Below are 57,671 nucleotides of genomic sequence, written 5' to 3'. Positions count from 1 at the left end.
TCCTGCACTACACCGAAAATGAGTGCGAGATGCGCGATGGCGATTTAGTGCTGATTGACGCCGGCTGTGAATTCCAGGGCTATGCGGGCGATATCACCCGAACTTTCCCGGTCAACGGCAAGTTTAGCGCCCCGCAGCGCGCCATTTACGACATCGTGCTGGCTTCGTTGTACAAAGCGCTGGAACTGTTCCGCCCCGGCATCAGCATCCATGATGTGAACGAAGAAGTGGTACGTATCATGGTCACCGGCCTGGTGGAGCTGGGGGTAATGACAGGAGAAGTGGATGCGCTGCTGGCAGAGCAGGCCCACCGTCAATTCTTTATGCACGGACTAAGCCATTGGCTGGGTCTGGATGTGCATGATGTCGGCCACTATGGCACGCCCAGCCGCGACCGTATTCTCGAACCAGGCATGGTCCTGACCATCGAACCCGGCCTGTATATCGCACCGGATGCCAAGGTTCCTGCGCAATATCGCGGCATTGGTATTCGTATCGAAGATGACATCGTCATCACCGCAGACGGCAACGAGAATCTGACCGACAGCGTGGTGAAGGATGCTGACGCGATTGAAGCCTTGATGGCGGCGGCACGACAGGCATGAGCATTCTGATTGCAGGCGGCGGTATGACCGGTGCCACTCTCGCGCTGGCGCTCTCTCATCTGACTCAGGGCAAACTGCCGGTGACGCTGATTGAACGCAGCGAACCGGACAGCCGTGCACATCCGGGGTATGACGGCCGTGCCATCGCGCTGGCGGCGGGCACCTGTCAGCAACTGGCGGAAATTGATCTGTGGCGTTCGTTACAGGATTGCGCGACCCCGATCACCCATGTGCATGTTTCTGATCGCGGCCATACCGGGTTTGTTTCGATGCAGGCAGCGGATTACCAGTTACCGGCGTTGGGGCAGGTGGTGGAGCTGTTTGATGTTGGACAACGGCTGTTTCAACGTCTGAAACAGGCACCGGGTGTGACCCTGCGCTGCCCGGCGCAAGTCACGGCGGTGTCACGCAATGCTGATACGGTGCAGGTGACGCTGAATAGCGGTGAGCAGTTGGACGCGGCCTTGCTGGTGGCGGCCGACGGCTCACGTTCTCCGTTGGCGGCCTCCTGTGGTATCAACTGGCAGCGTGAGGATTACCAGCAACTGGCGGTGATTGCCAATGTCACCACTCAGTTGCCACATCAGGGACGCGCCTTCGAGCGGTTTACCGAACACGGTCCACTGGCGCTGTTACCGATGTCGGGCAACCGCATGTCACTGGTATGGTGTCATCCACTGGAGGCCAGAGAAACCCTGATGCAGTGGGACGAGGCGACTTTCCTGCGTGAGTTGCAACAGGCATTTGGCTGGCGTCTCGGGCGCTTCACGCATACCGGTCAACGCGAAATCTACCCGCTGGCGCTGCAAACGGCGGAGCGTCAGGTGGCGCACCGTCTGGCGCTGGTTGGCAATGCGGCGCAAACGCTGCATCCGATTGCCGGACAGGGCTTCAACCTTGGTCTGCGTGATGTGATGTCGTTGGCGGAAAATCTCGCCAGCGCCTGGCGTCAGCGTCAGGACCCTGGCAGTTACGCGGTGTTGCATCATTTCGCCGCGCGACGCCAGCCAGACCGTGCCGCCACCATTGGCGTTACCGATGGTCTGGTGCGGTTGTTCGCCAACCGTTATGCTCCGCTGGTGGCAGGACGAAATCTTGGGCTGGTGGCGATGGACCACCTGCCGTGGCTGCGAAACCCCCTGGCTGCGCGCACGCTCGGCTGGGTAAAACGTTAAGCATGAATTAAGGGGCAGCAATGCAAACTTTTGATGTGGCTATCGCTGGCGGTGGCATGGTCGGACTGGCCGTCGCCTGTGGGCTGCAAGGCAGCGGATTACGCGTTGCAGTGCTGGAAAAGGCCGCAGAACCGCAGTTTGATCCCGCGGCTGCGCCATCGATCCGCGTATCGGCAATCAACGCAGCCAGCGAACGCCTGCTGCAAAAACTGGATGTCTGGTCGACGATCCTCGCCCTGCGCGCCAGTGCCTATCACGGTATGGAAGTGTGGGATCAGGACAGTTTTGGCAGCATCAGTTTCGATGATGAACAGCAGGGGCTCGCGCATCTGGGTCATATCATTGAAAACCCAGTGATTCACAGTGCGCTGTGGCAGCGAGCCAGCCAGTGCAGTGATATCACTTTGCTGGCCCCGGCGCAGTTGCAACAGGTGGCGTTTGGCGACAACGAAGCCTTTATCACGCTCCAGGACGGCAGCATGATGAGCGCGCGTTTGTTAATTGCTGCCGATGGCGCTAACTCCTGGCTGCGCGACAAGGCCGATATTCCGATCACTTTCTGGGATTACGATCATCACGCGCTGGTCGCGAATATTCGTACCGACCTGCCGCATGACGCCGTAGCACGCCAGGTGTTTCACGGTGATGGCATTCTGGCGTTTTTGCCCATGCAGGACCCGCATCTTTGTTCCATCGTCTGGTCACTGTCACCGCAGGAAGCCAGCCGGTTACAGGCGATGCCCGAAGCGCTATTTAATCAACAACTCTCCGTCGCATTCGATATGCGCCTCGGCTTATGTCAGGTTGAGAGCGAACGGAAAACCTTCCCGCTGATGGCGCGCTATGCGCGTAACTTTGCCGCGCACCGCCTGGCGCTGGTCGGCGATGCTGCGCACACTATCCATCCGCTGGCCGGGCAGGGCGTGAATCTGGGCTTTATGGATGCCGCAGAGTTGATCGGTGAAATTCGCCGCTTGCACAGTCAGGGCAAGGATATTGGCCAGCATCTGTATCTGCGTCGCTATGAGCGCAGCCGTAAGCACAGCGCTGCGCTGATGCTGGCGGGGATGCAGGGCTTCCGGGAGCTGTTTGCGGGCAGTAATCCGGCGAAAAAATTGTTGCGTGATGTTGGGCTGAAGTTGGCCGACACCCTGCCAGGCATCAAACCGATGATGTTGAAACAAGCCATGGGACTTAACGATATCCCCGGCTGGCTGCGTTAATCCCCCCATCCTGTAGCGGCGCGATAAATCGCGCCGCTGCGTTCAATACCTTCTTTTGCACCATTCTGATGCATCATCGCACCCTTTTTGCGCCTCGTTTGATTTATTCTAATTTCACGCCGGAATTCGCATTACATTTTCTCATGCAAAAGGTTTTCTTTTGCGGTGCCATTGGCCCATGATGAGTGCTGGATTACATTATTTTTCTGTATAAAAGTTAAGTTGTTGTATTTTATGCGTGGCTAATCACACAAAACCAGTGAATTATCCTGCATCCTGTGCGGCGCTTTGCTGACGACCGCGATGGGTTCGCCCTCGTTTTGCTTATGGTTAATTCGGGCGTTCGGTGGTAACGTCAGCGTAAAGAGAACGTTTGCGTCGGCTCAATTGGCGACGCAGGCGCGTCACGCTCACTTGTTTCTACAGGATGGTTATGACTCAGCAAACGCCTCTATTCGAACAGCATCAGGCCTGCGGCGCACGTATGGTGGACTTTCACGGCTGGATGATGCCACTCCACTACGGCTCGCAAATGGATGAGCATCATGTGGTACGCACGGATGCCGGTATGTTTGATGTTTCCCACATGACCATCGTTGACCTGCAAGGCGCTCGCACTCGCGAATTTCTGCGCTATCTGTTGGCAAACGACGTTGCCAAACTGACCCAGCCCGGCAAGGCGCTGTATACCGGCATGCTTAATGCATCAGGTGGCGTCATTGATGATTTGATTGTTTACTTTATGACCGAGGACTTCTTCCGTCTGGTGGTGAACTCGGCCACCCGTGAAAAAGACCTGGCATGGATTGGTGAACACGCGCAGCAGTATGGCATTACCCTGACTGAACGTGACGATTTAGCGCTGATTGCGGTGCAGGGACCCCAGGCCCAGCAGAAAGCGCAGTCGCTGTTCAGCGCAGCCCAACGCGATGCGGTGGCGGGCATGAAGCCGTTCTTTGGGGTGCAGGCGGATGATTTGTTTATCGCCACCACCGGTTATACCGGCGAAGCGGGCTACGAAATTGCGATGCCTGCGGCGGCTGCCGCGGATTTCTGGCAGCGTCTGTTGGCGGCGGGGGTGAAACCGGCCGGTCTGGGGGCACGCGATACGCTGCGTCTGGAAGCGGGGATGAACCTCTACGGTCAGGAGATGGACGAAGGCGTTTCACCGCTGGCGGCTAACATGGGCTGGACCATTGTCTGGGAACCGACCGACCGTGATTTTATTGGCCGCGCGGCGCTGGAAGCACAGCGTGCTGCCGGAACGGAAAAACTGGTTGGTCTGATCATGACCGAAAAAGGGGTGCTGCGTAACGGCTTGCCGGTACGTTTCACCGACGAACAGGGGCAGCCGCAGCAAGGTATTATTACCAGTGGCTCCTTCTCTCCGACGCTGGGTTACAGCATTGCGCTGGCGCGTGTGCCAGCGGGCATTGGCGAGCAGGCGATTGTGGAAATCCGCAACCGTGAAATGCCGGTGAAGGTCACCAAACCAATTTTTGTTCGCGCCGGTAAGCCGGTCGCACAGTAACTTTTTCAGGAGATTTGGCGATGAGCAATGTACCAAACGAATTGAAGTACAAAGATAGCCACGAGTGGGTACGTAAAGAAGCCGATGGCACTTACACCGTGGGCATCACCGAACATGCGCAGGAGCTGTTAGGTGACATGGTATTTGTTGACCTGCCAGAAGTGGGCGCGGTGTTTTCATCTGGTGATGACTGCGCCGTGGCAGAATCCGTGAAGGCGGCTTCTGACATCTACGCACCTCTCAGCGGTGAAATTGTTGCCGTCAACGAAGAACTGGAAAGTTCACCGGAACTGATCAACAGCGACCCGTACACCGACGGTTGGTTGTTCAAAATCAAAGCCAGCGATGAGTCAGAGCTTGACGCATTGCTGGATGCCGATGGTTATAAAAAGACCATCGAAGAGTAAGCGCCAGTAACAGAAGGTGTCGCGTGGCGGCACCTTTCTTTTTTGTCTGTATTAATACCCAGCCCGATTCAGGATTTACTGCTAATGACTCAGACTCTCAGCCAGCTTGAACATAACGGTGCTTTTATTGAGCGCCATATCGGACCTACGCCGGAGCAACAGGCCACCATGCTGGAAGCGATCGGTGCCAGCTCGCTGGAATCGTTGATCGGTTCCATCGTGCCTGCCGATATCCAATTGCCGGGACCGCCCGCAGTGGGTGATGCGGCCACCGAGCAGCAGGCGCTGGCAGAGCTGAAGGCGATTGCCAGTCAGAACCAGCGTTACAAATCCTGGATTGGTATGGGCTATACCGCGGTGATCACCCCTCCGGTGATTCTGCGCAACATGCTGGAAAACCCGGGCTGGTACACCGCTTATACCCCGTACCAGCCAGAAGTCTCGCAGGGTCGTCTCGAAGCCCTGTTGAACTTCCAGACTCTGACGCTGGATCTGACCGGTCTCGATATCGCATCCGCCTCGTTGCTGGATGAAGCCACCGCAGCTGCCGAAGCGATGGCGATGGCAAAACGCGTCAGTAAGCTGAAAAATGCCAACAAATTCTTTATTGCCGACGATATCCATCCGCAGACGCTGGATGTGGTGCGTACCCGTGCGGAAACCTTTGGTTTTGAACTGATTATCGATAACCCAGCCAAAGCGCTCGATCATGATGATCTGTTTGGCGTGCTGTTGCAGCAGGCGGGCACCACGGGTGAAGTGCATGACTACCGTTCGCTGATTGCCGAGCTGAAAAGCCGCAAAGTGGTGGTGAGTGTCGCCTCTGATTTTATGGCGCTGGTACAACTGGAAGCACCGGGCAAGCAGGGCGCAGACATCGTGTTTGGTTCAGCCCAGCGTTTCGGCGTGCCGATGGGCTACGGCGGACCGCACGCGGCATTTTTTGCCAGCCGTGACGAGCACAAACGCTCCATGCCGGGACGTATTATTGGTGTTTCGCGTGATGCTGCCGGTAACACCGCGCTGCGTATGGCGATGCAAACCCGTGAACAGCATATCCGCCGTGAGAAAGCCAACTCCAACATCTGTACGTCACAGGTGCTGCTGGCGAACATCGCGGGCTTCTATGCGGTCTATCACGGACCGGCTGGCCTGAAGCGTATTGCGTCACGTATCCACCGTCTGACCAGTATCCTGGCGACCGGACTGCAAAATGGCGGTCTGAAACTGCGTCACAATAGCTGGTTCGATACCCTGACTGTCGAGGTGGCAGACAAAGCGGCGGTGCTGAACCGTGCACTGAGCTTCGGGGTGAACCTGCGCAGCGACATCCATAACGCGGTGGGCATCACGCTGGATGAAACCACTCGCCGTGAAGACATTCAGGCGCTGTTCGCCATTCTGCTTGGCGATGCGCATGGTCTCGACATTGATGCGCTGGACAGCGTCGTAGCGGCAGAAAACAGTGGCATTCCGGCGGGGCAGCAACGTCAGAGCGCCATCCTCGAACACCCGGTATTCAACCGTCATCACAGCGAAACTGAGATGATGCGTTATATGCACAGCCTGGAGAAAAAGGATCTGGCGCTGAACCAGGCGATGATCCCGCTGGGTTCCTGCACCATGAAACTGAATGCGGCAGCGGAAATGATTCCGATCACCTGGCCGGAATTCGCTGAACTGCACCCGTTCTGCCCGGCAGAACAGGCTTCGGGTTATCTGCAAATGATTGGCCAGTTGTCACAGTGGCTGGTACAGCTGACCGGCTACGACGCGCTGTGCATGCAGCCGAACTCGGGTGCACAGGGTGAATATGCGGGCCTGCTGGCGATTCGCCGCTACCACGAAAGCCGTAACCAGGGCGATCGCCATATCTGTCTGATCCCCAGCTCTGCACACGGCACCAACCCGGCATCGGCACAGATGGCAGGGATGTCGGTGGTGGTGGTGGCCTGTGACAAACAGGGCAACATCGACCTCGGCGATCTGCGCGAAAAAGCGGCGCAGTCGGGCGATAAACTCTCCTGCATCATGGTGACTTATCCGTCAACGCATGGTGTGTATGAAGAGACCATCCGTGAAGTGTGCCAGATCGTGCATCAGCACGGCGGCCAGGTTTATCTTGATGGTGCCAATATGAACGCTCAGGTGGGGATCACCACGCCAGGCTATATCGGCGCGGATGTTTCGCATCTTAACCTGCATAAAACCTTCTGCATTCCGCACGGCGGCGGTGGCCCAGGTATGGGACCTATCGGCGTGAAAGCGCATCTGGCACCGTTTGTTCCGGGCCATAGCGTAGTACAGATTGACGGTGTGCTGACGCAGCAAGGTGCGGTTTCTGCCGCGCCATTCGGCAGCGCCTCGATTCTGCCGATCAGCTGGATGTACATCCGCATGATGGGTGCCGAAGGGCTGAAGCAGGCGAGTTCGGTGGCGATTCTTAATGCCAACTATATCGCCAGTCGTTTGCAGTCAGCCTATCCGATTCTCTATACCGGCCGCGATGGTCGCGTGGCGCACGAATGTATTCTGGATATTCGTCCGCTGAAAGAACAAACCGGTATCAGCGAAATGGATATCGCTAAACGTTTGATCGACTACGGTTTCCATGCACCAACCATGTCGTTCCCGGTGGCGGGTACGTTGATGGTGGAACCAACGGAATCCGAGAGCAAAATCGAACTGGATCGCTTTATCGATGCGATGCTGGCGATCCGTATGGAAATCGATCGGGTGGCTGATGGTGAATGGCCGGCAGAAGACAACCCGCTGGTCAATGCCCCGCATACCCAGATGGAGATCGTCGGTGAGTGGGCGCATCCATACAGCCGCGAGCTGGCGGTGTTCCCGGCAGGCAGCGCTAACAAATACTGGCCGACGGTAAAACGTCTGGATGATGTGTTTGGCGATCGCAACCTGTTCTGCAGCTGCGTACCCATGAGTGAGTATGCATAAGCTACACTGAAGCACATGTTATCGAAGGCCGGGAAACCGGCCTTTTTCTTTGGAGGTAAAATGCAGCTGGCATTAGTCACAGGCGCGAGTCGCGGTATTGGGCGTGCGACGGCGTTATTACTGGCGCAGGCAGGCTATTGCGTGGCGGTGAATTACCGCCAGCGTGAAGCGGACGCGCAACAGGTGGTGGCAGCCATCGCAGCACAGGGTGGCAAGGCGTTCACGGTGCAGGCGGATATCGCTGATGAAGCCCAGGTGCTACGGATGTTTCAGCAACTTGACCGCTACGAGGCGCCGCTGAAAGTATTGGTCAACAATGCGGGCATTCTGTATCAGCAGTGCCGGACCGAAGCGCTGACAGCAGAGCGTATCCAGCGCGTGTTTGCTACCAACGTCACCGGCACTTTCCTGTGCTGCCGTGAAGCGGTGAAGCGCATGGGAACGCATCACGGCGGCAGTGGTGGTGCCATCGTCAACGTGTCATCTGCGGCGGCCAGAACCGGCGCGCCCGGGGAATATGTGGATTACGCCGCGTCTAAAGGGGCGATGGATACCCTTACCCGGGGCTTATCGCTGGAAGTTGCCGCGCAGGGGATTCGCGTTAACGGTGTCCGTCCGGGATTTATTTATACCGACATGCATGCTGACGGCGGTGAACCCGGCAGGGTGGATCGTCTTGCCAGCGTCATCCCGATGGGGCGTGGCGGGCAACCGCAGGAGATCGCCGAAGCGATCCTCTGGCTGACCAGCGATGCCGCCTCCTATATCACCGGCACCACGATTGATGCGGCGGGCGGGCGCTAACCGATCATTTCTCCGAACCGCAGTGGTGCGAGGTAGCGCGCCGCTGCATGTCATCTTCCTGCAACTTTCCCGTTGTCTGATCATGCTGGTTGTAACACTGATTCACAGTTTAATTTAAGCGTACATGTGTACACTGAAATTAATTCTGGTTACTCTGGTGCACAGAAAAAGCACAGTCAGTTTCTTCGTTTTGCGGGACGCACACTCATGGTACAGAACCGTCTTATCGTCCAGGGTTATTCGCTGGCAGAGGAGATAGCCAACAGCATCAGCCACGGAGTGGGCTGCCTGTTTGGTATTATTGGATTGGTGTTGTTGCTGACGCAAGCTGTTGAAATGCAGGCGGATGTCACGGCAATTACCAGCTACAGTTTGTATGGCGGCAGTATGATTCTGCTGTTCCTGGCATCGACCCTTTATCACGCCATACCACACCAAAAAGCCAAATACTGGTTGAAGAAATTTGACCACTGCGCCATCTACTTACTGATTGCGGGCACTTACACGCCATTCCTGCTGGTGGGACTGAAATCGTCGCTGGCAAAAGGGCTGATGATTGTCATCTGGAGCCTGGCGCTGGCAGGTATCATCTTTAAGCTGACCATCGCCCACCGTTTCAAGGTACTCTCGCTGGTGACCTACCTCAGCATGGGTTGGCTGTCGCTGGTGGTGATTTATCAGCTGGCAACGAAATTGTCTGCGGGTGGTGTCTGGTTGCTGGCGGCGGGGGGGATTGTTTACTCGTTAGGCGTGATCTTCTATGTCGCGCGGCGCATTCCCTACAATCATGCGATCTGGCACGCGTTTGTGCTGGGTGGCAGCGTTTGCCACTTCTGCGCTATTTATTTCTATGTAATGTAGCGGCGCGATTAATCGCGCCACGACGGAACCGATATTAATCTTCGAGAGAATAGGGCAGTGGCTGAATGGTCAGCTTGCCCCCCTCATCACTCTCAACCCGCAGCACGCTATCCGGTTCCAGATCGTTATTCATCACCACCTGAATCCACACCTCGCCGTCATCCAGTTGCACGGCGGTCAGCACCGTCCCCGTGCGACGCCACCTGTCGCCCATCTGTAATTCCAGCGAACCATCGGCCTGGGGCAAATGGCTGGCCTGGCCCGCCAGCCAATACAGCGCGCGTTTGTTGGCACCACGGAATTTCGCACGTGCCACCATCTCCTGACCGGTGTAGCAGCCTTTTTTAAAGCTAATGGCATCCAGTGCTTGCAGGTTGGTGGCCTGTGGGATCAACTGGGCGCTGGTGGCGCTGTCGATCACCGGGATACCGGCTTCAATATCCAGTGCCAGCCACTGCATGCTGTCGTTGAACTGGGCATCGCCGGTCAGTTTATCCTTCAGTGCTTCAGCCTGATCCCGCGTGGTGACCAGCAGGAAGCGTTCAGCCGGTTGTGCAAACCACAGCAGGGTGGTGTTGTCCTGTTGTACCACCGGCGTTGTGGCATCCGGCAGCAGCGGGAACAGACCTGCCAGCGCGGTTCGTGCCTGGAAACCGGCCACGCCCAGCAACACGGCATCATCATCAGCGGCAATGGTCACCTTCGCGAACACCGCGTATTTTTTCAGTTCGGTGAGCTGGGTATCGCGCAGATTACGTCGTACCAGGTAGCCATAACCTTCGCCGCGATGGAACAGACGCAGGCTACTCCACATTTTCCCTTTGGCATCGCAGTGCGCCGCCGGACGATGCTGTGCCGCATCCAGCGCGGCCACATCCAGCGTCAGTTGGCCTTGCAAATACGAGGTACTGTCTTTGCCCTGCACCGCAACCAGCGCCCACTCATCGAGTGACATCAGGGTTAAAGGCAGACGAGACGATGCAGTCGGCTGACGAGGGGGAAGGGTAAATATGGGCATGGGTTTTTCCTGATTAATGGGTTCATCCGTAGACAATGTTTCCATGTTAAAAGAGCAGCGCGGCATTGCAACCTGTTTGCGGAACCTGACGCACAAATCGCGTGATAACCCTGCATTGTGTAAAAGGGTTTTGCGCGTTGCTGCACAGCCAGCACAGTGACGCCTGCACCTGCGAAAAAAAGCAGGTACACTGAGCGCCATTGTTTGCCGCTGTGGAATAAGAGACATGGATATTCATGACAAAGCCCGCGTCCAATGGGCGTGCCGTCGTGGCATGCTGGAGCTGGACATCGCCATCATGCCGTTTTTCAAATATGAGTATGATTCGCTGACCGACGCCGATAAGCAGGTATTCGTCGCGCTGCTAAAAAGCGATGATCCGGATTTGTTCAACTGGATGATGAACCACGGTGAACCGGTTGACCCCGAGTTTCAACGCATGGTGAAACTGATTCAGCAGCGTAATCGTGAACGCGGTCCGGTGGCGATGTAAGCTGCATCCCTCGCGCAGCGCCCGGATGTTGCAGGCGCTGCTGCTGTTGTTGTGCTGTGGGTTGGTGGTTGGTCTGCCGTGGCCAGAAGCGTGGCGCTGGGTGAAGGCACCGTTGTTGCTACTGTTGCTGGCGGAGGGCTGGCGTCACCAACGCCAGCTGCAACGGCGCAGTGGCTTGCTTTCGCTGGATCAACAAGGCGTGTGGCAGTGGGATACGATGCGCTGGCACAATCTCCGTGCGCCAGGCTGGTTACCGATTGGCGTGTTGCTGGTGCTGCGTAACGAGCAGGGGCAATGCAGGCGATTATGGCTGATGTATGACAACATGCCTGAAGACAGCTGGCGCAGATTACGCGCCTGCTGTTTAAGCCCGTAGCGGCGCGATTTATCGCGCTCTTTTGACTTTTACGATAGCAAAAATACGCGCGATAAATCGCGCCGCTACATGGCAGGTATCACGCCTTACAGCAGGGCGGCGGTTTCCGTCAGGATCTGTTCGCACCACTGTTCGATACGTTCATCACTCAGTTCGAACTGGTTCACATCATCCAGCGCCAGACCGACAAATTGTTTACCGTCGGCGGTTAACGGTTTCGGGCTGGTGAATTCGTAGCCTTCCAGCGGCCAGTAGCCAACGAACTGCACGCCCATCGGCTGTAGCAGCTCATGCAGCATACCCAGCGCGTCGAGGAACCATTCGCTATAGCCAATCATATCGCCCATGCCATACAGCGCGACAATTTTCCCGCGCAGGTTCAGCGCCGGAATTTGCGGCCAAATCGCTTCCCAATCTTCCTGTAACTCACCAAAGTCCCAGGTCGGGATACCGAGGATCAGTAAATCGTACTGCTCCATCAGTGTCGGATCGTCATCTTTCAGATTGTGCAGGGTGACTAATTCTTCACCAATAAAGTCGCGAATCTTCTCCGCGGTCATTTCGGTATAGCAGGTACTTGAACCGTAAAACAGGCCGATATTCATGCAATTAATGCTCTGTCTGAAACTGACTCTGGCGCAATTGTACCAGAAGCAGGCGCTTTTCAGGCATAATGAGCACGATTTCACACTGGCTGGAGGGAGAAAGTGACAGACAGCGACCTGATCGAACAGTTTCTGGATACGCTCTGGATTGAGCGCAATCTGGCACAAAATACCCTCGCATCGTATCGTCAGGATTTGCAAACCCTTACCGGCTGGCTGCATCACCATGAGCGCACGCTACTGACGCTGGAAGCGCTCGATTTGCAGCAGTTTCTGGCGGAGCGGGTGGAAGGGGGGTACAAAGCCACCAGTTCTGCACGCACCCTGAGCGCCATCCGGCGGTTGTTTCAGTATCTGTATCGCGAAAAGCTGCGCAGCGACGATCCCAGCGCACTGCTTTCCGCCCCGAAACTGCCGCAGCGCTTGCCGAAGGATTTGAGTGAAAGCCAGGTGGAACGCCTGTTGCAGGCCCCCTCAACTGAAATTCCACTCGAACTGCGCGACAAAGCCATGCTGGAATTACTTTACGCTACCGGCCTGCGCGTTTCTGAGCTGGTGGGGTTGACGCTCAGCGATGTCAGTCTGCGTCAGGGGGTGGTGCGGGTGATTGGTAAAGGCAACAAAGAACGCCTTGTGCCAATGGGTGAAGAAGCGATCTACTGGATTGAGCATTATATGACGCATGGTCGTCCGTGGTTACTCAACGGCCAGACGCTGGATGTGCTCTTTCCCAGCAATCGCGCGCAAAAGATGACCCGTCAGACCTTTTGGCACCGCATTAAGCACTACGCTTTGTTGGCGGGAATCGACAGCGAAAAACTGTCGCCGCATGTGTTGCGCCACGCTTTTGCGACACATCTATTGAACCACGGGGCCGATTTGCGCGTCGTACAGATGTTGTTAGGTCACAGTGACCTTTCCACTACCCAAATTTATACGCACGTTGCCACTGAGCGCTTGCGATTGTTACATCAACAGCATCATCCGCGCGCCTGAAACGCGGCAACAAGGAAATGAGATGAAAAAACAGTTAACGATGCTGGCTCTGCTGGTCAGCACCTTCTCCGGGCTGGTTCATGCCGATGACAGCGCCATTCAGCAGGCTTTGAAAAAATTAGGCCTGCAACAGACGGAAATTCAGCCGTCGCCGCTGCCTGGCATCAAAACCGTGCTAACGGAAAGTGGCGTTTTGTACGTCACCGACGATGGTAAACACATGATTCAGGGGCCGTTGTACGATGTCAGTGGCGCGCAGCCAGTGAACGTGACCAACCAGTTGCTGGAGACCAAAGTCAAAGCGCTGGAACCACAGATGATTATCTACAAAGCGCCAAAAGAACAGCACGTGATCACCGTCTTTACCGACATCACCTGCGGCTATTGCCGTAAGCTGCATGAGCAGATGGCTGACTACAACGCGCTGGGCATCACCGTGCGTTACCTGGCGTTCCCGCGTGAAGGTCTGCATGGCCAGGTGGAAAAAGCGATGAAAGCGATTTGGTGCAGTGCCGATCGCAACAAGCAGTTTGATGAGGCGATGAAAGGCAATGCGCCGCAGATGGACGCCCCGGCGACCTGCAAAATCGACCTCGACCAGCAATATAAGCTGGGCATTCTGTTCGGTATTCAGGGCACCCCCGCGATCCTCACCGACAGCGGCATGATGATCCCGGGCTATCAGGGTCCGCAGGAGCTGAAGCAGGCACTCGACGGCCAGAAAAGCGGCGGTTAATCCACAGTGATCCATTCTGTTGAATTGCGTCGGCGTGAACCCCATGCCGACGATACCTTACCTGCCGATTTGCCGCCGCTGCTGCGTCGGCTCTACCTGCAACGCGGTGTACGCGATGCCGCCGAACTCGAACGGGGTGCGAAACATCTGCTGCCGTGGCAAACCCTGGGCGGCATTGATGCCGCCGTGACGTTGCTGCATCAAATGCTGCGCGACGGTCGCCGTATTGTGGTGGTAGGGGATTTTGACGCTGATGGGGCCACCAGTACCGCGTTAACGGTGTTGGCGCTGCGCAGCCTCGGTGGCAACATTGATTACCTGGTGCCAAACCGTTTTGAAGATGGCTACGGCCTCAGCCCGGAAGTGGTGGAGCAGGCGCGCGCGCGCGGTGCCGAGATGATCCTCACGGTGGATAACGGTATCTCTTCTCATGCGGGCGTTGATACGGCACATCAGTATGGCATTCCGGTGCTGGTCACCGACCACCACCTGCCGGGTGACACGCTGCCTGCCGCCGAAGCCATTGTTAACCCGAATCTGAACGACAGTGATTTTCCCTCCCGCGCCCTGGCCGGAGTGGGCGTTGCCTTCTATCTGATGCTGGCTTTGCGCGCCTATCTGCGTTCGCAAAACTGGTTTAGTGATGGCCGAACGGAACCGAACCTGGCGGAATGGCTTGATTTGGTGGCGCTGGGCACCGTGGCTGACGTGGTGCCACTTGATGCCAACAACCGCATTTTGGTATGGCAAGGGCTGAGCCGCATCCGCGCCGGGAAATGCCGTGCGGGGATTCGTGCTTTGCTGGAAATCGCCAATCGCGATGCACGACAGTTGGTGGCGAGCGATTTAGGCTTCGCAATCGGCCCGCGCCTCAATGCAGCCGGGCGTCTGGATGATATGTCAGTGGGTGTCGCCTTGTTGCTGACCGAAGACATCACCGAAGCACGCATGCTGGCAAACGAGCTGGATGCGTTGAACCAGACGCGCAAAGAGATCGAGCAGGGCATGAAAAGCGAAGCGCTGGCGTTGTGTGATGCGCTGGAGCGACAGCACACCGATTTGCCGCTCGGTCTGGCGTTTTACCATCCCGAATGGCATCAGGGGGTGGTGGGTATTCTGGCTTCCCGCCTGAAAGAGCGTTTCCACCGTCCGGTGATCGCCTTCGCGCCAGCGGGTGACGGCACGCTGAAGGGGTCCGGCCGCTCGATTGCTGGTTTGCATTTGCGTGATGCGCTGGAACGTCTCGATACCCTGTTTCCTGGCCTGATGATCAAATTCGGCGGTCACGCGATGGCAGCCGGTTTATCGTTACAGGAAGCACGCTACGAAGAGTTTCGTCAGCGCTTTGCCGCGTTGATTGATGAATGGCTGGACGGCGAAGCGTTGCAGGGGGTGATTTGGTCAGATGGCGAATTGCGTGCGCAGGAGTTTTCGCTGCAAACCGCCGAGCTGCTGCGTGAGGCAGGTCCGTGGGGCCAGGCCTTCCCTGAACCGGTATTTGATGGGCGTTTTAAACTGCTGCAACAACGGCTGGTGGGCGAACGTCATCTGAAAGTGATGGTGGAGCCGATCGGCGGCGGTCCGTTGCTGGATGGGATCGCGTTTAACGTCGATACTACCTTGTGGCCCGACAGTAGCGTGCGTCAGGTTGAGTTGGCCTACAAACTGGACATTAACGAGTATCGCGGCAACCGTTCGGTGCAGCTGATTATCGACCACCTGTGGCCGCTGGCATAACCAGGTACTAACATTGTCCCCTAAATAATTCGAGTTGCAGGAAGGCGGCAAGCCCGCTCATCCCCGGGAGCTTACATGAGTAAGTGACTGGGGTGCGCTGGCGTAGCCAACGCACCTGCAGCTTGAAGTATGACGGGGATACAAAGTGAGCGCGCTTTCGGTTAGACTAGCGCGTTAGATTTTTCTCCTCTCACGAATCGTCAAAAAAGACTGAAAAGCCATGTTTGAAATCAACCCGGTCAAAAACCGTATTCAGGACCTCACCGAGCGCAGCGACGTTCTTAGGGGGTATCTTTGACTACGATGCCAAGAAAGAACGCCTCGAAGAAGTAAACGCCGAGCTGGAACAACCTGACGTCTGGAACGAACCTGAGCGTGCGCAAGCGCTGGGTAAAGAGCGTTCATCGTTAGAAATCATCGTCGGCACCCTGGATCAAATGTATCAGGGGCTGGAAGATGTGCAGGGTCTGCTGGAGCTGGCGGTTGAAGCCGACGACGAAGAGACCTTCAACGAAACCATTGCTGAGCTGGATGGTCTGGAAACCAAGCTGGGTGAACTGGAATTCCGTCGCATGTTCTCCGGCGAATACGACAGCGCCGACTGCTATATCGATCTGCAAGCCGGTTCCGGCGGCACCGAAGCGCAGGACTGGGCCAGCATGCTGATGCGTATGTATCTGCGCTGGGCCGAAGCGAAAGGTTTCAAAACCGAGATTATTGAAGAGTCAGAAGGTGAAGTGGCCGGTCTGAAATCTGCCACTATTCGTGTTTCTGGCGAATATGCTTTCGGCTGGTTGCGTACCGAAACCGGCGTACATCGCCTGGTGCGTAAGAGTCCGTTTGACTCCGGCGGTCGCCGCCACACCTCTTTCAGCTCTGCCTTTATCTATCCGGAAGTGGATGACGATATTGATATCGAAATCAACCCGGCGGATCTGCGTATTGACGTATACCGTGCTTCAGGCGCGGGTGGTCAGCACGTTAACCGCACGGAATCTGCGGTGCGTATCACCCACATTCCGACCGGCACCGTGACCCAGTGTCAGAATGACCGTTCGCAGCATAAGAACAAAGATCAGGCCATGAAGCAGATGAAAGCGAAGCTGTATGAGCTTGAGATGCAGAAGAAAAATGCTGAGAAACAGGCGGCGGAAGATAACAAATCTGACATCGGCTGGGGCAGCCAGATCCGTTCATACGTTCTGGATGATTCGCGCATCAAAGATCTGCGCACTGGCGTAGAAACCCGCAACACCCAAGCGGTGTTGGATGGCGATCTCGATCGTTTTATTGAAGCAAGTTTAAAAGCAGGGCTATAAGGAACCGACATGTCTGAACAACAACCGCAGAGCGCTGATGCCGCACTTGAGTTAAATAACGAACTGAAAACGCGTCGCGAAAAACTCAGCGCGCTGCGTGAAACCGGCGTGGCGTTTCCTAACGATTTCCGCCGTGACACCACCTCCGATCAGCTGCACGCCAGCTACGACGAGAAAAGCAACGAAGAGCTGGAAGACCTCGGTATTGAGGTGAGTGTTGCGGGTCGTATGATGACCCGTCGCATTATGGGCAAAGCGTCATTCATCACGTTGCAGGACGTCGGTGGCCGCATTCAGTTGTACGTGGCGCGTGATGATCTGGCTGAAGGCGTTTACAACGAGCAATTCAAGAAGTGGGATCTGGGCGATATCCTCGGTGCACGCGGTAAGTTGTTCAAAACCAAAACCGGTGAGCTGTCGATCCACTGTTCTGAACTGCGCCTGCTGACCAAAGCGCTGCGTCCGCTGCCGGACAAATTCCACGGCCTGGCCGATCAGGAAACCCGTTACCGTCAGCGTTATCTGGATCTGATTGCCAACGACGAATCGCGTCACACCTTCCAGGTGCGTTCAAAAATCATGGCGGGTATTCGTCAGTTCATGGTCGGTCGCGACTTTATGGAAGTGGAAACCCCGATGATGCAGGTGATCCCGGGTGGGGCGTCAGCCCGTCCGTTTATCACCCATCACAATGCGCTCGACATTGATATGTACCTGCGTATTGCGCCGGAACTGTATCTGAAGCGTCTGGTGGTCGGTGGTTTTGATCGCGTCTTTGAGATCAACCGTAACTTCCGTAACGAAGGCATCTCTCCGCGTCACAACCCAGAGTTCACCATGATGGAACTCTATATGGCGTATGCGGATTACAAAGATCTAATCGAGCTGACCGAAAGCCTGTTCCGCACCCTGGCGCAGGACGTGCTGGGCACCACTGAAGTTCCTTACGGTGACAACACCTTCGATTTCGGCAAGCCGTTCGAAAAACTCACCATGCGTGAAGCGATCAAAAAGTACCGCCCGGAAACCGATCTGGCGGATCTGGATGATTTCGACAAAGCCGTGGCGATCGCCAACGCGCTGCACATTAAAGTCGAGAAGAGCTGGGGTCTGGGCCGTGTCGTGACGGAGATCTTCGAAGAGACCGCCGAAGCGCATCTGATCCAGCCAACCTTCATCACCGAATATCCGGCAGAAGTGTCACCGCTGGCTCGTCGTAACGACGAGAACCCGGAAATCACTGACCGCTTTGAATTCTTCATCGGTGGTCGTGAAATCGGTAACGGTTTCTCCGAGCTGAATGATGCGGAAGATCAGGCCGAGCGTTTCCTGCAACAGGTGAACGCCAAAGATGCCGGTGACGACGAAGCGATGTTCTACGACGAAGACTACGTCACCGCGCTGGAACATGGCCTGCCGCCTACGGCCGGTCTGGGTATTGGTATCGACCGTATGGTGATGTTGTTTACCAACAGCCACACCATTCGTGACGTGATCCTGTTCCCGGCACTGCGTCCGTCTAAGTAAACGAGCGGACTGGCCCTCACCCTAACCCTCTCCCGCTAGCGGGAGAGGGGATTTTTCGTGCGATACCTATCCCCCTCTCCCTTATGGGAGAGGGGACTTTTCGTGCGATACCTATCCCCCTCTCCCTTATGGGAGAGGGCCGGGGTGAGGGTATCAGCACGAAGATGTCCCCCAAATAAAAAATCCTGATGACAACCCGGCACGCTCTGTGCAGGATGGTTTTTTTATTTTCAGGGATTCACCATGAGTGCAAAAACGGCATCGTTGGAAGGCCGGATTCGTCAGCACTGGGAACAACTCTCCAGCCACGAACAACGGCTGGCCGACGTATTACTGGCGGCACCAGGCCAGCTTGCCATGAACACCGCCACTGAACTGGCGCACAGCGCCGGGGTTTCCAAAGCCACCACCACGCGTTTTTTCCGCCATCTCGGCTATGAAAGCTACGAAGCCGCCCGCCGTCAGGCGCGCGATATGCAAAGCAGCGGTTCACCGCTCTACCTGCAAGCCGCCCCCAGCGCCTCACCGCTCGACAGCATCATGCAGCAGCATCTGGAAAAAGAGATCGCCAACCTGGTGAACAGCTATCGCACGCTGGAGAGTAGCCAGTTGCAGGATGCGGTCAGCGCTATCGCCCGCGCGCGGCGTGTGGTGGTGATGGGCTGGCGTCACAGCCAGACCATTGCGCAGCTGATCTATCGCGACCTGATCCATGTTCATCCCGATGTGCGTCTGCTGCCGCGTCCCGGGGATTCGTTAGCGGAACATCTGGCCTCGCTCAATGCACAGGATGTGGTGATTTGTGTCGGCCTGCGCCGTCGTATGCCAGCATTAGAAGCGGCAATGAACGCGCTGGCGGAACGTCAGGTGCCCATGCTGTATCTGGCCGATGTGCTATCCGGTAAACCGGCACGCCATGCGCAATGGGTGGTTCGTTGCCACACCGACAGTAGCCTGATTTTCGACAGCACCGCCGCGCTCTCCGGTGTCTGCAATTTGCTGTGCTCGCTGGTGGCGCGCGAAATGGGCAAAACCAGTAATGATTACCTTGCGCAGGTTGAAGCGCTGCATCAATCCCTCGACGAACTCGAATAATGCCCCGTGCTGGCGCATTCTGCGCCAGCGATCTCACCAAAATGGTGCAGCGCATATTGCCTGCTCGCAAAGTCAATGAAACCAAAGAAACGATAGATAAAAATAAAGAAACAACTGTTTCTTTATGATTGTACGGGAAAAAGTGGTGTTTTGGCGCTCTCCCCGATCGGTGTGTGAAAAATCTGGCACAAAATATGCTCAGAAGAAAAAGACATTTCACCAACACCAGGGAAACACCATAATGAAAAAAACAGCTTGGCTCATCGCCGCACTTTTATCTGTTGGATCGCTGGCACAGGCGCAAGCCGATACGCTGGCCGACATCAAAAGCAGCGGCAAAATCACCGTCGGTATCGACCCGACCTTTCCTCCTTATGAGTACACCGACGACAGTGGTGCGATCACCGGCTACAGCGTGGCGATCATGCAATCCTTCGCCAAAGATCTCGGGGTGAAACTGGAGTTTCAGAAAACCGCCTTCAGCGGCATTTTGCCGGGGCTGATTTCCGGCTCTTTTAACGCCGAAGGTTCCTCCCTCAACGTCACCGCTGAACGGGCGAAAAAAGTGTTGTTCACCGTGCCTTATAGCAAAACCGTTAACGGTGTGCTGGTGCGCGAAGATGAAGCCAAAACCTTCAGCGGTAAAACGCTTAGCCCGGAAAGCCTGTCAGGTCTGCGTGGTGCGGTGAAAACCGCCAGCGTGCCGGAACAATTGTTGAAGGGCTTCAACGACGAGCTGAAAAAGGCCGGTAAAAAACCGATCACTATCATCAGCGTCGACTCACTCGATCAAACCGTCAGCACCCTGATGACCAAACGCGCCGATTTCGTCTATGACGATATCTCTGTGCTGGCCCCGGTAGTGAAGAAATACCCGAGCAAAGTGGCGCAGGTGGGGGAAGTTGGCCCATCGCAGTGGATGGGTTGGGCCACGCGTAAAGAAGACGGCAGCCTGAACAAAGCCCTCAGCGACCACATTCTGGCGATGCAGAAAGATGGCGAGCTGACCAAACTGCAACAGCAGTACCTCGGCACCACCTTTACCGTACCGGCCAGCGATTTCATTCCCCAGGAGTAATTATGTGTCAGCCAACCCTGACGGTCCCGGCGGGCCACGGCAAAACCTTCCGTGTGCGCAAAGGGCAGTTTATTACCGTCATTGATAGCGAAGGGCAGCAGGCCGCGGATTTTGTCGCGGTCAATGCCGACGACCTGAACGAAAAACTGTCGCCGGTGCACACCCGCCAGCATTTGCGTTCGTTGTTCTTTAAACCGGGCGATGCGCTGTGGTCGAGTGATAACCGTCCGCTGTTGCGCATCGTTGCTGACACCATCGGTATTCACGATGCCAACGTCCCGGCCTGCGATCGTACCCGTTTCAGCGTGGATTTCGGCGTCGAAGGGCATCGCAACTGCGTCGATAACCTGCTGGAAGGCATGAAAGCCTATGGAGTGACCTATTTCAGCCTGCCGGAGCCGTTCAACCTGTTCCAGAACGGCCCGGTCACCGCCGATGGACGTATGGAGGTCACCGACCCCCACAGTAAAGCGGGCGACAGTATCACCTTTGAAGCGCTGTGCGACTTGATCTGTTCCGTCTCTTCCTGCCCGCAGGACATCATCCCGGGCAACGGTTTGCAGGTGACGCCCATCGATATTCGCGTCAGCGACCACTACCACGCCGAGGAGAAATCGCATGTTGCTGATGCGTGAAAATTATCAGGAAACGGCAGTACGCACGCTGGCGGCACCGATTGAGGTAGCGGCGGGCGGTGTGGCATCGATTCGCGTGCTGCGTGGTCAACTGCTGCGTATCACCGCGCTGGGCGAAGGGGCGGTGGCGTCCCTGTTCGGTTTTAGCCTGCAAGATCCGGCGGTATGGCTGTCGGTGCATCACACCCGCGTGTTCAGTAACAGCTACCTGTTGGGTTCCGGTATGCGCCTGGTCAACAACCGTCGCCGCCCGATGATGGTGTTGGGCAAAGATAGCGTTAAACGCCACGATCTGCTGCTGCCTGGCTCCACCAGCGCGTTCCTGGCGGAGCGGGGTTACGGCGGCGAAGGTTGCATCGAAGCAGTAAGCGGCGAGCTGGCGCGCCTCGGAATGACGGTGCCGAAGCTGCCGGACCCGATCAATCTGTTTATGCACGTCAAACTGACGCGCGAGGGCGACATCCTGCCGGAGCCTAACCTCACCCAACCTGGCGACAGCATTACCTGCCGGGTAGTGATGGATACGCGTTTCATCGTTTCCGCCTGTAATACCGGCATCGAGGGGAATGACAAACCTGCACCGTTGCGGTTGTCAGTGGCGGAAAACCTGACGGATTTTAACGCGGAGTAAACCATGGGGCTGGATCAACAGGTCATAGCCGCGCTGCCGGAACTGGGGCACGGCCTCCTAATGACGCTGGTGCTAACAGTACTGGCGTCAATGGTGAGCGTGGTGATGGGGCAGCTTGGCTGCTTCCTGCAACTGCGTCGTGCCTGGATCTGGCGCTTTATTGGTCGTCTCTACGTGAGTCTGATGCGTGGTACCCCGGCCATTGTTCAGCTATTTGTGGTGTTTTTTACGTTACCGCGCCTGGGGTTGGGTGGTCAGCCGATGCTTGCCGCTGTGGTGGCGATTGGCCTGAACAGTGGTGCTTACGTGGCGGAAATCCTGCGCGTTAACCGCAGCCTGGTGACGCGTGGGCAGTTGGAGGCCGCCCGGACGCTGGGGTTAAGCCGCGCGCTGACCTGGTGGTATGTCATCAATCCCCAGGTGATGCGCGCCAGTCTGCCCATGCTGGTGAATGAATTCACCATTTTGCTGAAAACCACGCCGCTGGCCTCAGTGGTCGCGCTGACGGAGCTGACCTACGCCGGTCAGATCGTTATCGCCCGCACCTATGATGCGACGCAGGTGTTGCTGCTGGTGGCGGCAGGGTATTTGGTGATCGCGTTACCGCTGATTAGCGCGGCACGGCGGCTGGAAGCGAAACGGAGGCTGGCATAATGGATTGGCAGGCAATTATGACCTCATTGCCGTCGTTAGGTGACGGCCTGGTTGCCACCCTGCAACTGTGTGCGGTGGCGGCGCTTTGCTCCCTGCTGTGGGGGGCCTTGATGGCGTGGATGCTGATGCGCGCGTCGCCGTTCTGGCTGCGCATACTCAATCTCTACAGCGGGTTAACGTTGGCGCTGCCGTTGCTGGTGGTGATCTATCTGCTCTATTTCGTGCTGCCGGAATATGACATCACCCTCTCTTCACCGGTGGTTGGGGTGCTGGCATTGACGCTTTACTACGCCCCTTACATCGCACAGGTGATCCGCGCCGCGATTGGCGCACTGCCAAAAGGCCAGTGGGAAGCGTGTCGGGTGCTGGGCCTTAGCCGCAGCGAGCAGTTGCGTGATGTGGTGCTACCGCAGACGCTGCCACAAATGTTATCGCCGCTGGTCGGTTTGACCATTGGTTTGATTAAAGACTCTGCGCTGCTGTCGATTGTCTCGGTGCAGGAGTTTATGTACGCCGCCAAACAGGCGATTTCTGCTACTTACGCGCCGCTGGAGATCTACCTGACGGTAGCGCTCTGCTACTGGCTACTGAACAGTGTGATTGACTGGCTGGCGCGCTGTCTTGAATCTCTCATGACGCGCTATCGTCGCGGCATGCAGCATTAATCTGGAGAACAACATGTCGGCTGAATATCAGCAACGCGCGACCCTCACTATTCCGGCGCGCTACGGTAAAGCGGTACGTCTTAACAAGGGGGAAGCGGTCCAGGTGATCAACCTGCACGGCACCCAAGTGGTTGATTGCTGGGCTTACAACGCAGAAGATGTGAGCGAGTATATGTGTATGGAAGCGACGCGTGTCTGGAACCAGCGTCTGAATCCAAAGGTTGGCGATAGCTTTATCACCAGCCAGCGTCACCCGATTCTGACCCTGGTGGCCGACACCTCGCCGGGTGTGCATGACACCTTTATGGCGGCCTGTGATGCGCGTCGTTATGAACTGCTGGGCTGCACCGAGCCGCACCGCAACTGTCACGATAACCTGCATGAAGGGTTGGCGGAACTGGGGGTGACACTGCCGCACGGTAACCTGGCGTCGTTCAACATTTTTATGAATATTCAGGTCCAACCGGATGGCATCACCCTGAAGACGCTGCCGGTGGTGACCAAACCGGGTGATTACATCGTGTTGCGTGCCGAGATGGATTGTTTTGTAGCGTTCTCAGCCTGCCCACAGGATATCGTTAGCATTCAGGGGCAAGGCGATAACACGCCGCGCGATGCGGAGCTGCGCATTCTGACCGGTGGTTTCCCGCAGGTGAAATTGCAGGGGCCGTGGGTGCCGTAGCCCTCACCCTAACCCTCTCCCGCAAGCGGGAGAGGGAACTGATCGAGCATATGGCACCCTCTCCCGCTGGCGGGAGAGGGAACTGCATTGTGCACGGTTTACTATATTGCACATCTCCCTCTCCCTCATGGGAGAGGGCCGGGGTGAGGGTAACAGGCCGCACTTCACGACTTTACGACTTCATCACCCCATCCAGCCACTTCTGGAAGCGTCCATAAGGAATATACAGCGCCACATCCTTATACAACGTCTTACCGCTTTGGTTATCGTTAATCCGGCTGCTATAGCCCACAATAACCCCGGCCAGCGTGTTGTCGCTGGCGTTATATACCGCGCCGCCGGACATGCCTTTTACCACACCAGCATTGGCGGCTACTACCACGCAACTGGCTTTATTCCAGTCATTCACCAGCGTGGTGTTAATCAAATTCTGGCCGTTGGAGGCCACTGGCATGGCAGTGATAAAGCTGTATCCGTACAGATTAACTTCGTCACCAATCCGGCCATTGCGGAAGTGCGGCGGCAGATCGGCCTCGTCATTTTTGTGATAAACCACGGCGAGATCACATTCCGGGTGCCAGGCCTTGACCCGATACAGTGAATATTTCGCCACATGGGCAGCCGTCAGGCTGTACTCCGGGGTGAGTGGGATAACGCTGCCCAGAGAGCCAACACCCAGCACTGTCGGAATGCCGGTAAAGGTCATATCGACCCGTTTTTCTGCTTCTTTACTGTACTCGTAGTGTCCGACAGAACAGCCACTCAGGCAGCCAATCGTTAAGGCCATGAGCCATCGCATACGCTCTCCCCTTTGAAGAATGACGAGACATTACCAGGCAATCCATTGGGGTATCGGCAACGCGAAAATTTCCTTTAAGCGTCGGAGCGCCGTCAAAATGAGAGGGCGATCACAACCAGAGTTCAAGAATAGCGTGAAAAATCAGGTCCGTGAGAGAAATGGGAAAAGGCCTAATTGCAAAAGTACCAATTACCGATGTGAACAATTATTGCGGTAGCGGCAAAATATCCTTGCCGCAGCCGGGGTGTATGCCGGAAGGTGGCTATGCTTTAATACTCAATGTGACGCAGTTCAAAAATTTATAAGCGTCCGCTGTAACCACTCCGCGTTCGTGGAGTGGCCCGCCTGCAAAATTATCGTTATTGGGAGAGTGTGTTATGCCTGTTGCATTACTGGCGCTGGCGCTGAGTGCGTTCGCCATCGGCACCACGGAATTTGTCATCATGGGATTGCTACCGGAAGTGGCGGGCGATCTCCATGTGTCGATTCCCTCTGCGGGATGGCTGATCAGTGGCTATGCGCTGGGTGTTGCCATCGGTGCGCCCATTATGGCGCTGCTGACCGCCAAACTGCCGCGTAAACGTACTCTGGTGCTGCTGATGAGCATTTTTATCATCGGCAATGTGTTGTGCGCGCTGGCCTATAGCTACGATCTGCTGATGATGGCGCGTATTGTCACCGCGCTGTGTCACGGTGCGTTTTTTGGTATCGGTTCGGTGGTGGCAGCCAGTCTGGTTGCACCGAGTCGCCAGGCATCGGCTGTCGCCCTGATGTTTACCGGCCTGACGCTGGCTAACGTGCTGGGCGTGCCATTGGGCACCTGGTTTGGTCAGATGTTCGGTTGGCGTGCCACCTTCTGGGGGGTGGCGATTATCGGTATCCTCGCTTTTGTCGCGTTGATTGTCAGCCTGCCGACCAACAAAGAAGAGAAACCGGTACATCTGGCGAGTGAAGTCAGCGCGCTGGCAAACGGCAAGTTATGGCTGTCGCTACTGATGACGGTGTGCTTTGCTGCGGCCATGTTCGCGTTGTTCAGCTATATCGCGCCGTTGCTGTTGCAGGTCACCGGTATCAGCGATCGCGGTGTCAGCTGGACGCTGTTCCTGATTGGCGCTGGCCTGACGGTGGGTAACATTCTCGGCGGCAAGCTGGCCGACTGGAAAGTCTCTTTCAGCCTGATCCTCAGCTTCTCACTGATTGCGCTGTTCTCGCTGCTGTTTAGCTGGACCAGCCATGCGCTGTGGCTGGCAGAAGTGACGCTGTTCCTGTGGGCGATGGCGACCTTCGCGACCGTTCCTGGGCTGCAAATCAACGTGGTTCGCCACGGTAAAGAAGCGCCCAATCTGGTTTCCACCCTCAATATCTCCGCGTTTAACGTCGGCAATGCGCTCGGTGCCTGGGTTGGTGGTGCGGTGATCGACAAAGGCTATGGTCTGACTGCGGTGCCGGTCGCCGCCGCCGCGCTGGCCGCGATCGGTCTGATGGTTTGTCTGCTCACCTTCCGTAAATCAGGCGGGCAGGGCGAGGCGGTGCGCGCTTAAGCCAGCCGCTCGGCAATGCGCTGGGGGAACGCGGCGACCTGATGTTGCAAATGGTCGCAGAAGTGGTCCACCAGCGCAGAGGCCGGGCGATGTTGTGGCCGCACCAGGCTGATGGTGAACGGCACCGCAATACTGAAGCGGCGCATCACCACGCCACTGTCGGCGTAATCCAACGCCGTCAGTGGATTAACAATCGAAACGCCCACCCCCGCACGTACCATCGCACACACCGACGCCGCGCTGTGCGTCTCCAGTACCAGCCGTCGTTCTACCCCCTGCTCATGAAACAGCGAATCCAGTAGCTGGCGATAGCTGTCACTGCGCGACAGGCTGACATAGTTTTCGCCATGAAAATCCTGTGGCGTCAGCACCTCACGCTGGCACAGCGGATGCTGGGGCGGCAGGACGCAGACCTCATCACAGGTCAGCAGGGCAACGCGCTCGGTGCCTGCCGGGGCATGTTGGGTTTCCGTCAGACCAAGATCGTAACGTTGTGCCGACAGCCACTCCTCCAGCAGCGGTGACTCCTGCGGGATGATGTTCATACTCACCTGCGGATAGCGCTGTAAAAAAGGTTGGCACAGCGGTGGCAGTAGCGACTGAGAAAACACCGGCAGGCAAGCAATGGAGAGTTCGCCCTGACGGAACTGACGTAAACCGTCGGCGGCATCCATGATGCGATCCAGCCCGTACCAGGAACGCTGTACCTCTTCAAACAGGCGCAACCCCTGTACCGTGGGTTGTAACCGGCCACGCACGCGCTCAAACAGTTTCAAGCCCAGTTGCTGTTCCAGCCTTGCCAGCTCACGACTGACGGTGGGCTGTGACGTATGCAGCAAGGTGGCGGCCTGTGTCAGGTTGCCACTGGTCATCACCGCGTGGAAAATTTCGATATGTCGCCAGTTAATCTTTGCCATCATCTCCTCCCTTCAATCCATATCATATTTGCATAGCTGCTGCTAAAACAGATATTTTTCTGCATGAAGTGACTGTGGCTAAATAGCGTTAACGTCACAGGAGAATTGCTATGCCACGTCCACTGAATAACACCGAAACCGCGTTGACCGCCGCGAATCTGCTGCCGCTGGCGCAGCGCTATAGCGGCCCGTTCTGGGCCTATGATGCCAGCGTCATTCAGCAGCGCATTGCCCAGTTGAACCAGTTTGACGTGGTGCGTTTCGCGCAGAAAGCCTGCTCAAATATCCATATTCTGCGCCTGATGCGTGCGGCGGGGGTGAAGGTTGATTCCGTGTCGCTGGGCGAGATCGAGCGTGCGCTGGCAGCCGGTTATCAACCGGGCGGCGAAGATATCGTCTTTACCGCCGACGTGCTGGACCAGCCTACCCTGGCACGCATTGCGCAACTGAAAGTCCCGGTGAACGCCGGTTCAGTGGATATGTTGCACCAGCTCGGCGCAGTGTCGGCGGGTCACGCGGTATGGCTGCGTATCAACCCGGGTTTTGGTCACGGCCACAGCCAGAAAACCAACACGGGCGGTGAGAACAGCAAACACGGCATCTGGCACAGCGACTTGCCCCAGGCGCTGGCGGCGATTCAGCAACACGGCCTGCGTCTGGTTGGCCTGCATATGCATATCGGTTCCGGTGTGGACTACGGCCATCTGCAACAGGTGTGTGATGCGATGGTGGATCAGGTGGTGAGCTTCGGTCAGGATCTGGAGGCGATTTCTGCCGGTGGCGGTTTGTCGATCCCTTACCGTGTGGGTGAAGAGGCGATCGATACCGATCACTACTACGGCCTGTGGAACGGCGCGCGCGAACGCATTGCCGCGCATCTCGGCCATGCGGTGAAGCTGGAAATTGAACCAGGTCGTTTCCTGGTAGCAGAATCTGGCGTGCTGGTGTCTCAGGTGCGTGCGGTGAAAGAGATGGGCAGCCGCCACTTTGTGCTGGTGGATGCCGGTTTCAGCGACCTGATGCGCCCGGCGATGTATGGCAGCTACCACCATATTTCGCTGCTGCCTGCCGATGGCCGCACGGTGAATGCAAGCCAGACGGTGGAGAGCGTGATTGCCGGTCCGCTGTGCGAGTCGGGCGATGTGTTTACCCAGCTGGAAGGTGGCAAAGTGGAAACCCGCGCGCTGCCAGCGGCGCAGGTCGGTGATTATCTGGTATTCCATGATACCGGGGCTTACGGCGCATCGATGTCATCGAACTACAATAGCCGTCCGCTGATCCCGGAAGTGCTGTTTGAAAATGGCACCGCGCGTGAAATCCGCCGTGCGCAGACTATCCAGGAGTTGCTGGCGCTGGAGCTGTAATTTTACCCTCACCCTAACCCTCTCCCGCCAGCGGGAGAGGGCTACCGCAGCTCCTTACGCAATAATACAATTTCCCCCGCCAAATCCCGGCACAGCATCGCGGTCATTAGATGATCCTGCGCATGTACCAGAATCAAGGTCACCGGCACTTTGCCGCAACCTTCATCGGCCCCAATCAGCGCGGTTTGGATCTTATGCGCGGCTTTCGCGGCCTCATCTGACGCGGCCAGCGCGGCATCAGCGCCGTCCCAATCTTCTTTGCGCGCCTGCTGAATCGCCATCATTGCCTGCGATCGCGCCTCTCCGGCATTAATCAGCAGCTCCATCATCGTTTGTTCAAAATCCATCCTCGCCTCGCTTATTGGTATGCCAAATTCATATTTTTGATGCTACCGGAATACCAAAAAGGAGTTCCGCGAGCAGGATCACAGAAAGAAAACGCAATGATCGCCATTTTGGTATGCCACAGACACGGAAGCTGACGCACAACACAGGAATGCTCCATTCAAACCGCTGAGGGTTGACCCAATGTCTCTACAGGACCGTCTTATCGATTCTCTGGGTAGCTTTGCCACACGTTTCAATAGCTACCGCTATATCATGGCGATCAAAGCCTCGTTCATTACCCTGATGCCGGTGATCATCGTCGGCGCGTTTTCAGTACTGATCTCCAACATGGTGTTGGATGCGAAGAACGGCCTCGCCAGCTTCCAGGCGCTGGCGTTTCTCGCCGATCTGAAACCGATCACCAGCAGCATCAACTACGCCACGCTGAGTTTTCTCAACATTGGCGCGGTGTTCCTGATCGGTATCGAGCTGGGGCGCATCAACGGCATCAAAACCTTGTTCCCCGGCTTGCTGGCGATTATCTGCTTTATCTCGGTCACGCCCACCACTATCCAGATGCTGGTGGATGGCCAGATGCATCTGGTCACCGATGTGCTGGCGAAACAGTTTTCCGACACCAAAAGCCTGTTCCTTGGCATGTTTATCGCCATCCTGTCGGTGGAGATTTATTGCCGCCTGGAGAATGTGGAACGGCTGAAAATCAAAATGCCGGATACCGTGCCACCCAATGTCTCGGCCTCTTTCTCCGCACTCATCCCGTCGATCATCACCGTCACGCTGGTCGCCACCTTCGGCTTTATCTTCCATCAGGTCACCGGCATGTACCTGTATGACGCGGTCTACAAGGTGGTGCAGCAGCCGCTGGAATCGGTGGTGCAGAGCCTGTGGGGCATTCTGCTGCTGATGTTTGTGGCCCAGCTGTTTTGGGTGATTGGTATCCACGGTAATCAGATGGTGAAACCGATTCGTGAACCGCTGCTGCTGGGGGCGATTCTGGTGAATATGAACGCCTTTGAGCAGGGTAAAGAGGTGCCGAATATCATCACCATGCCGTTCTGGGATGTGTATATGAGCATCGGCGGTTCGGGGCTGACCATCGGTCTGTTGACCGCCGTGATGCTGGCGACCAAACGTAAAGAGATGCGGGAAATTGCCAAGCTGTCGCTGGGGCCGGGGCTGTTTAACATCAACGAGCCGGTGATCTTTGGTATGCCGATTATGCTCAACCCGATCCTCGCTATTCCGTTCATTATCACCCCCCTGGTGACCGGTTCGATTGGCTACTTCGCCACGGTGATGGGGTTTGCCGGTAAAGCGGTGGTGATGGTGCCCTGGACTACGCCGCCGATCATCAATGCCTGGCTCTCCACTGCCGGTTCGATGGGCGCGGTGGTGACGCAAATCATCTGTATCTGCGTGTCCGTATTGATTTACCTGCCGTTTGTAAAGGTGGCGGCGCGCCGTGCCGAAGCGGCAGAAGCGAAAAATCTGCAACCGGAACTGGCGCAAAACTAAGGAGCAAGCATGAGTACCTACAACATCCCACTGCCGGACGGCTTTATTTTGGGTGCGGCAGCATCGGCGTGGCAAACCGAGGGTTGGAGCGGCAAGAAGCCGGGGCAAGATTCGTATCTGGATGCCTGGTATACCAATGACCGTCATGTCTGGCATAACGGTTACGGTCCGGCGGTGGCGACGGATTTTATCAACCGTTTCCGTGAAGATGTGGCACTGATGAAAGCGGCAGGTTTGACGCACTATCGAACGTCGATCAACTGGTCACGGTTTCTCACCGATTACGAAAACGCCGTGGTGGATGAAGAGTACGCGGCGTACTACGACCAACTGATTGATGAAATGCAGCGCAACGGTATCGAACTGATGCTGTGCCTCGAACATTACGAACTGCCGCTACAGTTACTGGAACAGTACGGCGGTTGGCAATCGAAGCATGTGGTGGAACTGTTTACCCGCTATGCCGCTCAGGTGTTTGCTCGCTATGCCGGAAAAGTGACGCGCTGGTTTGTGTTCAATGAGCCGATTGTGGTGCAGACCCGCGTTTATCTTGATGCGTTACGCTGGCCGTATGAGCAGAACACCCACAAATGGATGCAGTGGAATCACCATAAAAATCTTGCCACGGCGAAAGTGGTGCAGCTCTTCCGTCAGCAGGGCTATCGCGGAACAGTGGGCACCATCCTCAACCCGGAAGTCACTTATCCGCGCTCGTCGGCGGCGCATGATGTCAAAGCAGCCAGAATCTATGACCTGTTCTACAACCGGGTATTTCTCGACCCGGCGATCAAAGGCGAGTATCCCGTCGAACTGGTGCAGTTGCTGGAAAAGCATCAGGTGCAATGGGAGGTGACACCCGAGGAGCTGTCGATCATTGCCGCCAACACCGTCGATGAGGTTGGGCTGAATCTCTACTATCCGCACCGGGTAAAAGCGCCGTCACGCGCGTGGCATCCGGAGACGCCATTCCATCCCGCGTATTACTACGAACATTTCGAACTGCCGGGCCGCCGCATGAATACCTCGCGCGGCTGGGAGATTCAGCCACGCATCATCTATGACATGGCGATGCGCATGAAAGAGGAGTACGGCAACCTGCCGTGGTTTGTGGCGGAAAGCGGCATGGGTATTGAAAACGAAGCACGCTTTAAAGATGCGCAGGGGGAGATTCAGGACGACTACCGCATCGCGTTCATTGCCGAGCATCTGCATCAAGCGGTGCGTGCCAGCGAGGCGGGCAGTCACTGTCAGGGCTACATGCTGTGGGCCTTCACCGATAACGTCTCGCCAATGAACGCGTTTAAAAATCGCTACGGCTTAATTGAGATTGACCTGGATAACCAACGCCAGCGGCGGATGAAAAGGTCGGCGCACTGGTTTCGCCAGCTGCGCGACAGCCAGCTGTTGACGGTCAACATTGATGATGAAATGAAATAAGGACGCGAAGATGAAACGAATCGTACTGGCTTGCGCAGCGGGGATGTCGACCTCGATGGTGGTGACGCGCATGGAAAAAGAAGCGGCGGCACGCGGTCTGGAGTACCAGATATACGCCATCCCGGAGCAAAACCTGCGGGAAGAGCTACAAAATTACGGCCACGATGTCGCGGTGGTACTGCTCGGTCCACAGGTGCGCTTTAAGCTGGAGGAGAACAAAAAGCTCACCGACAGCTATCAACTGCCGATTGCGGTGATCGACACCGTGGCTTACGGTACGCTGAATGGTGCAAAGGTACTCGATCAGGCGCTGGCTTTGGTACACTAGCGGCCAGATTGCAGACAGGTTGCAGCCTGCCAGGGAGGCGGCTGCAACCTTGCGCGCCATGATGCAAAAAGGTGAAAGCGTGGAAAAAGCCGAAGCGCCACAAGAGAAAAAGCAGTATCAGGAAATTGGGCAACATCTGCGCCAGCAAATCATTGATGGGCATTATCCGGTTGGCTCACGTCTGCCGCCGGAGCGTCAATTGGCCGAGACCTGGGGCGTCAGCCGTACCATTGTGCGTGAAGCCTTGTTGATGCTGGAGCTGGAAGGGACGGTGGATATCCGTCAAAGCTCTGGTGTGTATGTGATGCGCATCCCTTCCGACAGCGATGACGCGGAAGAGGCCTTTTTCCGCAGCGATGTTGGCCCGTTTGAGATGTTACAGGCGCGTCAGTTGCTGGAAAGCAATATTGCTGCCTTTGCCGCCAAAATGGCCACCAAAGCCGATATTGAAAACCTGCGTCGTACCCTTGAGCAGGAACAACGGGCGATTGCGCTTAATGACAGCAGTCAGGATAACGATAAGTTATTTCATCTGCTGCTGGCCGGTGCGACGCAAAACCAGATGCTGCTGGATACCGTCACCAGCGTCTGGCGACATCATGAATCCAGTCCGCTGTGGCAGCAGCTGCGCCCACAGTTCGAAACCCGCGCATATCGTTTAAAGTGGCTGGGCGATCATCAAACCATCCTGGCCGCCTTACGCCGCCGGGATGTGATGGGGTCCTGGCAGGCAATGTGGCAGCATCTGGAAAATGTGAAAAACACCCTGTTGGAATTGTCAGATGCTGATGCGCCAGATTTTGACGGCTATCTGTTTGAATCGGTGCCAATTTTTCAGGGGAAATTGATGTAATGCAGATCCTGCCACTGAATGAAGTGCCGCAGTTTGCTGAACAGATAACCGACTGGCTGTGGCAGGCGTTTGGCACCGGGACCACGCGCGAGTTTTACGCCAGCATTGTGCAAAGCAGCCTGAATGGCGCTGATTTCCCGATCACCTTTGTCGCGCTCGATGCGGGACAGGCGGTGGGCACCGTCGGTTTCTGGCGCTGTGATTTAATCAGCCGTCAGGATCTCTATCCATGGCTGGCGGCGTTATATATCGACGAAAGCGCACGTGGGCAGGGCGTCAGCCAGGCGTTGCAACAGCATGTCATCCACTACGCGCGGCAGCGTGGCTACAACCGGCTCTGGTTGTGGTCAACCTTCGCCGGTTATTACGAACGTTTTGGCTGGCAGTTTGTTGAGGAAGCGCTGGAGTATCCGGATACACGTGTGCGCGTGTATCAGCGCGATTTACACGCGATGTAAACGGAATGCACCCACCAGGCGTGAAACATGCTCCGCCTGTTCCTGCAATGATTGCGATGCCGCCGAAGCCTGTTCCACCAGCGCGGCGTTCTGCTGCGTCACATCATCCATCTGGTCAATCGCCCGATGTACCTGGTTGATCCCCTGACTCTGCTCGGTTGCTGCGGTGGAGATTTCACTCACCAGATGGTTGACCTTCGCTATCACCTCATTGACTGACTGAATGCTATCGCCCACCTGCGCCGCCTGCTGCGCGCCGGATTCAATCAAATTGGTGGAGGCTTCAATCAGCGTTTTAATTTCCCGGGCGGCGGTGGTGGAACGATGCGAGAGATTACGCACTTCTCCGGCCACCACAGCAAAGCCTTTACCGTGCTCGCCAGCACGCGCGGCTTCCACCGCAGCGTTTAACGCCAGGATATTGGTTTGAAAAGCAATGCCTTCAATCAACCCGGTAATGTCTTTCACTTTCAGGGCGCTTAAATGAATGTCGTTCATGGTGCCGAGCATGGTATTCAGCGACTCGGTGCTTTGACGCGACAGGGTGCTGGCGTTATCCGCCAGTTGGGTGGCATCGCGGGTATGGTCGGCGGTCTGGCGTACCGTTTCGCTCAGCTCCGTCATGCTGGATGCGGTCTGCTCCAGTGAGGCTGCTTGCTGTTCAGTACGGGCCGACAGGTCTTCATTACCGGCGGCAATCTGCGTTGAAGCGCTGCTCACCGAGCTGGCGGCGTTGTTCACTGCTGTCAGCGCCTGCGAAATATGTCGCATCAGTTTGTTAAAGGAGCCCGCCATTTTACTCACTTCATCATTGCGGCTCTCATCCGCTGCCACCGTCAGATCGAGATGTTCGGTGGCCTGCGCCATGATGGCGGAAATATTGTTCAGGCTGCGGCGGATTTGCTTAATGGTCAGCAAGGCAAATATCACAATCATCAGCACTGCGACGGTGATACCGGCTACCGTCGCCCAACTGACAAAGTGAAAAATGGTGCGATTGGTGGCGCGGAGTTGATCGCCAACCGCCATGTTTAGCGTCATTTGCTGGCGGTAACCGGCAATCAATGTCTGCAACGCACCGCCTATACCGTTAGCATTGGCCAGTACGTTTGGTTCATTGGCTTTGACCGCGTCGAGAAAGGCGGGCAGACGCTGGTTCATCAGCTTAAGGGTGTCCGTCGCCTGTTGCGCCAGTTGGGCGTCTTTATCATCGGCGATATGGTGGTTTTGATAAGCCTGCTGTTGGTCACGAATGCCGGCGATCTGTTGCGTCAGCTGGGCTTCAAGTGAATCGGTGGGGCTGTTTTGATATTGATACAAACTCAGCCACAGTTGCTGGCTACGGTCGGTGAGGTCACTCAGCAGTTTGATTGAGGGAATGGCGCGGCTTTGTACATTTTCGAAGCGATCCTGAAATCCGCTGATAAAGCTGATCGCCAGCGTCCCCTGCGCGATGATAACCGCGGTGATAAAACCCAGAGCCAGAAGTAAACGTCTGGAAATGCTCATCTTTCCTCCTTAAATTGCAATCGATCCTTGCTGGCAAGGCCAGAAAAGTCCGGCACAGGTATCGGCAGAAACGTTAAGAAGATGAGGGATATTTAACAGTCGCATTCCAATTTTGTGATGAATGCCCAGGGCGATTTTCATCGCCCTTACGGATCACGATAAAATTTAACCCGGCCCGCTGACGGAATGGCGACGCACCAACGTTGGGCTAAACATATTGGTCACTTCCGGCATCGGCAGGTCGTTTGCCAGCGCTAACGCCAGCTGGGCGGCTTGCTGTGCCATGGTCACAATCGGGTAACGTACCGTGGTCAGGCGCGGGCGCACGTAGCGCGACACCAGCACATCGTCGAAACCAATCAGCGACATCTCTTCCGGCACGCGGATACCGTTATCGCTTAGTACCGCCAGCGCCCCGGCGGCCATCGAGTCGTTATAACAGGCCACGGCGGTGAACTGTTTACCGCGGCCCAGCAATTCGGTCATCGCCTGTTCGCCGCCCACTTCATCCGGCTCGCCCCAGGCGACCAGCCGATCATTACTTGGCAGGCCGTGTTCCTTCAGCGCATCGTAATAACCCTGTAAGCGATCTTCGGCGTCAGAAATGGTGTGGGTGGAACAAATAAAGGCAATCTGCGTGTGGCCCTGCTGAATCAGGTGGCGCGTTGCCAGCCAGGCACCGTAGCGGTCATCCAACGCAATGCAACGCGACTCAAACCCCTTCAGCAACCGGTTCAGCAGCACCATCCCTGGCACCTGTTTCATCAGTTGTTCCAGATCGTCGTCCGGGATCTTTTTGGCGTGCACCACCAGCGCCGCGCAGCGATGGCGCATCAGTTGCTCAATCGCCTGACGCTCTTTTTGTTCATTATGGTAACCGTTACCAATCAGCAAAAAGTTGCCGGTCTGACCGGCCACTTCATCGACCGCCTTAACCATGGCTCCGAAGAACGGGTCGGAAACATCGCCGACCACCAGGCCGAGGGTTTCGGTGGATTGCTGCGCCAGCGCGCGTGCGTTGGCGTTCGGGTGATACTGCAACTGCTCCATTGCCATGGTGACGGCGAGGCGTGAACTCTCGCTGGCCTTGGGGGAATTATTAATCACGCGGGACACGGTCGCGACCGAGACCCCAGCCATTCTGGCAACATCCTTAATGGTAGCCATGCGTTAACCTGCTTCCGGGAAAACGTTTACACATCCCCCCAGTGTTACGGAAATCCCCCAGCGTCGCAACCCGGCAGAATGCCAGCGCTGTCGCAAAAGTGCGGAAAATCAGACGCTCGCACCAGACTTTAGCCCGGCGCAGCCCCCATGTTATGCTGGCGTAACGAATCACACCTGCCTGCCGGACTCTAATGATGAAAACACGCGTGCCACATCTGGCGCACTGGGGCGCTTTTACCGCAGTGACGGAAAATGGCCGTCTCACGGGTTGCGAACCGTTCTTTGCCGATGCCGATCCCTCACCGATGCTGAATACCATCCCTGAGCTGGTTTATTCGGACAAACGTATCCGCCAACCGATGGTGCGCCGTTCGTGGTTGAAATCCCGGGAGAACAGCGATCGCACGCTGCGTGGCCGTGAAGATTTTGTCGCGGTGGACTGGGACACCGCGCTGGACCTGGTGGCGGAAGAGAATCGCCGGGTACGCGACCGCTACGGTGCGTCGGGCATTTTTAACGGCTCCTATGGCTGGTCCTCGGCCGGGCGCGTGAACCACGCACGCACGCTGATCCGTCGCTTCTATTTTCAGGGCGGCGGCGGAGTTGACCAACAGGGCAACTACAGCTGGGGGGCGGCGCAGTTCTTTTTACCTTATGTGATTGGCACTTACATGCCGCTGACCGGCCGCGTTACCGACTGGCCGGATGTGGTAGAACATGCCGAGATCTTTATCGCCTTTGGCGGCCTGGCGCTGAAAAATGGTCAGGTGGCTTCCGGCGGGGCCGGGCAACACAGCCTGAAACCGGCGCTGGAACAGCTGACCGCCAAAGGCACGCCAATCATCAACATCAGCCCGATGCGTGATGACTGTCCGGCGTTCGTCAATGCCGAATGGATTCCGATTCGTCCCAATACGGATGTGGCGCTGATGCTGGCGTTGGGCTTTGAAATTACCCGACGTCAGGCGGTGGATGAGGCGTTTCTCGCCAGTCACTGCACCGGCTGGCCGCAGCTGCGGGCCTATTTGCTGGGCGAGAACGATGGTATCGCCAAATCGCCAGCGTGGGCCAGTCAGATCACCGGCATCCCAGCGGCGCGCATTACGTTGTTGGCCCAACAGTTGATCGGTAAACGCAGCTTTATCACCTGTTCTTATTCGGTACAGCGCGCACATCGCGGTGAACAGCCGTACTGGATGATGATCGCGCTGTCGTCGATGCTGGGGCAGCCTGGCTTGCCCGGCGGCGGTTTCTCCTTTGGTCATGGTTCGATGAACAGCGTCGGCAACCCACGCCAGGAGGGACCCGCTCCGCTGATGAGTACCGGACCGAATCCGTCGGGTCTGGCGATTCCGGTGGCGCGCATCAGCGATATGCTGCTCAACCCCGGCCAGCCATATCGCTTCCAGGGGGAAACCCTGCACTACCCGGACATTCATCTGGTGCATTGGGCCGGTGGCAACCCGTTCCATCATCACCAGCAACTGAATCGACTGGTTGAGGGCTGGCAGCGCCCGGATACCGTAGTGGTGCAGGATATCGTCTGGACGCCTGCGGCGCAGATGGCGGACATCGTGCTACCTGCCACCACCACGCTGGAGCGCAATGATATTGGTGGCTCCTCGCGCGATCGCTTTGTGCTGGCAATGCATCAGGCGGTAAAACCGCAACATCAGGCGCGCCATGATTTTGATATCTTTGCCGATTTGGCCGACCGTCTCGGCTATCGCGACGTGTTTACCGAAGGCCGCAATGAGATGCAATGGATTGAGCATCTCTATCAGCAGTGCGCGGTGGCGCATGCGCGCAAAGGGATTCACTTCCCCGAATTTGGTGAATTCTGGCAGCGGGGCTATGTCGAAATTCCGCAAGGGGGGGCACCTTACGTATTTATGGATGCGTTTCGTGCCAACCCGGTGGCGAATCCGATTCAAACCGCCAGCGGCAAGATAGAACTGTTTTGCCAGACCATTGCGGATTACCAGTTGGAGGATTTTGCCGGCCACCCGGAATGGCGTGAGCCACAGGAGTGGCTGGGGGCAAAATTGAGCGAGCAGTTCCCGCTGCATATGATCTCGATTCAACCGTCCGATCGTCTGCACAGCCAGCTCGATGCCACCGCCACGGTGCAGGCCAACAAAACCGCCGGACGAGAAACCCTGTATATGCATCCGCAGGATGCGGCAGTGCGTGCCATTAAGGAGGGCGATGCGATCGAAGTCAGCAACGCGCGTGGTCGCATGTTGGCGGGGGTACGCCTGACCGATGGCCTGACGCCAGGAGTGGTCATCATCTCAACCGGAGCTTGGTTTGACCCGGGGTTTGGCGGTGCCTGGCAGCCGTGGGATCGCGCCGGAAACCCGAATGTGCTGACGCTGGATATCGGCACCTCGTCGTTAACGCAGGGGCCAAATGCCATGAGTTGCCTGGTGGAAATCAAAAAACATGAGGTTTGCACAATCCAGTAAGAATCTCATCGCTGGTTACATTTTGCGGGTAACTGTTGCGTTTGAGAGATGGCATCCCGTCTCTGCGCCTTGCTACAGTCAGGGTCCCAGAGGTATTGATGGGTGAACATCAAAAAGTTTTCTTGATTACACCGACCTGCGCAGATGCGCAGGTTTTTTTTGCCCGCACGTTTCGCTAACGAACTGAAACACAGTTTTCCTGTTATCCCGCCTCGCGTTTCTTTATAACTGCTGCGTATAGCCTGTTTATCTATTCCGCTGCGGTAATATCATGCCCCGAATAAAAAAATTTCTGGGAAAAGACCAGATCCAAGCTCCATTTAATCCATTTCGCTTTCGCCTGATCTGTTTGGGTGTGCTTTCCTGTCTGGGTTTGTTGCTGGCACGCGTCGGTGATTTACAGCTGATTAACCATCCGATGCTGGAACATGAAGCGGATCAACGCTCATTACGTACCGTGACGCTGCCCACCAACCGTGGCACCCTGCTGGATCGCGACGGCGAAGCGCTGGCACTCAGCGTGCCGTCGCGTGACATCATCGCTGACCCGATGCGAGTACTGGAGAGCAACCCGGATTTTACCAGCGCCAAATGGGCCTACATGGCGAATGCGCTGAATATGCGCCCGGATCAGCTGGCGCAGCAGATTGTCGCGAACCCGAAAAAGCGTTTCCTCTATCTGGGGCGCAAAATTGAGCTGAGTATTGCCAAAGATATCGCCGCGCTGAAGCTCAAAGGCATCAGCTCGGTGTATGACGACAGCCGTTTCTACCCGATGAGTGAGGCCGCCGCGCCGTTGATTGGTATCGTTGGGGCGGATAACAACGGGCTGAATGGCCTGGAGAAAGGTTTTGATCGCCTGTTGCAGGGAGAAGAGGGCAAAGAGGTCTATCGCCAGGATAAAAATGGCGACATCATCTCGATGATTGATTACCAGCCACCGCAGCAGCCACCGACGGTCCAGCTCAGTATCGATAAATTCGACCAGTACACGTTGTTCAGTAAACTGCGTGACGGCGTATTGCTGAATAAGGCGGATTCGGGTGCCGCGGTGTTGATCAAAATCGACACCGGGGAAATTCTGGCGATGGCGTCCTATCCGTCGTTTAACCCCAACAACTACGACGATGCCACCCCGGCACAGATGCGTAACTCGGCGATTAACGACAGCTATGAACCCGGTTCCACGGTGAAACCGCTGGTGGTGCTGGAAGGTCTGGAGCGTCATCTGGTGCGCCCTGACTCGGTGATTGATACCTCACCTTATTCGGTGAATGGCCATCTGATTCGTGACGTGGGGCACTGGCCGCGTCTGACCATGACCGGGATTTTGCAGAAATCGAGTGATATCGGTGTTTCCCATATCGCGCTGGCGATGCCAGCAGAGGCGCTGGTCAACACTTATCAGGCCTTTGGTCTGGGCAAGCCTACCGGACTGGGGCTGACCGGTGAAAGCATCGGTTACTTCCCGCTCCATCGTGAACGCTGGGCGGATATCGAGCGAGCCACCTTTGCCTTCGGCTACGGCTTACGTGTCACGCCGCTGCAAATTGCACGTGAGTACGCCACCCTTGGCTCTTACGGTATTTACCGACCATTGTCGATTACCAAGGTGACACCGCCGGTGCTGGGCACCCAGGTCGCCGATCCACAAATGGTACAAACCGTGGTGCATATGCTGGAGAGTGATGTCTTGCCGGGCGGCACCGGGGTGAAAGCGGCGGTGCCGGGTTATCGCCTGGCAACCAAAACCGGTACGGCAGAGAAAATGGGCACCAGCGGCAAGTACGATGGCGGCTACGTCAACTACACCGCCGGTATTGCCCCTGCCAGCCATCCGGAAGTCGCACTGGTGGTGATGATCAACCATCCAACCGCCGGGGACCACTTCGGTGGCTCGGTCGCTGCGCCGGTATTCGGCAACATTATGGGGCCGGTACTGAAGCACATGAACATTGCGCCGGATGCTATCTACAGCAAACCGCCTTCGGATAAATCTTAACAAAATCAGGATGTAACCGAGGTGGCGGAGTTTTCACACCTCGTTGCATTTCCCCGAATTCGGTTGCGTTTTTCGGCTGTCGTCATCACACCGATGATGCGAGGATAAAAGTCCCAGAGGTATTGATTGGTGTGAAGATCGGCAGCCGATGCTGCTCACCCTGTTCAGTTGCACCGACCCACGCAGATGCGTGGGTTTTTTTTACCGGTGATACCGCGTCAAACCGCGGGTTATCATCCTGCTAAATCGTTCACACCTCTTATCTATCTCTTAACGTTCCACCGCCAACAAAAAAATATCTCGTCGTGTAACGTATTACCCAACGCACCGCGATGTCGCATTCCATCAAGGTCCGCCAGCCCCTTACTGTGTTGGTAGCGCAGGTAAGGGGCGTATTTAATGCCTTTGTTGAGTCGACAACCCTATGCCAAAAATCAAAGACAGAACGCCGAAAGGCGAGGGCCGCTCAGCGGCTTTTCAACTGCGTATTCATCCTGAGTTGCATAATCAGTTACGCGAACTGACCGATGACGACAATGTGACCTTGTCCTGTTGGTTAAAGGATTTGGCGCGACGTGAATTACGTCGTCGTGGCATTGAGCCGAAAGGGTAATGAGCGCGATAAATCGCGCCGCTACATCAGGGGACAAAGTTTAGCAGTGGCGCTAAAAGTCGACGATCCCGTAGCGGCGCGATTTATCGCGCGATAACTTTTTCACATACCTGAAAACCCGCGAAAAGCTAAAAAACACAGCGATTTATCGCACGAAAGGTTTACCATTTTCGTTTCGAAAATATGTTTTACGCAACCTTAACAGCTCCGCCATTGCCTCCTGCCTACAATGACTTTCCTTGAGAGTAATCATTCTCATTACTTTCCCCAATCTTGTTGAGAAAAACTATGCGCCTGAAACTTCTTTCTGCCAGCGTGGTGTTTTTACTGGCAGCCTGTGATCAGGGTGGAGCGACACCCGCCGCGTCTGCGACACCGCAAGTCGGCGTTGTTACTCTGAAAACTGAGCCCGTAACGCTGGTAACGCAATTGCCTGGCCGTACTAATGCGGTCCGTACCGCTCAGGTGCGCCCGCAGGTGAGTGGTGTGATCCAAAAAATCCTCTTCACCGAAGGTGGGGAAGTCAAAGAGGGGCAGCCGTTGTATCAGATTGATCCGGCGACCTATAAAGCGTCTTACGACAAAGCGATGGCCACCTGGCAAAACGACGCGATGGTGGCGAAACGCTATCAGCCGCTGGCCGCCGCGCATGCCATCAGTCAGCAGACCTACGATGACGCTGTGGCAGCGGAGCGTGAAGCCAAAGCGGATGTTGAAACCGCTAAGGTCAACCTCGATTACACCCTGGTAAAAGCGCCGATCTCCGGGCATATCAGCCGTTCGCTCTACACCGCCGGTGCACTGGTCACCAGCGGGCAAACTGACTACCTTGCCACCATTACCCAGCTTGACCCGATCTATGTTGATGTGAATGAATCGGCCACCGATCTGCTGCGTCTGCGTCGGGCACTGGCGGAAGGCAAAATTGCCAAAGTGGGTGATAACACCGCAGCGGTAGGTTTATCGCTGGAAGATGGCAGCACATACGACAAGCAAGGCAAGCTGGCCTTCTCGGAGGTCAACGTCGACACCGCGACCGGTACCGTGGTGCTGCGTGCCGTGTTCCCGAACGCCAACAACGAATTGCTGCCGGGCATGTATGTCCATGCCAGCTTCCCGCAGGGCATTCAGCAGCAGGGCATTCTGGTGCCGCAGGAATCCATCATGCATGACACCAAAGGGCAGCCTTATGTCTATGTGGTGAAAAGCGACAACACCATTGAGCAGCGCAGCATCAGCACCGGCGAAATGATCCACGGTGAATGGCTGGTGAGCGGTGGCTTGCAAGAGGGTGAAAAGGTGGTGGTGAATAACCTGCAAAGCGTTCGCAGCGGCGTCAAGGTGACCACCACCGCCGCCAATACCAATGACACGCCATCTGCCAATGCCGTCAGCCTCTCCATGACTGATGCTGCGGCACAATAAGGGGGCGTCATGTCTAAGTTTTTTATTGAGCGCCCCATATTTGCGTGGGTCATCGCGATCATTGTGATGCTGGTTGGGGCGATTGCTACGCTCAACTTGCCGGTTAACCAATATCCGAATATCTCGCCGCCAGCGGTCTCCATCTCGGTGACCTATCCCGGTGCCAGCGCCGAAACCACGCAGAATACCGTGGTACAGGTGATTGAGCAGCAGCTTAACGGCCTGGACGGTTTGCGCTATCTGGAGTCGAGCAGTGCCTCAGACGGTAGTGCGCAGATCATCGCCACCTTTAATCAGGGTATTAACCCGGATATCGCCCAGGTACAGGTGCAGGACCGCGTCTCTCTCGCCGAATCACAGCTGCCGACCGATGTGACTGATCAGGGTATTCGTATCCGTAAATATCAGAAAAACTTCATGATGGTCGTGGGGCTGATTTCGAAAGACGGCAAGCTGACTAACGGCGACCTGGCCGATATGCTGGTGTCGAAGCTGGAAGACCCGATTTCACGTACCCCGGGCGTCGGTGACTTTATGGTGCTGGGTTCCGAATATGCGATGCGTATCTGGCTCGACCCCGCCAAGTTGTACAAATACAACCTGATGCCAAGCGATGTCAGCACCGCTATCACCAACCAGAACGTGCAGGTTTCATCGGGTTCGTTAGGGGGGCTGCCCACCATTCAGGGCGCAAAAACCCAGGCGACCGTACTGGGTAAAACCCGTTTCACCACCGTGAAACAGTTTGAGAACGTGCTGCTGAAAGTGAACAGCGACGGTTCGCAGGTACGTCTGAAAGATGTGGCCTCGGTTGCCCTCGGTCCACAGACCTACGGCATTGACGCCACCCTGAACGGCAAGCCTGCGGCCGGTATCGCGCTGCGCCTGGCGACCGGTGCTAACGAGCTGAACACCGCTAAAGCGGTACGTCAGACCATTGCCGATCTGAAAAACTCGCTGCCGGATAACGTGGAAGTCACCTATCCCTATGACACCTCACCGGTGGTCAGCGCCTCCATCGAAGAAGTGGTGAAAACCCTGATCGAGGCAGTGATCCTGGTGTTCTTCGTCATGCTGGTGTTCCTGCAAAACCTGCGTGCGACGCTGATCACCACCCTGGTGGTGCCGGTAGTGCTGCTGGGAACGTTCGGTATCCTCGCCGCCTTTGGTTACAGCATCAACACCCTGACGATGTTCGGGATGGTGCTGGCGATAGGGCTATTGGTGGATGATGCCATCGTGGTGGTGGAGAACGTCGAGCGTGTGATGCACGAAGAAAAGCTCGACCCGAAAACCGCCACCATCAAATCGATGCAGCAGATTCAGGGCGCGTTGTTCGGTATCGCGCTGGTGCTGTCGGCGGTACTGCTGCCGATGGCGTTCTTCTCCGGCTCGACGGGGGTTATCTATCGTCAGTTCTCGATCACCATTGTGTCCGCAATGGCGCTGTCGGTGATTATGGCGTTGATCTTTACCCCGGCGCTCTGTGCCACCTTCCTGAAAGCCAGTTCGGCGGAACATAAAACCACCGGGTTTGCCGGTTGGTTTAACCGTAAGTTCGACAGCGGTGCGATGCACTACACCCGTGGGGTGAATAAAGTCATCTCGCGTCGTGGCCTGTTTATGGTGGTGTATCTGGTGATTGTCGGGGTGACCGGCTTCCTGTTTACCCGCGTGCCGACCACCTTCCTGCCGAACGAAGACCAGGGCCTGATGATGGTACAGATGACCCTGCCGGTTAACTCGTCATCTCAGCGTACCCAGCAGGTGATCAACGATCTGAATGATTACCTGCAAAAAAATGAGGCTTCGGTGGTCACCACCACCTTCGGAGTGGCGGGCTTTAACTTCGCTGGCCGTGGGCAGAGTAATGCCATGGCGTTTGTGCGCCTGAAAGACTGGGGCGATCGTACTCACAGCGGGCAGAGTGTGCAGGATTTGGCGAACCGGGTGATGGCGCATTTTGCCAACTACAAAAACGCCAAAATCTTCGCCATGGTGCCTCCGGCGGTCATGGAATTGGGTAACGCCACCGGTTTTGACCTCTATTTGCAGGATACCGGTGCGCATAGCCACCAGCAGATGATGGATGCTACCCATCAGCTGATTGACCTGGCGAACAAAGATCCGCGTCTGGCTCAGGTCCGTATGAACGGCCTGGACGATGAACCGCAATACCAACTGGAGATCAATGACGAAAAAGCCAGTGCGCTTGGCCTGAGCATGACCGACATCAACAACACGCTGTCGGTGGCCTGGGGTTCCAGTTACGTCAATCAGTTCATGTACAACGGCCGTGTGAAAGAGGTGTACCTGATGGGGAAAGCGGATTCGCGTGTCACGCCGTCTGACCTCAATAAATGGTACTTCCGTAACACCAGCGGCACCATGGTGCCCTTCTCCGCCTTTGCCTCCGGGCACTGGGTTTACGGTTCGCCGCACTTTGAACGTTTTAACGGTCTGACGGCGGAAGAGATCCTCGGTTCTCCGGCGGCGGGTAAAAGTACCGGTGAAGCCATGAAGGCGGTGGAAGAATTGGCGCAACAGCTGCCGAAAGGCTTCCGCGTGCAGTGGTATGGCATCTCTTATGAGGAGCAGGCTTCCGGCAACCAGACGGCTCAGTTGTATGCCATCTCCATTCTGGTGGTGTTCCTGTGTCTCGCCGCACTGTATGAAAGCTGGTCGATTCCGTTCTCGGTGATTCTGGTGGTACCGCTGGGGGTACTGGGAACTATCTGTGCCGTGTTGTTACGCGGTTTGCAGAACGACGTCTTCTTCCAGGTTGGGCTATTAACCACCGTCGGGTTGGCGGCGAAGAACGCCATATTGATTGTTGAATTTGCCAAGGAGCTGCACGAGCGGGAAGGCAAGAGCCTGATAGAGGCGGCGGTAGAAGCGGCTCGTCTGCGTATCCGTCCGATCATCATGACCTCGATGGCCTTTATTCTCGGCGTATTGCCGCTCACCATTTCTAACGGTGCCGGCGCGGGCAGTCAGCACTCCATCGGTACGGCGGTCGCAGGCGGGATGATCACCGCAACCTTCCTCGCCATCTTCTTTGTGCCGATGTTCTACGTGGTGGTGGCGCAATTCTTTGCGCGTAAGAAAAAAGCATCCGTAGAGGGGGTGCAGCATGATAACTAAAACCTTCAATTGGGCGTTGCTGCCGCTGGCCGCCGCACTTGGCTTAACCGGTTGTACCATGGAGCCGCATTACCAGCGGCCATCGATGCCGGTGGATGCGCATTACGACCAGCCCACGGCGGTGGGCAACGTGGCGGACCTGCCGTGGCAGAACTTCTTTGCTGACGCCACGATGCGTAACCTGATCCAGCTATCGCTCGACAACAACCGCGACCTGCGCGTGGCGGCGCTAAACGTGGAAGAGGCGCGGAACGATGTGACGGTACAGCGTGCGGCATTGATGCCATCGATTGATGCCACGGCGAGCCAGACCTCGGCGCATGAGCCGGGGAATCTGTACAACACCAAAACCACCGGCCCGGTGACTTACCATGAGCTGAACGCCGGTCTTGGCGTCACCTCATGGGAGCTGGATTTCTTTGGCCGTTTGCGCAGCCTGCGTGACCAGGCCCAGGAAACGTATCTCTCCACGGCGGCCACGGAACGGGCCACCCGCATCTCGCTGATCTCCGAAGTGGCGACCGCATGGCTGACCTTGTGTTCGGATAATGATCTGCTGCATCTGGCGCAAAGCACCGCGCAGAGCCAGCAGGATTCATACCGTCTGACCAAGATGAGCTATGACGGTGGCGTCAGCAGCGATCAGGATCTGGCGGAATCGGAAAGCACGGTGCGTGCTGCCGAAGCTGACGTGGCCAGCTATACGCGCCAGGTACGTCAGGACGTCGATGCATTGCGTCTGCTGGTGGGTACCGATTTACCGGTGTCGCTGCTGTCACATGCCTCGCTGGACGCGAACTGGCAGTTCCCGGCCACGCCAGCCGGATTGCCGTCAGATTTGCTGACGCGTCGCCCGGATGTGATGGCGGCCGAGCACACCCTGAAAGCGGCTAACGCCAATATTGGTGCGGCGCGTGCTGCTTTCTTCCCGAGCATCACCCTGACCGCCTCAGGCGGTTCGACCAGCAGTTCGCTGGGCAGCTTGCTGGGTGCTGGCACCGGAGCCTGGTCGTTTGTTCCCTCGATTAATCTGCCCATTTTTGACGGTGGTAAAAATCAGGCTAACCTGAACATCGCACATATCGAGAAACGCATCGAGATCGCTAACTATGAAAAAGCGATCCAAACGGCGTTTAAAGAGGTGAACGATGCGCTGGCGGGACAGGACACCTGGCAGGATCAAATGACGGCCCTGCAAAAAGAGGTAGGTGCGAACCAGCGTGACTACGACTATTCTGAATTGCGCTATAAGCAGGGCGTTGATAATTATCTCAATGTGTTAGTTGCCCAACGTTCGCTTTACAGTGCACAACAGTCGTTGATCAGCGCGCATCTGGGCCAATTAAGCCAGAAAATCACCCTGTACAAGGCACTCGGTGGGGGCTGGAAATCCTGAGGATCTTAACGAAATCCTTACGGTTTGAGCATGGAATAAAACGCGCCTTTCAGCCGATAATACGCACAGTAATGATTTACCTTTGAAATAATCCCCTGTTTTTCAGGGGATTTTCCATTTATCTGAGACCCAATAACTCAATGAAGACCAACGCACCTCGCTCCGCTTTCTCTCGCTGGCTGAAATGGCTGCTTCTGTTAGTTGTGCTGTTAATTGTCGCTGGCGTGATCTGGCGCGTAGTCGGTGGTCGCGGTGGGATGCCACCGGGCGGGATGCCTCCCGGTGGCGCACCCGGTGGTTCACATGCTGGCCGTGGCGGTCATCGTCCGGCAGGTGGCCCGCCGGGCATGGCCATGATGATGGGCGGTGCGACCCTGGTGCACAGCGGCGTCGCCAGCACGGCGGATGTACCGGTCTACCTCAATGCGTTGGGTACGGTGATCCCTAACGCCAGCGTAACCGTCACCAGCCGGGTGGCCGGTCAGCTGGAAAAAGTTTACTTCACCGAAGGACAAAAAGTGGCGGCGGGCCAGCTGTTGGCGCAGATCGACCCGCGCAGCTATCAGGCGACGCTGGCGCAATATCAGGGCGATCTGGCCCAGAACCAGGCATTGCTGAAAAGTGCACAACTGACCCTGACGCGTTACCAGAAACTCTACGCCCAGGATTCTTTGGCGCGCCAGGACCTTGATACGCAGACCGCGACGGTTGGTCAGTATCGTGGCGCGGTTGCGGCTGATGAAGCGCAGATCGCCAGTGCCAAACTGGATATCGAATATTCACGTATCACCTCACCGGTCAGTGGTCGCGTTGGCTTACGTCTGGTCGATCCCGGTAATATGATCCAGACCACCGACACCACCGGCATCGTGGTGGTGACGCAGATGCAACCGGCAGCGGTCACCTTCAGCGTGCCGCAAAGCAACATTCCGCAACTGACTAAAGCGCTGCACAACGACCAGAGCCTGCCAGCAACGGCGTTTGATCAGGACAACACTACGGTGCTGGCACAGGGTGTGGTGCGCTACATCGGTAACCAGATCGACACCAGCACCGGCACCATCGAACTGAAAGCCAGCTTCCCGAACGAAGACGAATCGCTGTTTGCTAACCAGTTCGTTAACCTGCGTTTGCAAACCGATACGCTGAAAAATGCCACGGTGATCCCGGCGCAGGCGTTGCAGTTGAGCAGCGATGGCAGCTTTGTCTTCGTCATCAACAAAGACGATACCGTGACGCGTAAAGCGGTCACCACCGGCCCGACCTTCGGAGAAGATCAGCAGGCGATCCTGAAAGGCGTCGAGCCGGGCGATCGTCTGGTGACGGAAGGCATCGATCGCCTGACTGACGGCAGTAAAGTGACGCTGGCCGATGAGAGCAAACCGACTGCGACCACCGAGGCCAAATGAACCCGTCACGCCTGTTTATCCAGCGACCGGTCGCCACCATCTTGTTGATGGTCGGCGTGCTGATCTCTGGCATCTTTGCTTATAAGTTTCTCTCGACCTCGGCGCTGCCGCAGGTGGATTATCCGACCATTCAGGTCACCACGCTGTATCCGGGGGCCAGCCCGGATGTGATGGCTTCTTCCGTCACCTCGCCGCTGGAACGCCAACTGGGGCAGATGGCGGGCCTGAGTCAGATGACCTCCACCAGCTCTGGTGGCTCGTCGATCATTACCCTGAAGTTCAGCCTCGATTTGTCGCTGGACGTGGCCGAGCAGGAAGTGCAGGCGGCAATTAACGCCGCAAACAATCTGCTGCCCAGTGATTTGCCCAATCCGCCAACCTATAAAAAGGTCAACCCGGCAGACAGCGCGGTGATCACTCTGGCGGCCAGCTCGGACACGTTGCCGCTGACTCAGGTGCAGGATCTGGTGAATACGCGCGTAGCGTTGAAACTGTCGCAGATCTCCGGCGTCGGTATGGTGACGCTGGCGGGGGGCCATCAACCGGCCATCCGCGTGCAGATGGACCCGAAAGCACTGGCGGCGCATAACCTGACGCTGGAAGACGTCAACACTCTGATCAGCAACGGTAACGTTAACGGATCGAAAGGGGGCTTCGATGGCAAATATCACTCCGTTACCATCGATGCCAACGACCAGCTGCGTACCGCCGAAGAGTACGGCAACCTGATTATCACGTACCAAAACGGTGCCGCGCTGCGTCTGAAAGATATCGCCCATATCGAACAGGGGCCGGAAAACAGCTTCCAGTCGGCGTGGGCCAACAACAGCCCGGCGATTGTGATCAGCGTGCAGCGCCAGCCGGGGGCGAACGTCATCCAGGTGGTGGATGCCATCAAAGCCAAGCTGCCGACCTTGCAGGCGGCATTACCGGATGGCGTGAAGATGAGCATCCTGTCGGACCGTACACAAACCATTCGCGCCTCGATCAGCGACGTGCAGTTTGAGTTGATGCTGTCGGTGGCGCTGGTGGTGATGGTGACCTTCCTGTTCCTGCGCAACATCGCGGCGACGCTGATCCCCAGCGTGGCAGTACCGTTGTCGTTGATCGGTACCTTTGGCGTAATGTATCTGGCTGATTTCAGTCTGAATAACCTGTCGCTGATGGCGCTGACCATCGCCACCGGTTTCGTGATTGACGATGCCATCGTGGTGGTGGAAAACATTTCACGACGGCTGGAAGAGGGCGAGACGCCGATGCAGGCAGCCCTGAAAGGATCGCAGCAGATCGGCTTCACCATTATCTCGCTGACCTTCTCGCTGATTGCGGTGCTGATCCCGTTGCTGTTTATGGGCGATGTGGTAGGGCGTCTGTTCCGTGAATTTGCCATCACCCTCGCGGTGTCGATCTTGGTTTCGATGCTGGTGTCGCTGACGCTGACACCGATGCTGTGCGCGTATCTGTTACAGCATATTCCGCCGGAAAAACAGTCACGCTTTTCCCGCAAAGGCGGCGAGTTCTTTGACAAGCTGATTCGCGGTTACGACCGCATGCTGACCATTGTCCTGAATCACCAGAAACTGACGTTACTGGTGGCGCTGGCGACGTTCGCGCTCACGGCGTTGTTGTATCTCGTCATTCCAAAAGGTTTTTTCCCGACACAGGATACCGGCCTGATTCAGGGGGTGACCATCGCCTCGCAGGATGTGTCGTTTAATGAGATGTCGAAACGTCAGCAGGCGCTGGCGCAGGTAATTCTGCAAAATCCTTCGGTGGAGAGCCTCTCCTCTACCATTGGCATCGATGGCACCAATACCAGCCTCAACAGCGGCAGCATCCAGATCAACCTTAAACCGTTTGGCGAGCGTGATGATAAAGCCGACGTGGTGATCAAGCAGCTGCAACAGGCCGCCGCGCAGGTGACGGGCATCCAGCTTTATCTGCAACCGGCGCAGGATCTGACCGTCAACGATCAGGTCACACCGAATCAGTATCAGTTCACTCTCGACGATGCAGACAGCGAAAACCTGGTGAAATGGACGCCACAACTGGTTGCCGCGTTACAGAAACGCCCGGAATTTAACGGCGTGGTGAGCAACTTGCAGGATCAGGGTCGTGTGGCCTACGTGGAGCTGAACCGCGACAAAGCTGCGCGCTATGGCATCACGGCCTCCGATGTCGATACTGCGCTGTATAACAGCTTTGGTCAGCGTCTGGTTTCCACCATCTTTACCCAGGCAAACCAGTATCGCGTGGTGCTGGAAGTGGCACCGAATTTCCAGCAATCGCCGGCTTCGTTCGACGATGTCTATCTGCCCTCGACCACCAGCAGTAGCGATAGCAGCACCAGCAGCACGACCTCGTCGTCCAGCAGTACCAGTTCAAGCTCCAGCTCCAGTTCCACCAGCAGTAGCTCCAGCAGCACTGATTCAACCAGCAGCACCACCGGCATGGTGAAACTGACCTCGATCGCCACCATTCATCAGCGCACCGGTTCACTGATGCATATGCGCCTCAACCAGTTCCCGGCAGTGATGGTGTCGTTTAACCTCAACAGCGACTATTCGCTGGAGGATGCGCAGAAAGCCATTACCGAAGTGACGCAACAGCTGAATCTACCGTCGAGCATTACGCTGCGCTATCAGGGTGAGACCTCGGCCTTCCAGAGCGCCACCAGCAATACGCTGTGGCTGATTCTGGCGGCACTGATCACCATGTATGTGGTGCTGGGTATTCTGTACGAAAGCTTTATCCATCCGGTAACCATTCTCTCCACGCTGCCGTCAGCCGCCGTCGGGGCGCTGTTGACGCTGCTGCTGGCGGGCAGCGAGTTCAGCCTGATTGCGCTGATCGGGGTGATCCTGTTGATCGGTATCGTGAAGAAGAACGCGATTATGATGATCGACTTTGCGCTGGAAGCGGAAAACAAAGAGGGGATGAGTCCACGCGACGCCATCCATCAGGCGTGTTTGTTGCGTTTCCGCCCGATTCTGATGACCACCATGGCCGCGCTGCTCGGTGCGCTGCCGCTGATGCTGGCCTCGGGTTCCGGCGCGGAACTGCGCCAGCCACTCGGTCTGGTGATTGTCGGCGGATTGATCGTCAGCCAGGTGCTGACGCTGTTCTCCACGCCGGTCATCTATCTGTGGTTTGATGGCTGGGCGCAACGCGGTAAGCGTTTCGTGCAACGCAAACAGCAGCAGGCGCGAGGCGAGCAATGAATTTGACGCGGCTGTTTATCTTCCGCCCGGTCACCACCTTACTGCTGACGCTGTCGATCATGCTGCTCGGCCTGTTGGGCTACCGGTTATTGCCGGTAGCACCACTGCCGCAGGTGGATTTCCCGACCATTATGGTCAGCGCCAGTCTGGCCGGTGCCAGCCCGGAAACCATGGCGGCCACGGTGGCCACCCCGCTGGAACGCTCGCTTGGTCAGATCGCCGGGATCACCGAGATGACCTCCAGCAGCTCGCAGGGCTCCAGTACCATTATTTTGCAGTTTGAACTGGACCGCGATATCAACGGCGCGGCGCGTGATGTGCAGGCGGCGATCAACGCAGCGCGCAGTCTGCTGCCCAGCTCCATGGAATCGCTGCCAACCTATCGCAAGGCCAACCCGTCGGATGCGCCGATTGTGATGCTGGCGCTGGTGTCGGCTACCCGCACCCCGGGCGAACTCTACGATCTGGCTGAGAGCAAGATCGAGCAGGCGGTAAGCCAGGTGCAGGGTGTCGGTGAAGTCTCGCTGATGGGCAGTGCGCTGCCTGCGGTGCGTATCGATCTGCAACCGCAGAAGCTGACGCAGTACGGTATCTCGCTCGATACGGTACGGACCGCGATTGCCGACAGCACCACCAACCTGCCGAAAGGTATCCTGCAAGGCAATAGCCAATCCTGGGTGGTGGACAGCAATGGCCAGTTGGACAAGGCGGCGCAGTACCGCAATCTGATCGTCACCTATAAAGACGGCAAAGCGGTGCGCCTGCATGATGTCGCGACCGTCTATGACTCGATTGAAGACAAGTACCAGGCCGGTTTCCTGAACGCCACTCCGTCGGTGATGGTGGGGATTAAGCGCCAGGCCGGTGCCAACATGCTCGACACGATCGATGCCATCAAGGCCCAGTTGCCGGAGCTGGAAAAAGATCTGCCTGCCGATACCCAGTTGAAGGTGGTGGTTGACCGTTCACCGACGGTGCGCGAATCCCTGTACGACACGGAAGAAACATTGCTGATTGCCGTGATGCTGGTGATTGCGGTGGTGTTTATCTTCCTGCGCAACGTGCAGGCGGTGGTGATCCCGGCGCTGGCACTGCCGGTGTCACTGATTGGCACCTGTGCGGTGATGTATTTGCTTGGCTACAGCCTCGATAACCTGTCGCTGATGGCGCTGATTATCTCCACCGGCTTTGTGGTCGATGATGCGATTGTGGTGTTGGAAAACATCACCCGCCATATTGAAGAAGGGCTTAGCCCGCTGCGTGCCGCCTTACGTGGCGCGCAGGAAGTGAGTTTTACCGTGCTGTCGATGACCATGTCGTTGATTGCGGTGTTTATCCCTATCTTGCTGATGGGCAGTATTGTCGGGCGTCTGTTCCGCGAGTTTGCGGTGACGTTGACCATCTCGTTGCTGATCTCCATGTTTGTCTCGCTCAGCCTGACGCCGATGTTGTGCGCGCGTCTGCTGAAGGCCAAACCGAAAGTCACCAAACGTCCGCACCCGGTGTATCAGTTCATTGAAAACCAGCTCAATGCGCTGTTGGCCGCCTATTCGCGCGGTCTGGCGTGGGTGATGGCGCACCAGAAAATTACCATGCTCAGCCTGGTGTTGACCGTGTTGCTCAATCTGTTCCTCTATTCGGTGGTGCAGAAAGGCTTCTTCCCCAACCAGGATACCGGCCTGCTGATGGGCGCGTTGCGTGCTGACCAGAACATCTCCTTCCAGGCGATGAAACCGAAGATGCTGGAGTTCACCAAGATCATCCAGTCCGATCCGGCGGTGGAAAGCGTGATGTCGTCGATGGGCAGCGGCATGTTTGGCTCGCGCAACAGCGCTAACTTCTTTGTGCGCCTGAAAGATTTTGACCAGCGTAGCGCGACCGCGACCGAAGTGGCTAACCGTCTGAGCATGAAAACCAGCCACATTGCCGGTGGACAACTGTTCCTGATGGCCGCGCAGGATCTGCACATCGGGGGGCGTAGCGCCAACGCCACCTATCAATACAGCTTACAAGCCGACGACCTGGATGTGCTGCGTACCTGGACCCCCAAAGTGCAGGCGGCGCTGGCGGCGATCCCACAGTTGAATAGCGTGGATTCTGACTCGCAAACCGGCGGTCAGGAAGTGGTGATCAATATCGATCGCGATCGGGCGAAGATGCTGGGCGTTAACGTGCAGATGATCGACACCATGCTGAATAACTCCTTTAGCCAGCGCCAGATCGCCACGCTGTACCACACGCTCAACCAATACCATGTGGTGATGTCGTTGCAGGACAGCTACACCCGCGATCCGGATATTCTGAAGGCGTTATTTGTGGTGAATGACAGCGGCGATCGTGTGCCGCTCTCGGCATTCGCCACCTTTAAAGGCGGCAACGCGCCACTGTCGGTGGCACATCAGGGGCAGTCAGCCACCAGCACCATCGCATTTAACCTGAATGATGGTGTCTCGCTGGAACAGGCGCAGGCGCTGATCAAACAGGCGATGGCAAAACTGGGACTGCCTTCCAATATTCAGGCGGGCTTTGCCGGAACAGCGGCTGCCTTTGCCCAGCTGACGGCCACCATGCCGTGGTTGATTCTGGCGGCACTGGCGGCGGTGTATATCGTGCTGGGCGTGTTGTATGAAAGCTACATCCACCCGATCACCATCCTCTCCACGCTGCCTTCGGCGGGAGTCGGTGCGCTGTTGCTGCTGTTGCTGACCAATACGCAGCTGACGGTGATTGCGCTGATCGGCATTATCCTGTTGATCGGTATCGTGAAAAAGAACGCGATTATGATGATCGACTTTGCCATCGACGCAGAGCGCCGCCTTGGGTTAACGCCGCAACAGGCGATCACCCAAGCCTGTCTGATGCGTTTCCGCCCGATCATGATGACCACCCTGGCGGCATTCTTTGGTGCATTGCCACTGGCGCTGGGCAGTGGCGGTGACGCCGATCTGCGCAGTCCGCTCGGTCTGGCGATTGCCGGTGGTCTGGCGCTTAGCCAACTGCTTACCCTGTTTACCACGCCGGTTGTTTATCTCTGGCTCGATAGTCTGAGCCGCGCCACGAAACGTCAGTGGCGGCGGTTGCGTCATGCGGAATCCTGATCCATGAAAATGTCGTTACCTATTACCCCGATCGTTATGGCGCTGCTGCTGGCAGGCTGTACCGTTGGCCCTGATTATCAGCGTCCAACGATGGCGATGCCGACCCATTTTAAAGAGGCCAAAGGCTGGACGCAGGCCACGCCACAGGATGATAAGAGCAAAGGTGAATGGTGGTCGGTCTACCACGATGCCACGCTCGACAGCCTGCTGCGTCAGGTCAGCATTTCCAACCAGAACGTTGCCAACTATGCGGCGCAATATCGCGAAGCCCAGGCGTTGGCGGGGCAGTCACGCGCGGAATTGTTCCCCTCCGTCAGCTATGACGCCAGCAGCACCCGCAGTGGCAGCCGTGCCAGCACCACCGGCCAACGCAGCGTCAGCAACAGCCATCAGGCTGAACTGAGCGCCAGTTGGGAGCTGGATCTGTGGGGCAAGCTGCGCCGCACGCTGGAAGAGAACAAGGCCAGCGCCCAAGCAAGTGCTGCCGAACTGGCGAATATCACCCTTAGCGCGCAGTCAGAACTGGCGCAGGACTATTTCCAGTTACGCATCATGGATGAAAAAATCGCGCTGTATCAGCGCAGCGTTGATGCCTACCAGCGCTATCTGACGGTGATTCAGAACAAATATCAGGCGGGCAGTGAATCGCGTGCCACCCTGGCGCAGGCCCAGATGCAGCTGGAGAGCGCCCGCGCCTCGGCGCAGGACTACCAGTGGCAGCGCGCCCAACTGGAGCACGCGATTGCGTTACTGATGGGGCGTGCGCCAGCAGATTTCTCGCTGCCGGTGGCGAAGCTGGAGGCCACCTTACCGGATATCCCCAACAGCGTTCCATCCCAGTTGTTGCAACGCCGCCCGGATATTGCCTATGCCGAACGTAACGTGGCGGCAGCCAATGCCGCAGTGGGCGTGGCGATTGCCGGTTACTACCCGGATCTGACGCTGAGCGCCAGCGGCGGCGTCAGTTCGTCGACCTTCAGCAATCTGTTCTCGCTGCCGAATCGTGTCTGGTCGCTTGGCCCAGAACTGAGTGGCACCTTGTTGGACTTCGGCGCGACCTCGGCAAAAGTGGAGCAGGCGAGGGCTTCTTACGACGCCAGCGTCGCCAGCTATCGCCAGGCGGTGCTGGAAGGGATGCAGGAGGTGGAAGATTATCTGGTTGAGCTGAACACGCTGAAAGGCGAATTGGTTTCACTGCAACTGTCTACTGCTGCGGCACAGGAATCGGCACGCGTGACGCGGAATCAGTATGAGGCGGGGATGATTGATTATCTCGACGTGGCGACCACCGAAAACACCAGCCTGAGTGAGCAGCAGAGCCTGCTGACGACGCAAAGCACCCAATGGGTGACCAGTGTTGAGTTGATTGCCGCGCTGGGCGGTGGCTGGCAGGCGGATAATTCGCATTAATATGCGTTCGCACTGAGGTGGGTTCGTTCGCTCTGAGGTGGTTTCGTTCGCACTGAGGTGGTTTCGTTCGCACTGAGCGGGTTTCGTTCGCCTCAGGCTGATGCAGTTGCAGTTCGCCGGTGCGGCGACCGAGCAAAGGGTGCCTGGCCGCACCCTTTGCAATCCCGGGCCTCGCGCCAGCCTCCCTCGCCGCTGCGCGGTGCCTTCGCTCTTTCACGCTGCCGACGGACCGGCGTCGATTCGCTCCTGCTCAACGCCGCCTTTCGCCGCATCCATGCGGCTCATCCTGGCAGCCTTCATTCGCTCAGCGAGTCCGGATGGCGCCCCACCCCCCGCTGCAAAACCTGTGCTTTTCAGTGCCTTTCTTTTTGCTTTCCGTTTTTTATTTTTTATTTTTTGTTTTTTCTGCGGTCTTTCAGGCGGTGGGGTGGGCGGCATCCGCAGCGCCGAGCGCAGAGGGAAGGCCAGGGCGAGCCGCATGGATGCGGCGAGAGAGCGGAATGAGCCATGGATGGCGAATCCGCGCGGTCCGTATGGCCTGAGTGATAAGCGAGGGGACAGCGCTATGCGCTGCGCGAGGACGCCGCAGGGCGCGGATTGTTAAGGCCCGCGCCTTCGGGCCTTAACCCGTCCGCCTGCACGTTACAACTGAAACTCCCCAATGCCTGGCGGGCGGAACCTTCTCGGTGTTAAACCGCTGCCATCAGCGGGCGGAACCTTCTCAGGACTAAACCGCTGCTGGCAGACAAAACGATTTATCGTGCAGCCCCGCGCGATAAATCGCACCGCCACTTGTCGAAAATCCCTGAATCCTGCATCGTAGGGGCCATTTTTAACGACTGCTAAGGAGCTGGCATGTTATTCACCTGTCTGCGTTTCCTCTGCCGCCTGTTATGGCGCGTCGAGCTGCGCGGTGATCTGACGGTACTGAACAAACCCAAGGTGTTGATCACCCCGAACCACATGTCATTTCTTGATGGCGTGCTGGTGGCACTGTTTCTGCCGATCAAACCGGTGTTCGCCGTTTATTCATCGATCAGCGATCAATGGTTTATGCGTATTCTGAAGCCGCTCATCGACTTCGTACCGCTTGACCCAACCAAACCGATGTCGATTAAACATCTGGTGCGCCTGATCAACGAAGGCCGCCCGGTAGTGATTTTTCCTGAAGGGCGGATCACCGTCACCGGATCGCTGATGAAAATCTACAGCGGTGCCGGGTTTGTGGCCGCGAAATCGGGGGCCACCGTGGTGCCGATGCGTATCGAAGGCGCGGAATATACCCCGTTTGGCCGCCTGGCGGGCGTGTTCAAACGCCGCCTGTTTCCGCGTATCACCCTGAGCGTATTACCCGCTACCGTGATCCCGATGCCGGAAGCCAAACGCGCGCGTGACCGGCGTATTCTGGCTGGCGAGCACTTACATCATGTGATGATGG

Annotated in this window: 48 protein-coding genes (2 of these 48 cut by a window edge); 40 read left to right on the top strand and 8 right to left on the bottom strand. The window is 56.7% G+C overall.

What is annotated here, in order from left to right; genetic code table 11:
* From pepP to PAT9B_RS16065, 8 genes are all read left to right on the top strand, one after another.
* A protein-coding gene (pepP, locus tag PAT9B_RS16100) for a Xaa-Pro aminopeptidase (RefSeq protein ID WP_013510336.1) crosses the window boundary here: on the top strand, positions 1–605 show its 3' end. It extends 718 nt beyond the left edge of the window; only the last 605 of its 1,323 coding nucleotides appear in the window; its start codon lies beyond the left edge, outside the window; the stop codon is at positions 603–605.
* Positions 602–1,780 (top strand): 2-octaprenyl-6-methoxyphenyl hydroxylase, encoded by a 1,179-nt coding sequence (gene ubiH, locus PAT9B_RS16095; RefSeq protein ID WP_013510335.1) that lies wholly within the window; start codon positions 602–604, stop codon positions 1,778–1,780. Before pepP ends, ubiH begins: the two co-directional genes overlap by 4 nt.
* Before the next feature lie 20 nt (positions 1,781–1,800).
* On the top strand, positions 1,801–3,003 hold the full coding sequence (ubiI, locus tag PAT9B_RS16090; RefSeq protein ID WP_013510334.1) for an FAD-dependent 2-octaprenylphenol hydroxylase: 1,203 nt from the start codon (positions 1,801–1,803) through the stop codon (positions 3,001–3,003).
* Between the two features lie 433 nt (positions 3,004–3,436).
* A complete protein-coding gene (gene gcvT, locus PAT9B_RS16085) occupies positions 3,437–4,534 on the top strand; it encodes a glycine cleavage system aminomethyltransferase GcvT (protein WP_013510333.1) in 1,098 nt (365 codons plus the stop codon).
* A 20-nt stretch (positions 4,535–4,554) separates the two neighbouring features.
* Positions 4,555–4,941 carry a glycine cleavage system protein GcvH gene (gcvH, locus tag PAT9B_RS16080; RefSeq protein WP_013510332.1) on the top strand — a complete coding sequence of 129 codons (387 nt, stop codon included), beginning with the start codon at positions 4,555–4,557 and terminating at the stop codon, positions 4,939–4,941.
* Positions 4,942–5,025: 84 nt separating this feature from the next.
* A complete protein-coding gene (gene gcvP / locus PAT9B_RS16075) occupies positions 5,026–7,899 on the top strand; it encodes an aminomethyl-transferring glycine dehydrogenase (RefSeq protein WP_013510331.1) in 2,874 nt (957 codons plus the stop codon).
* Between the two features lie 60 nt (positions 7,900–7,959).
* Positions 7,960–8,703 carry an SDR family oxidoreductase gene (locus tag PAT9B_RS16070; protein ID WP_013510330.1) on the top strand — a complete coding sequence of 248 codons (744 nt, stop codon included), beginning with the start codon at positions 7,960–7,962 and terminating at the stop codon, positions 8,701–8,703.
* A gap of 207 nt (positions 8,704–8,910) precedes the next feature.
* Positions 8,911–9,564, top strand: a complete 654-nt coding sequence (locus PAT9B_RS16065; protein WP_013510329.1) for a hemolysin III family protein — start codon at positions 8,911–8,913, stop codon at positions 9,562–9,564.
* A gap of 34 nt (positions 9,565–9,598) precedes the next feature.
* On the opposite strand, the gene ygfZ is transcribed toward PAT9B_RS16065, so the two are convergent.
* A complete protein-coding gene (gene ygfZ / locus PAT9B_RS16060; protein WP_013510328.1) occupies positions 9,599–10,582 on the bottom strand; it encodes a tRNA-modifying protein YgfZ in 984 nt (327 codons plus the stop codon).
* A 226-nt stretch (positions 10,583–10,808) separates the two neighbouring features.
* Here ygfZ and sdhE point away from each other — a divergent pair, with 226 nt between their 5' ends.
* Positions 10,809–11,075, top strand: coding sequence for an FAD assembly factor SdhE (gene sdhE, locus PAT9B_RS16055; RefSeq protein ID WP_013510327.1), 267 nt, complete (start codon positions 10,809–10,811; stop codon positions 11,073–11,075).
* Positions 11,050–11,451 carry a protein YgfX gene (locus tag PAT9B_RS16050; protein WP_041525843.1) on the top strand — a complete coding sequence of 134 codons (402 nt, stop codon included), beginning with the start codon at positions 11,050–11,052 and terminating at the stop codon, positions 11,449–11,451. Before sdhE ends, PAT9B_RS16050 begins: the two co-directional genes overlap by 26 nt.
* An 86-nt stretch (positions 11,452–11,537) precedes the next feature.
* Here PAT9B_RS16050 and fldB read toward each other — a convergent pair whose 3' ends face one another.
* On the bottom strand, positions 11,538–12,056 hold the full coding sequence (fldB, locus tag PAT9B_RS16045) for a flavodoxin FldB (RefSeq protein WP_013510325.1): 519 nt from the start codon (positions 12,054–12,056) through the stop codon (positions 11,538–11,540).
* Positions 12,057–12,158: 102 nt separating this feature from the next.
* On the opposite strand from fldB, the gene xerD reads away from it, so the two are divergent.
* The 12 genes from xerD (at position 12,159) to PAT9B_RS15985 (ending at position 23,811) form a co-directional block, all read left to right on the top strand.
* On the top strand, positions 12,159–13,052 hold the full coding sequence (gene xerD, locus PAT9B_RS16040) for a site-specific tyrosine recombinase XerD (protein ID WP_013510324.1): 894 nt from the start codon (positions 12,159–12,161) through the stop codon (positions 13,050–13,052).
* Between the two features lie 22 nt (positions 13,053–13,074).
* Positions 13,075–13,788, top strand: coding sequence for a bifunctional protein-disulfide isomerase/oxidoreductase DsbC (dsbC, locus tag PAT9B_RS16035; protein ID WP_013510323.1), 714 nt, complete (start codon positions 13,075–13,077; stop codon positions 13,786–13,788).
* 6 nt (positions 13,789–13,794) lie between these two features.
* Positions 13,795–15,525 (top strand): single-stranded-DNA-specific exonuclease RecJ, encoded by a 1,731-nt coding sequence (recJ, locus tag PAT9B_RS16030; protein WP_013510322.1) that lies wholly within the window; start codon positions 13,795–13,797, stop codon positions 15,523–15,525.
* 220 nt (positions 15,526–15,745) lie between these two features.
* Positions 15,746–16,844 (top strand): peptide chain release factor 2 gene (gene prfB, locus PAT9B_RS16025; protein ID WP_013510321.1). Its coding sequence is split into 2 segments (ribosomal slippage): positions 15,746–15,820 and positions 15,822–16,844, totalling 1,098 coding nucleotides; the frame shifts between segments, so codons are not numbered across the junction.
* Positions 16,845–16,853: 9 nt separating this feature from the next.
* A complete protein-coding gene (gene lysS / locus PAT9B_RS16020; RefSeq protein WP_013510320.1) occupies positions 16,854–18,371 on the top strand; it encodes a lysine--tRNA ligase in 1,518 nt (505 codons plus the stop codon).
* A gap of 243 nt (positions 18,372–18,614) precedes the next feature.
* Positions 18,615–19,466, top strand: coding sequence for a MurR/RpiR family transcriptional regulator (locus PAT9B_RS16015; protein WP_013510319.1), 852 nt, complete (start codon positions 18,615–18,617; stop codon positions 19,464–19,466).
* A 241-nt stretch (positions 19,467–19,707) separates the two neighbouring features.
* Complete coding sequence (locus PAT9B_RS16010; RefSeq protein ID WP_013510318.1) at positions 19,708–20,544, top strand: transporter substrate-binding domain-containing protein; 837 nt, start codon at positions 19,708–19,710, stop codon at positions 20,542–20,544.
* 2 nt (positions 20,545–20,546) lie between these two features.
* Positions 20,547–21,179, top strand: a complete 633-nt coding sequence (locus PAT9B_RS16005; protein ID WP_013510317.1) for a DUF1989 domain-containing protein — start codon at positions 20,547–20,549, stop codon at positions 21,177–21,179.
* Complete coding sequence (locus PAT9B_RS16000) at positions 21,163–21,810, top strand: urea carboxylase-associated family protein (protein WP_013510316.1); 648 nt, start codon at positions 21,163–21,165, stop codon at positions 21,808–21,810. Before PAT9B_RS16005 ends, PAT9B_RS16000 begins: the two co-directional genes overlap by 17 nt.
* A 3-nt stretch (positions 21,811–21,813) precedes the next feature.
* A complete protein-coding gene (locus PAT9B_RS15995; RefSeq protein WP_013510315.1) occupies positions 21,814–22,464 on the top strand; it encodes an amino acid ABC transporter permease in 651 nt (216 codons plus the stop codon).
* A complete protein-coding gene (locus PAT9B_RS15990; protein WP_013510314.1) occupies positions 22,464–23,129 on the top strand; it encodes an amino acid ABC transporter permease in 666 nt (221 codons plus the stop codon). Before PAT9B_RS15995 ends, PAT9B_RS15990 begins: the two co-directional genes overlap by 1 nt.
* 13 nt (positions 23,130–23,142) lie before the next feature.
* Positions 23,143–23,811, top strand: coding sequence for a DUF1989 domain-containing protein (locus tag PAT9B_RS15985; protein WP_013510313.1), 669 nt, complete (start codon positions 23,143–23,145; stop codon positions 23,809–23,811).
* 172 nt (positions 23,812–23,983) lie between these two features.
* Here the strand turns inward: PAT9B_RS15985 and PAT9B_RS15980 are convergent, their stop codons facing one another.
* Positions 23,984–24,610 (bottom strand): hypothetical protein, encoded by a 627-nt coding sequence (locus tag PAT9B_RS15980; protein ID WP_013510312.1) that lies wholly within the window; start codon positions 24,608–24,610, stop codon positions 23,984–23,986.
* Positions 24,611–24,987: 377 nt separating this feature from the next.
* On the opposite strand from PAT9B_RS15980, the gene PAT9B_RS15975 reads away from it, so the two are divergent.
* Positions 24,988–26,151: an MFS transporter gene (locus PAT9B_RS15975; RefSeq protein ID WP_013510311.1), complete on the top strand. Its 1,164-nt coding sequence runs from the start codon at positions 24,988–24,990 to the stop codon at positions 26,149–26,151.
* Here PAT9B_RS15975 and PAT9B_RS15970 read toward each other — a convergent pair.
* Positions 26,148–27,068, bottom strand: a complete 921-nt coding sequence (locus tag PAT9B_RS15970; protein WP_013510310.1) for a LysR family transcriptional regulator — start codon at positions 27,066–27,068, stop codon at positions 26,148–26,150. The genes PAT9B_RS15975 and PAT9B_RS15970 overlap by 4 nt on opposite strands.
* Positions 27,069–27,178: 110 nt before the next feature.
* On the opposite strand from PAT9B_RS15970, the gene lysA reads away from it, so the two are divergent.
* Positions 27,179–28,432 (top strand): diaminopimelate decarboxylase, encoded by a 1,254-nt coding sequence (gene lysA / locus PAT9B_RS15965; protein ID WP_013510309.1) that lies wholly within the window; start codon positions 27,179–27,181, stop codon positions 28,430–28,432.
* A 41-nt stretch (positions 28,433–28,473) separates the two neighbouring features.
* On the opposite strand, the gene PAT9B_RS15960 is transcribed toward lysA, so the two are convergent.
* The gene (locus PAT9B_RS15960) at positions 28,474–28,779 is read right to left on the bottom strand and encodes a PTS lactose/cellobiose transporter subunit IIA (protein WP_013510308.1); all 306 of its coding nucleotides are present in this window, start codon (positions 28,777–28,779) and stop codon (positions 28,474–28,476) included.
* 181 nt (positions 28,780–28,960) lie between these two features.
* Here PAT9B_RS15960 and PAT9B_RS15955 point away from each other — a divergent pair, with 181 nt between their 5' ends.
* The 5 genes from PAT9B_RS15955 to PAT9B_RS15935 all read left to right on the top strand — a co-directional run bounded on the left by PAT9B_RS15955 (position 28,961) and on the right by PAT9B_RS15935 (position 33,371).
* Positions 28,961–30,295 (top strand): PTS sugar transporter subunit IIC, encoded by a 1,335-nt coding sequence (locus PAT9B_RS15955; protein ID WP_013510307.1) that lies wholly within the window; start codon positions 28,961–28,963, stop codon positions 30,293–30,295.
* A 9-nt stretch (positions 30,296–30,304) separates the two neighbouring features.
* Positions 30,305–31,732 carry a glycoside hydrolase family 1 protein gene (locus PAT9B_RS15950; RefSeq protein ID WP_013510306.1) on the top strand — a complete coding sequence of 476 codons (1,428 nt, stop codon included), beginning with the start codon at positions 30,305–30,307 and terminating at the stop codon, positions 31,730–31,732.
* Between the two features lie 10 nt (positions 31,733–31,742).
* Entirely contained in the window at positions 31,743–32,060 is a 318-nt protein-coding gene (locus PAT9B_RS15945) for a PTS sugar transporter subunit IIB (protein WP_013510305.1), read from the top strand.
* A 79-nt stretch (positions 32,061–32,139) separates the two neighbouring features.
* A complete protein-coding gene (locus PAT9B_RS15940) occupies positions 32,140–32,913 on the top strand; it encodes an FCD domain-containing protein (RefSeq protein ID WP_041525987.1) in 774 nt (257 codons plus the stop codon).
* Positions 32,913–33,371, top strand: a complete 459-nt coding sequence (locus PAT9B_RS15935; protein ID WP_013510303.1) for a GNAT family N-acetyltransferase — start codon at positions 32,913–32,915, stop codon at positions 33,369–33,371. The genes PAT9B_RS15940 and PAT9B_RS15935 overlap by 1 nt, the downstream gene beginning before the upstream one ends.
* Here the strand turns inward: PAT9B_RS15935 and PAT9B_RS15930 are convergent.
* Both PAT9B_RS15930 and galR read right to left on the bottom strand, forming a co-directional pair.
* Positions 33,357–34,880: a methyl-accepting chemotaxis protein gene (locus tag PAT9B_RS15930; protein WP_013510302.1), complete on the bottom strand. Its 1,524-nt coding sequence runs from the start codon at positions 34,878–34,880 to the stop codon at positions 33,357–33,359. The genes PAT9B_RS15935 and PAT9B_RS15930 overlap by 15 nt on opposite strands.
* 165 nt (positions 34,881–35,045) lie before the next feature.
* Positions 35,046–36,047, bottom strand: a complete 1,002-nt coding sequence (galR, locus tag PAT9B_RS15925) for an HTH-type transcriptional regulator GalR (protein WP_013510301.1) — start codon at positions 36,045–36,047, stop codon at positions 35,046–35,048.
* Between the two features lie 194 nt (positions 36,048–36,241).
* Here galR and PAT9B_RS15920 point away from each other — a divergent pair, with 194 nt between their 5' ends.
* The 10 genes from PAT9B_RS15920 (at position 36,242) to PAT9B_RS15875 (ending at position 56,233) form a co-directional block, all read left to right on the top strand.
* Positions 36,242–38,515, top strand: coding sequence for a molybdopterin-dependent oxidoreductase (locus PAT9B_RS15920; RefSeq protein ID WP_041525842.1), 2,274 nt, complete (start codon positions 36,242–36,244; stop codon positions 38,513–38,515).
* Positions 38,516–38,786: 271 nt separating this feature from the next.
* Entirely contained in the window at positions 38,787–40,517 is a 1,731-nt protein-coding gene (locus PAT9B_RS15915; RefSeq protein WP_013510299.1) for a penicillin-binding transpeptidase domain-containing protein, read from the top strand.
* Between the two features lie 424 nt (positions 40,518–40,941).
* Positions 40,942–41,130 (top strand): hypothetical protein, encoded by a 189-nt coding sequence (locus PAT9B_RS15910; RefSeq protein ID WP_013510298.1) that lies wholly within the window; start codon positions 40,942–40,944, stop codon positions 41,128–41,130.
* Between the two features lie 288 nt (positions 41,131–41,418).
* The gene (locus tag PAT9B_RS15905) at positions 41,419–42,555 is read left to right on the top strand and encodes an efflux RND transporter periplasmic adaptor subunit (protein WP_013510297.1); all 1,137 of its coding nucleotides are present in this window, start codon (positions 41,419–41,421) and stop codon (positions 42,553–42,555) included.
* Between the two features lie 9 nt (positions 42,556–42,564).
* On the top strand, positions 42,565–45,699 hold the full coding sequence (locus PAT9B_RS15900; RefSeq protein ID WP_013510296.1) for an efflux RND transporter permease subunit: 3,135 nt from the start codon (positions 42,565–42,567) through the stop codon (positions 45,697–45,699).
* Positions 45,689–47,095: an efflux transporter outer membrane subunit gene (locus tag PAT9B_RS15895; RefSeq protein ID WP_013510295.1), complete on the top strand. Its 1,407-nt coding sequence runs from the start codon at positions 45,689–45,691 to the stop codon at positions 47,093–47,095. The genes PAT9B_RS15900 and PAT9B_RS15895 overlap by 11 nt, the downstream gene beginning before the upstream one ends.
* A gap of 140 nt (positions 47,096–47,235) precedes the next feature.
* Positions 47,236–48,504, top strand: a complete 1,269-nt coding sequence (locus tag PAT9B_RS15890; protein ID WP_013510294.1) for an MdtA/MuxA family multidrug efflux RND transporter periplasmic adaptor subunit — start codon at positions 47,236–47,238, stop codon at positions 48,502–48,504.
* Positions 48,501–51,725 carry an efflux RND transporter permease subunit gene (locus PAT9B_RS15885; RefSeq protein WP_013510293.1) on the top strand — a complete coding sequence of 1,075 codons (3,225 nt, stop codon included), beginning with the start codon at positions 48,501–48,503 and terminating at the stop codon, positions 51,723–51,725. The genes PAT9B_RS15890 and PAT9B_RS15885 overlap by 4 nt, the downstream gene beginning before the upstream one ends.
* Positions 51,722–54,823, top strand: a complete 3,102-nt coding sequence (locus tag PAT9B_RS15880) for an efflux RND transporter permease subunit (RefSeq protein WP_013510292.1) — start codon at positions 51,722–51,724, stop codon at positions 54,821–54,823. The genes PAT9B_RS15885 and PAT9B_RS15880 overlap by 4 nt, the downstream gene beginning before the upstream one ends.
* A gap of 3 nt (positions 54,824–54,826) precedes the next feature.
* Positions 54,827–56,233, top strand: a complete 1,407-nt coding sequence (locus PAT9B_RS15875) for an efflux transporter outer membrane subunit (RefSeq protein ID WP_013510291.1) — start codon at positions 54,827–54,829, stop codon at positions 56,231–56,233.
* A 213-nt stretch (positions 56,234–56,446) separates the two neighbouring features.
* On the opposite strand, the gene PAT9B_RS30970 is transcribed toward PAT9B_RS15875, so the two are convergent.
* Complete coding sequence (locus PAT9B_RS30970) at positions 56,447–56,713, bottom strand: hypothetical protein (protein ID WP_041525841.1); 267 nt, start codon at positions 56,711–56,713, stop codon at positions 56,447–56,449.
* A gap of 375 nt (positions 56,714–57,088) precedes the next feature.
* Here PAT9B_RS30970 and aas point away from each other — a divergent pair, with 375 nt between their 5' ends.
* Positions 57,089–57,671, top strand: the start of a protein-coding gene (aas, locus tag PAT9B_RS15865) for a bifunctional acyl-ACP--phospholipid O-acyltransferase/long-chain-fatty-acid--ACP ligase (protein ID WP_013510290.1). The gene runs 1,568 nt beyond the window's last position; the window shows 583 of its 2,151 coding nt (coding positions 1–583); it begins with the start codon at positions 57,089–57,091; its stop codon lies off the right edge, out of view.

The organism is Pantoea sp. At-9b (assembly GCF_000175935.2).
Classification (GTDB): domain Bacteria; phylum Pseudomonadota; class Gammaproteobacteria; order Enterobacterales; family Enterobacteriaceae; genus Pantoea.
The sequence above is the reverse complement of the archived record's forward strand: the minus strand, read 5'-3'. Positions and strand labels throughout refer to the sequence as shown.

Excerpts from the sequence above, each read along its gene's own strand:
- PAT9B_RS15930 (WP_013510302.1), bottom strand. The coding sequence starts at position 34,880 with ATGAGCATTTCCAGACGTTTACTTCTGGCTCTGGGTTTTATCACCGCG.
- PAT9B_RS16070 (WP_013510330.1), top strand. The coding sequence starts at position 7,960 with ATGCAGCTGGCATTAGTCACAGGCGCGAGTCGCGGTATTGGGCGTGCG.
- PAT9B_RS16015 (WP_013510319.1), top strand. The coding sequence starts at position 18,615 with ATGAGTGCAAAAACGGCATCGTTGGAAGGCCGGATTCGTCAGCACTGG.
- galR (WP_013510301.1), bottom strand. The coding sequence starts at position 36,047 with ATGGCTACCATTAAGGATGTTGCCAGAATGGCTGGGGTCTCGGTCGCG.
- PAT9B_RS15960 (WP_013510308.1), bottom strand. The coding sequence starts at position 28,779 with ATGGATTTTGAACAAACGATGATGGAGCTGCTGATTAATGCCGGAGAG.
- fldB (WP_013510325.1), bottom strand. The coding sequence starts at position 12,056 with ATGAATATCGGCCTGTTTTACGGTTCAAGTACCTGCTATACCGAAATG.
- PAT9B_RS15900 (WP_013510296.1), top strand. The coding sequence starts at position 42,565 with ATGTCTAAGTTTTTTATTGAGCGCCCCATATTTGCGTGGGTCATCGCG.
- PAT9B_RS15935 (WP_013510303.1), top strand. The coding sequence starts at position 32,913 with ATGCAGATCCTGCCACTGAATGAAGTGCCGCAGTTTGCTGAACAGATA.
- PAT9B_RS30970 (WP_041525841.1), bottom strand. The coding sequence starts at position 56,713 with ATGCGGCTCGCCCTGGCCTTCCCTCTGCGCTCGGCGCTGCGGATGCCG.
- PAT9B_RS15980 (WP_013510312.1), bottom strand. The coding sequence starts at position 24,610 with ATGCGATGGCTCATGGCCTTAACGATTGGCTGCCTGAGTGGCTGTTCT.
- ygfZ (WP_013510328.1), bottom strand. The coding sequence starts at position 10,582 with ATGCCCATATTTACCCTTCCCCCTCGTCAGCCGACTGCATCGTCTCGT.
- lysA (WP_013510309.1), top strand. The coding sequence starts at position 27,179 with ATGCCACGTCCACTGAATAACACCGAAACCGCGTTGACCGCCGCGAAT.
- PAT9B_RS15915 (WP_013510299.1), top strand. The coding sequence starts at position 38,787 with ATGCCCCGAATAAAAAAATTTCTGGGAAAAGACCAGATCCAAGCTCCA.
- PAT9B_RS15995 (WP_013510315.1), top strand. The coding sequence starts at position 21,814 with ATGGGGCTGGATCAACAGGTCATAGCCGCGCTGCCGGAACTGGGGCAC.
- dsbC (WP_013510323.1), top strand. The coding sequence starts at position 13,075 with ATGAAAAAACAGTTAACGATGCTGGCTCTGCTGGTCAGCACCTTCTCC.
- PAT9B_RS16000 (WP_013510316.1), top strand. The coding sequence starts at position 21,163 with ATGTTGCTGATGCGTGAAAATTATCAGGAAACGGCAGTACGCACGCTG.
- PAT9B_RS15920 (WP_041525842.1), top strand. The coding sequence starts at position 36,242 with ATGAAAACACGCGTGCCACATCTGGCGCACTGGGGCGCTTTTACCGCA.
- ubiH (WP_013510335.1), top strand. The coding sequence starts at position 602 with ATGAGCATTCTGATTGCAGGCGGCGGTATGACCGGTGCCACTCTCGCG.
- PAT9B_RS15990 (WP_013510314.1), top strand. The coding sequence starts at position 22,464 with ATGGATTGGCAGGCAATTATGACCTCATTGCCGTCGTTAGGTGACGGC.
- PAT9B_RS15885 (WP_013510293.1), top strand. The coding sequence starts at position 48,501 with ATGAACCCGTCACGCCTGTTTATCCAGCGACCGGTCGCCACCATCTTG.
- sdhE (WP_013510327.1), top strand. The coding sequence starts at position 10,809 with ATGGATATTCATGACAAAGCCCGCGTCCAATGGGCGTGCCGTCGTGGC.
- PAT9B_RS15945 (WP_013510305.1), top strand. The coding sequence starts at position 31,743 with ATGAAACGAATCGTACTGGCTTGCGCAGCGGGGATGTCGACCTCGATG.
- PAT9B_RS15955 (WP_013510307.1), top strand. The coding sequence starts at position 28,961 with ATGTCTCTACAGGACCGTCTTATCGATTCTCTGGGTAGCTTTGCCACA.
- PAT9B_RS15985 (WP_013510313.1), top strand. The coding sequence starts at position 23,143 with ATGTCGGCTGAATATCAGCAACGCGCGACCCTCACTATTCCGGCGCGC.
- gcvP (WP_013510331.1), top strand. The coding sequence starts at position 5,026 with ATGACTCAGACTCTCAGCCAGCTTGAACATAACGGTGCTTTTATTGAG.
- PAT9B_RS15890 (WP_013510294.1), top strand. The coding sequence starts at position 47,236 with ATGAAGACCAACGCACCTCGCTCCGCTTTCTCTCGCTGGCTGAAATGG.
- PAT9B_RS15905 (WP_013510297.1), top strand. The coding sequence starts at position 41,419 with ATGCGCCTGAAACTTCTTTCTGCCAGCGTGGTGTTTTTACTGGCAGCC.
- ubiI (WP_013510334.1), top strand. The coding sequence starts at position 1,801 with ATGCAAACTTTTGATGTGGCTATCGCTGGCGGTGGCATGGTCGGACTG.
- gcvT (WP_013510333.1), top strand. The coding sequence starts at position 3,437 with ATGACTCAGCAAACGCCTCTATTCGAACAGCATCAGGCCTGCGGCGCA.
- PAT9B_RS15875 (WP_013510291.1), top strand. The coding sequence starts at position 54,827 with ATGAAAATGTCGTTACCTATTACCCCGATCGTTATGGCGCTGCTGCTG.
- PAT9B_RS15975 (WP_013510311.1), top strand. The coding sequence starts at position 24,988 with ATGCCTGTTGCATTACTGGCGCTGGCGCTGAGTGCGTTCGCCATCGGC.
- PAT9B_RS15950 (WP_013510306.1), top strand. The coding sequence starts at position 30,305 with ATGAGTACCTACAACATCCCACTGCCGGACGGCTTTATTTTGGGTGCG.
- lysS (WP_013510320.1), top strand. The coding sequence starts at position 16,854 with ATGTCTGAACAACAACCGCAGAGCGCTGATGCCGCACTTGAGTTAAAT.
- PAT9B_RS15910 (WP_013510298.1), top strand. The coding sequence starts at position 40,942 with ATGCCAAAAATCAAAGACAGAACGCCGAAAGGCGAGGGCCGCTCAGCG.
- PAT9B_RS16010 (WP_013510318.1), top strand. The coding sequence starts at position 19,708 with ATGAAAAAAACAGCTTGGCTCATCGCCGCACTTTTATCTGTTGGATCG.
- PAT9B_RS15895 (WP_013510295.1), top strand. The coding sequence starts at position 45,689 with ATGATAACTAAAACCTTCAATTGGGCGTTGCTGCCGCTGGCCGCCGCA.
- PAT9B_RS16065 (WP_013510329.1), top strand. The coding sequence starts at position 8,911 with ATGGTACAGAACCGTCTTATCGTCCAGGGTTATTCGCTGGCAGAGGAG.
- PAT9B_RS16005 (WP_013510317.1), top strand. The coding sequence starts at position 20,547 with ATGTGTCAGCCAACCCTGACGGTCCCGGCGGGCCACGGCAAAACCTTC.
- gcvH (WP_013510332.1), top strand. The coding sequence starts at position 4,555 with ATGAGCAATGTACCAAACGAATTGAAGTACAAAGATAGCCACGAGTGG.
- PAT9B_RS15970 (WP_013510310.1), bottom strand. The coding sequence starts at position 27,068 with ATGGCAAAGATTAACTGGCGACATATCGAAATTTTCCACGCGGTGATG.
- PAT9B_RS15880 (WP_013510292.1), top strand. The coding sequence starts at position 51,722 with ATGAATTTGACGCGGCTGTTTATCTTCCGCCCGGTCACCACCTTACTG.